The organism is Sphingopyxis sp. (assembly GCF_965227415.1).
Classification (GTDB): Bacteria; Pseudomonadota; Alphaproteobacteria; order Sphingomonadales; family Sphingomonadaceae; genus Sphingopyxis.
Map to the genome: position 1 here is coordinate 3,924,382 of NZ_OZ245749.1, position 57,671 is coordinate 3,982,052.

Below are 57,671 nucleotides of genomic sequence, written 5' to 3' on the forward strand. Positions count from 1 at the left end.
CTTCGTTCGCGACGATGAGGATATCGCCGCCAGTCGCCGAGCCGCCGGTCTGACTGTAGCCGCTCTGGGCGTCGACGCTGACGAAATCGATGCCGTCGCTGGTCGACGCGATCAGCCCGCCGTTGAGCGACGTCATCGCGATCCGCCCGCCCTGTGCCGTTCCGTTGCTGCCGCTGACGTTCGCGACAGTGGCGCGTGCGTCGAGATTATAGTTCAGGGTGGTAATCGTGCCGCTGTTATCGGCCACAAGGTCGATGTTGCCGCCGGTCCCGTTACCGGCGCTGCCTGGCAGCCCGTTGGTGAAGCTGCCGCCGGAGGCGATCGCGGTCAAGGTGTCGGCGATTCTGATCGTCGCGCCGTTGGTCGCAGAGATGGTCACGTCGCCACCGGCTCCACTGCCGACATTGTCAGCGTTCAGCACGGTTCCGCTCGCGTCCGCGTACAGGCTGCCGGTTGTTTGCAGGGTCGAAGCGCCGGTCGCGCCGATGGTGATGGTTCCGCCTTGGGCGTTGCCCGACAGGCCGGTCAGGCTGCTCGGGCTCGACGCACCGCCGCTTTCGCCGCCAGCATCGACCGCCAGGTCGGCCAATCCCACGCTCACGCCGCCGTCGACCGTTAGGGTCGCAGTTCCGCCGGTGGCGCTGCCGCCCCGGATATTCTCGCTGCCGCTGGCGCCGCCGCCGAAGCCGCTGACGTTGAGCCCGAGGGTGCCCAGGTTGAGCGTCGCGCTGTTGTCGGCGTTGATCAGCACTTCGGCCGTCCCGCCCGTTCCGTCGCCGCCATTGGGCGAGAAGAAGGTGCCGATCGGCGACTGTGAGAAGGATCCGCCGCCAATCCCCAGGGCGCTCAGCGTCGTCAGCGTCGAACTGAAGCCTGTCGTCCCGTTGGCGATCGTGAGGCGCGCCGTTCCGCCCGTCCCGTCGCCCGACTGGACACTGCCATATCCGCCGACACCATTGGCATTGAGTGCCACATTGTTCTGCGCGTTGAGGCTGCCGCCGGCCTGAACGGTCACGAGAGCGCTGCCTCCCTGACCTTCGCCGCCGACGTTGGCGGTCGTGGTGACGCCGGAAACGGTCTTTACGCCCCCGCCGAAGCCGCTTGCGTCGACATTGACTGCGATGGCGCTCAGCGAGCTGCTCGCACCACCGACGGTGATCCGCGCGGTGCCCCCGGATCCGGTTCCACCGGCCCCCGAGGCGGCGAGGTCGCCGGTGCCCGTGGCGGAAACGCGCAGCGCGTTGGTGGCGACGGTGCCGCCGGCATTGACCGTCAGCACGGCCGTGCCGCCGCGACTGTTGCCCGTGGTCGCATCGGCAACGCCGTCGGCGACGACCGACAGGCCGCCGGTGGCGACCAGCGTGGCGCCGTCGACGTTGATGCTGGCATTGCCCGGCACGCCGCCACGGCCGTTCGACTGAACGGTCAGGGTGCCGGTCGCGTTGGCGATGCGGTTGCCCGTGATGTTGAGCGTTGCGCTCGCATCGCCGATGAAGGTGCCGTCACCCTGTATCGACAGACGCCCCGCTTGCGGCGGCGCAGCGGCCACTGCTGCGAGCGGCTGACCTACGAAGGCGCCGCTGGCATGCGCCACGACATTGCTGCGAAAGATCGTGTCGTTGACCGTGATGTTCGCAGCCGTGGCATTGACCGGCGCGGCGGCGATCACGCCGTTCGCGATGTTGTAGCCCGCCGACAGCACGACCGAGCCGTCCGAATTGGTAATCGCCGCGGTCGCGCCATCCTGATAGCCGACCTGCCCCGATACCAGCATGCCGACTGCGACATTCTTTGGGATCGCGACCATATAGATGCGCTGCGCCGGTCCTGCGGCCTGTTGCTCGGGACCGGTCGTGACGCCGCTGTGCGTGATGACGTTGCCACCTTCGGCACCGACAAGGACGTTGATGTCGAACAGCCCGCCGTTGATGCGGATGTCGGCCTGTTCGGCGGCGACATAGCCGGCCGAGCCATCGACGGTGACGGTGCCGGCCTGCACGACGCGCGGCGCAACGAGTGCGACATAGCTGCTGCCCGGCGTAAACGCCTGGCTCGCATTGATGGCGCCGTTCACCGTGATGGTCGAGGTGCTGCCCGCTGCGCCGCGAAACCGGATCGCGCCCGTGGTCGTGTCGAACAGACCGCCCGTCGTGACGATGTCGTTCGTCGTCAGCACCAGGCTGCCGACGTTGATGACGCCGGTGCTGCCGATCAGGATGCCGCCGGCGTTGTAGAACCAAATGCTGCCGCCCTGCGCGCCCGATGCCGCGACGTTGGTGCTGTTGACCGTACCGTTGAGCGCGATCTGGCGGCTCAGCGATCCTCCCGAGCCATTCGTGAAGCGGTTGAGGACGACATAATTGCCATTGCCGCTGAAATTCCAGGTGCTGTCGGACGGCAGGACGTTGATATCGCCGCCCGTCGGCGCGGTATCGGTCGGCACCCAGTTATAGATTGATTGCGCGCCCGTGACGTTGACCGTGGTCGTTTTGGTTCCCGCATTGGTCGAGACGCTCGAACCCGCCCCGACGCTCACCGGCACCGGGTTTGCGGCGACCTGCGCCAGCGCCGGGCCGCCATAAGCGATCGCCGCCAGTCCCGCTGCGATCGCGCAGCTGTCGAGCAGGCGGCGCTTGCCTTTGCGAACGGTCGGCGGAGTGACAGTGGCACGCATGGTATTGGTCCTCGATGCAGACGTCATGGCTCAGCGCGCCTTCACGCCGAATTGGGTCGTAAATGAAACCAGGAAGCGCGGGTCAGGCTTCTGGGCCAGGAAACCGCCGCGATTGAGCGGCACGGCGAGCGTCATGTCGAGCCGCGCAAGCGCGCCATAGGCGACGCGCAAGCCGCCCCCTGCCGAATAGAGTTTCTGCGGATCGAGCCCGGCAAAGGCCGTGTCCTCATTCCACACCCAGGCCGCGTCAAAGAAGGCGAAAGGCTGGATCGCAAAGCTTTTGGTGTTGGCGGGAACGAAAGAGCCATACCGTGCCTCGACGGCGACCGCGACGCCGCTGTCGCCGATCACCGTACCCGGATCGAAGCCGCGTCCGACGGTAAAGTTGCCGCCCGAAAACTCCTCATAGGCGACCAGCGGATCGCTCGCCCATTGCGCGCGCGGCGAGACCGCCAGCGTGAACATCTTGTGCGGGCGCCATTCGGCCTGCGCGTTGGCGCGGACCAGAAAAGCGTCGGGTTTCGCCTCGACGCGTGTCAGCGGGATCGCGCCGGGCAGGAAGCAGGCCGCGCCGCCGGGACCGCAATTGTCGCTCGCGCCAAGGAAGTTCACGCCCTGCCGCGCTTCGAGCGAGGCGGCGATGCTCCAATGGGGTTCGGACGGGCTGTAGCCGCTCTTTCCGGCAACCGACGCAGGGTCGACCCAGCTCGCGTCGGCGCGCAGGTTGAACACGCGGATACGATCGCGGTTCAATGGCAGGGCGCCAAGCTTGATGTCCTGATCGATCAGGTCGAGCCCGCCGCCAAGGGTCAGGCGCCGCGCCTGGGTCAGGACCAGCGGATAGGCGGCAAAGACGCTGACGATCTGCGTGGTCGATTTGACCGGGAAATTCGCAATGCCCGGGCGCGTCCATGCATAGGTATAGCTTGCGCCGAGGCGCAGCCCTTCGCCGCCGACGCGGAATTCATGCGCGAGCTGCAGCACATTCTGCTCGTCGAAATCGGGGGTGGAATAGAAGCTGGCGGTCGTCAGGTCGCCCATGCCGGTGAGCCCGGCAAAGCGCACGCGCGCAACCCCGCCCCAGCGGCCGACATCCTTCGACCCGAAATTCTGGACATTGGCGTCGAAGAGTATCGGTGTGCGCTCGACCGTCACTTCACCGACAACCTCGCCCGGCTCCGCGCCGGGGCGCAGGGTCAGGCGGGCGTCGAGGCCGGGGATGTCGCGTGCCAGCAACAGATAGCGTTCGGCATCGACGATATTGAACACCGGCTGGTCGTCGAGCCGCGAAAGATAGCGTTGCAGCAACCCCTCGTTGGCGCCGGCATCGCCGCGCACTTCGATGCGCGTCATCCGCGCCGACAGGATGTCTAGCCGGACGATGCCGTCATTGCCGATCGTCTGCGGCGGCACGCGAACCGCGGCAAGATAGCCTTTCGCGCGCAGCATCGTCGCCGCGCGGTCACGAATATCGCAAACGACCGAGATCGGCAGATCCTGCCCGACCCGGTCGTGCCAGCTTGCATCGAGCATTGCGGTGTCGATGCCCTCGACCTGCGAAAACTGGACGTCGCGCACGGTGACGCGGACATTGGCGAATTGGGGATTGGAGAGCGGGCAGGGCGCGCGTTCGATGCTGTCGTCCGTCGTGACGACCTGTTCGCCCGGCGGGCTTGCGGGGGGCAGGCCCGGGCGCTGGATTTCCTCGCGCGTCGGGATCGACGCGGCGATCTGGGCCTGCGCCATGCTCGACAGGGATATCGCCGCCAATCCCGCCGAACACACAAGTGCCCTGCAGATCATGCGACGCGCTGGCTGCGCGTTTCCGATAGCGTCGAATTGCCCCTTGTCGGTCATTATCACCCCTTGTGTACGCATGCGTCCGCATCGGCGGAGCGCACCAATTCTTCATGCTCTGCCGCTGGTCCGGCAGGGCGAATTTTCGACCCAAGGAAAGGACTTACCGCTTTGTTGCGGCTGCTTTTGTCCAATTGTTATCAGATGGCCAGAACGGGTTCAATGCAAACCCGTTTCCATTAACCACCCGCCGCCTCGCTTTCCGACATCGCGTCGACAAGGCGGTTGAGCTGCGGCGAGCAACCCTTGGCCATCAATATGTCGACCGAGCCTTCGACGGTGTCGGGAACCGTACCCATTGCCGTGAAGCGCACCGTGACCGGCTTGGCGAGGCCAGCGCCCGACAGGCGATAGTCGACGCCATATTGTACCGGCAGCGTATCGGTCGGCCATTTGCGGAAATTGGCGCCGTCGACGATCGCAACGGTCGCCTTCTTGCCGGCGCTTTCAATCTCTAGCGCCGTGTCGCCTTCCATGTTGGGACGCCACAGCATCAATGTCGTGGGATCGACGACGCAGAAAGTGCCATTCTCCCGATAGTCGAGCAGCCAGACATTCGGCGCACGGACGTTCACCGGCGCATCGCTTTCCGCGCCGCGCGAAAATCCGCCTCGCGAGCGCATTGTCGGGCCGGTCGACAGCATCCGCGTGACCGTTGCGCCCATCGTCTGGTTCGCCTGAATCTGCCCCGTCGCGCCGAACGTGCCGGGTCCCGAGAGCGTGCGGGTCTTGCCCGCCTGCATGAGCACGACCTTGTCGCCGGCGACGAGCGCCAGCTTGTCGGTCGACTTGAGCTTGGTGCCGGTCGGGTATTTGCCTGCTGAAGGCCCCGTCGAGCGGACGACCATCGACTGGGCGGCGGCGGTGCCGGCAAAGGCCACCGCCATGATTGCCGCAGCGGCTGTCAGGCCGAGGCGGCGCATCGACATATCAGGAAAGGACATAGCTTTCTCCACTTTCGGTCTCGTTCAGGCGTTCTATCAGGAACATGATGGATGCATCCTGACTAAATTCTTGGCGTACTGCTGTGGCACAGGTCACATAGGCTTTTTTATTTCCCGCACCGTGCGCGGCGACAAGATTGGCAATGCGCGTGCGTTGTTCGGGGGTCAGGTCGGCACGCGGTGTCAGCACGTCGACCGGCTGGGCGCGTCCGCGCAATGTTACCCGGCCCATCGGGACCAGATCGTCGCGTCCCGACCGTGCCGCCGCCTCGGTCGAGATCAGCACGCCGGTCTTCAGGCTCTTGTTCGCCGCCTCGAGGCGCGAGGCGGTGTTCATGCTGTCGCCCAGCGCCGTATATTGGATCCGGCCCTCGCCGCCGAAATTGCCGACGATCGCGTCGCCGACGTGCAGCCCGACCCGCGTCATGCCGACGGGGGGGACGTCCTCGCTCTTGACGTCGTTGCGGAATGCCTCGCCGACCTGGTACATCGCAATGGCCGCCGCGGCCGCGCGCGTGCCGTCGTCGGGACGGCTCAGCGGCGCCCCCCAGAAAGCGACGATCGCATCGCCGACGAATTTGTCGATCGTGCCGCCATGGTCGAGCACGACATCGGACAGCCGGTCGAGATATTCGTTCAGCAACCGCGCGACGGTTTCCGGCGTGGTCGCATGGCTCAGCTTGGTGAAGCCTTCAAGATCGGTAAAAATGCAGAAGATATTGCGCCGTTCGCCATGCAGCGACAATTGATCGGGATCGCGCATGATCTGCGCGGCGACGTCGGCGGGCAGATATTTGCCGAGGGCCGATTGGGCGAAAGCACGCTGGCGCGACCCGATCGTGCGCGCCGCAGTGCCGACCGCGGCATAGCCGAGCAGCCATCCGATCGCCCAGCCGAAGGCGGGCAGGGTGGTCGTGTCGGCGCCGTGCCCTTGCAGCCAGAAAGGAAAGGCAACGAAAAAGGCCATCTGCGCCAGGAAGGCAAGGGCGACCCAGCGTGCGCGCATATCGACCAGCGCGGTAAGCCCCCCTGCGATCACGACGAGCACCGCGAGTGCCCACAGCGCCGGGCCGGGCAGCGGGTTCGACCAATCCTTGTCGAGTTGCTGCGCCAGCATATGCGCGTGCACCTCCAGCCCGATCATCGTTTCATGCTGTCCGGTGATCGGGTCGGTGAAGCGGCTGAGCGGCGTGTTGAACTGGTCGTTATCGATGACATCGCCGCCGATCAGCACATAGCGCCCGCGGATCAGCTCCGAAAAACCGGCGCGCATTTCCGGATCCATCGGCATCGCGAATGTGTCGATCGGGATGTTCGCGAACACCGGCTCTTCTTGCCCCGCGGTGGCCTTGGACGGGAGGAGGAACCGGATATTACCCTGATAATTGGCGTGATCGGGATCGACCGGAGCCAGCGCGTTGGCCATCAGCGGCGGCAGGTTCCTGGGCCGGTCGGGCCAGTTGCGGATCACCCCGTCGCCGTCGGTGCGGAACAGGACGCTCGTCGGCTTCGTCATCGCGGTCGTGACGCTGGCCAGATAGGATTCGAGATATTTCTGCTGTTCGTAAAAGATGGTGTTCGGGTTGCTCGCCTGCTCGGCATAGGCAAGCCAGGTCGGCGTCTTCATGGCGCGAAGCTGTGCTTTCAGCAGGTCGTCGTCGGGACGCGGCGAGTCAAAGACGATATCGATGCCGATCGCTTTCGGCCCCATCTGGTCGAGATTGGCGAGCGCGTTGGCGAGCAGGGTACGGTCGAGCGGCGAACGGATGCCGGTATTGAACAGCGTCTCGTCATTATAGGTGACCATGACGATCCGCTTGTCCTGCCCCACGTGCGGCGCCATCAACGTCGCGCGCGCATCATAGAGCGCACGCTCGGCATCGCCGACAAGCGGCATCTGCCAGCTGAAGCGCGCGAACAGCGATGCGACGATCAGGAACAGGATCGTCATCGCCATGCGCGATGGCCCAAGCTGCATGACCAGCCGGCGAACGCGCTTGCCGAGCGGCACCGCTGCGGGGCGCCCGTCTTGCGGCGTCGTATCGATCAGGGTCGTCGCCATCGGATCAGCGGGCCGCGCGGCCTGCAGCCTCCCCGACCTGTGCCGTCGCAGTCGCCGCATGAAGCAGCGCCTGGCCGCCGTCGCCGATGATGGCGAATCCCGCCCAATAATAAGGATGCGAGGTCTGCTTTTCGTCCATCAGCTTGGTCTGCGTGGCCCAGAGCGCATCGGCGATGCTTTCACCCTGCTGGGCGGCGAACAGTCCGCCGATCAGCCGCTTGGTCGCGTCGAAATCGTCGGGCGCGGGCCAATGGCTTGCGATCACCGACCGGCCGCCTGCACCGATGAAGCTGCGGACCAGCCCGTCGAGCGCATTGCCGCCGCCGCTCGACACGCCGGCCTCGCGCGTGGCCGCGACCGATGCCGCGCCCGCGGTGTCGCACGCCGACAGGATGACCAGATCGGCGTTGATCTTGAGGTCGAAGATTTCCTGAAAGGTCAGCAGACCGTCCGAATCCTGGTCGCCGAACGAGGTGACCAGCGCCGGCCGCGCGGGGCACGACGGGCGCGGGGCGGTGACAAGGCCGTGCGTGGCGAAATGGATGATACGATAGTCGGACAGGTCGCTACGCGTCTTCACCGCCGTGTCGGTGAACGCGCCGCCCGTCAGCAGCGTCGTGGCATTGCGATCCATCGAGCCGCTCGCGGTGACGAGCTCTTCGGCCGAGATCGGACGGCTCCACTGGCTGACGTCCCATTGACAGCTGCCGTCGGTGCCGCCGGCAACGGCGCCGCGCGTTCCTGTCGAGGGCAGCACGCCGCCCCGTACCGGCAGGTTCTCGCCCAGCCCGAAATATTCGCGCGTTCCGTTCGACGGCGGCGTCTGGCGCGCGTTACGAAAGGACAGCGCTGACACCGCGGTGCTCGGGCGCGTCGACCGGCCAAGCCAGGCGATGTTGCGCATGTCGAACGCGTCGGCGTTGGGGTCGCCCACCCGCTGCTCATAGGCCACGAGCCCGGTATCGGAGGTGATCAGCAGGTTGATCGGCAGTCGCAGCATGGCGCCGTCGGGCTCGAAGATCAGATGCGGGACGCCGGGCAGCCGGTCGGCGACGGGTGCGAACAGCTGTGTATAGAGCTTGCGTGCGGTGACAGCATCGAAGGGATAGGTGACGCGCTTCCCATTCTCGACGATCGAGATCGTCGAACGGATGCTGTCGACCGCATTTGCGAGACCTTGTGCGCTGACACCGGCGCTCCAGAGCTGCGCATCCTTGTTGCCGATCAGCATCCCATAAACCGAATCCCCGACCACGAGCATCTTCAGATAGGCCTCGTCGGGACGCAGAACCTGTTGCAGCTCGGCCAGGTCGAGCTTGCCCGGCGCGACGACACGGTACTGCGGATAGGCGGACAGCTTCGCGACCGTTTCGGCCTGCTGAAACGACAGATTGTCGAGCTGGGTCTTGAGGTCGGCGCGCATCGCGTTGACCTCGGGTGCGGTCGGCAGCAGCGCGAGCCGCGCGTCCTCGATCCGCGCCCGTTCGATATCGCGGTTGAGTGTCGTCGCCTGCCGGAACAGTCGCGCGCCGTCGCCGTCGCCCGCCGACAATTCGCGGGCGAGCATCGCCTGCGTGTCGGCGACGCCGGGGCGGACCTGCAACTGGCTGGCGACGAAGAAATCTCTCACGGCGGCGGGATCGGTTGCCGCGCGGGCCGCGAGCAGGCGATAATAAGGCGCCATCATGTTCGCCATGCCGGTCATCGATCGCTGCGAACCGGTGAGCGCGGTCACGACGTCGCGATAGATGGTGAGCGCCTTGTCATCCTGACCATGGCGCGTGAGAAAGGCGGCGTAGCGCGCGCGCGCCGAGGCGAGAGCGCTCGTTTCGGGATATTCGATCGCCAGCGCGCCGATCGATTCCTGGAAGCGGGTGTCGGCGGCACCATTGTCGCCCAGCGCTTCCTCGGCCAGCGCCAGCTCGCCGAGCATCTGCGAGCGCAGCCGCACGATCGAGGTCACGCGGCCTTCGCGAACCGCGACGGAATCGGCAAGACCCTTGATCTGCGCGGCTTTCGCTGCCTGCGGATTGCCGCGCAGCCGCTCGACCGTGCCGAGCAGATGCACCGCCTGCGCGTCGATGATCTGCGCGCGTTCAAACGGCGTCAGCCGTTCGCGGTCGCCGGTCTGGCGGACGGCGCGCCCGCTGTTGCCGCTGTTGACCCCGGCAACGATCTCGGGCGTCAGCGTAACCGCACCGGCCTCGACCGTCACCGCATTGGTCAGCGGCGGAATGGGCGTCTGAAGCAGCGCGGCAGCGCCGTCATAATCGCGCTGGTTCAGCGCGTGGATCGCGCGGAAATTGCGGCGAAGGCGGAGCTGGACCGGGTCGCTGGTCGGGATGGCCTCGACTTCGCCGAACAGCCGCTCGGCTTCGGCAAATTCGCCGAGGTTCGAGCGCTGGAGCGCGCGGTTCAACGTGAATTCGGTCGGATCGAGGTCGGCGGCTGACTGATCATCGAGCGCGCGGCGCGACAGCGCTTCGAAAAATTCGGCGGCCTCGGCATAGTCGCCGCTATGGTTGCGGCGATAGCCCTCGGCGAGCGCCTTATCGACGTCGATCGTACCCGCAAGCGTGCGCGCGAAGCCGTCGTTGCCGCCGACCGAAGTCGTCGCCACCCGGATCTGGCCGGCCACGACCTTGCGCTGACGGATCGATTCGAGCGCCAGGTTCAGCGCGTCGCCATAAGCCGTGAAGCCTTCGACCGCATAGGTGGTGTTCCCGCCCGTTTCGATGCGCGTGGTCCAGCCGACATTGCTGTCCTTGACCGTGCAGGCGCCGTCGGAGGCGCACAGGATCGTTCCGGTGCGGGCCTGATCGATGCGCGCGCGGGCTTCATCGGGCGTGGCACGGAGCATGCGGACATAACCGACCGGCTGGCTGGCGTCGCGGCAGACGATCAGCCAGCCCCGATCGAACATTCCCTTGATGACGGAATCGCGAACCGTTGCCTGCACTTCGCAGAGCGAACCGCCCTGGTCGCCGATCGAAAAGCTGTCGCGCAGCGTCGGATCGCCGACCTGTGCCTGCGCGGTTCCGGGCGCGGCGAGAGCCAGCGCCGCCAGAAGCGGCAGAAAATGCGGACGTCGAGCGGTCATCACCAATCCCCCAAAGCCAAGCCTCAAGGCGCCCTGTCCGCTGTTATCGCGGTAAGGCGCAGTCTTACTATGCTGCGGTACGACCCATTCCCGTCGCCGCGGACCCTAAACCCATCATCTGAAAAAGGGAAGTGATCTGCGGCACAGCGCCTTGCGCGCTTTGTCTGCCCGACCTATCTGGGCCGTGAACCCTATTTTCCGGCAAGGACCAAAGATGAGCGCATTCGATGATCGTGAACGGGCTTTTGAAGCGAAATTCGCCCGCGACCAGGACGTGCAGTTCCGCATCACCGCCCGCCGCAACCGCCTCGTCGGCGAATGGGCCGCCGAGCGTATGGGGCTGACGCCCGAGGAAACCGACGCTTACGCCAAGGCCGTCGTTCAGGCCGATTTCGAGGAAGCGGGCGACGAGGATGTGATCCGCAAGCTTGCGGGCGACCTGACCGCCGCGCAGGTCGAGATCAGCGATGCCGAAATTCGTGCCGCGCTCAACGAAAAGACCATCGAGGCGCGCCGCCAGTTCATGGACAGCCAGAACTGAGGATATCGACATGGGCATGCGCGAGACCGATCTGAAGGCGATGATCGAGGCGGCTTTTCCGGACGCCGTCGTGACGATCACCGACCTGGCCGGCGACAACGACCATTATTCGGCGCATGTCGTCAGCGAATCCTTTCGCGGAATGGCGCGCGTCGCCCAGCACAAGGCGGTGTACGCTGCGCTTGGCGGGCGCATGGGCGGCGAACTTCATGCCTTGCAATTGACCACTGCCGTTCCTTCATAGGGGCCAGACAGAAATTTTTTCGGCGCGACGCGCCACCGGAGACACATGATGAGCGATCCCGCCACCCACGACCGCATTGCCAAGCTGGTTGCCGACCATCCCGTGCTGCTGTTCATGAAGGGCACGCCGCTCTTTCCGCAGTGCGGCTTTTCGTCGCGCGCGATCGCGATGCTCGACCGTCTCGGCGTCGAATATGACACGGTCGATGTCCTTCAGGACATGGAAGTGCGCCAGGGCATCAAGGAATTTTCGGACTGGCCGACCATCCCCCAGCTCTATGTGAAGGGCGAATTCGTCGGCGGTAGCGATATCATGATGGAAATGTGGGAAGCGGGCGAACTGCACTCGCTGGTGAGCGACGTCGCGACGCGCGCCGAATAATCGGGAGGGCGGCGACGCCCTTTCTCCCTAAGCGACGGGACGGCTGATACCGGGTGCCATCGGCGCGCGGCGCCGACTGATGATGGCGGCAAGCGCACCGCGCAAGCGAGGTTCGGCGAATAGTGTGCACAACACCGCCGCCGCGACCGCTGCCGCTGCGGTCGTTGCCAGCACGACGGCGAAGGCGGCGCCGTTTCGCATCATCGCCGCCATCAGCACTGCCCCGGCGTCCTGGTGGATCAGATAGAGCGGATAGCTTGCGAGCCCCAGGATGGCGGCGACCCGGGCCCGTCGACCGCCGATCGCAAGCCGGTCGGCATGCGCGATAACGAGCAGACCCGCGATGAAAATTGCAAACGGGATGGCGAATCCCGTCTCGACCTCGACCGCCTGCATGCGTTCGGTTGTCTGGTTGGCGATTTCGATTGCGCAGGTGGCGAGCACCAGCCCCAACATCGCTCGCGGCGGCACGTCGCCGGTCCGGGCGCGCCGTTCGAGAAACATGCCCAGCGCGAAGAAGCAGCCATGCGGCAGCAGCAGCAGGCTGAACCCGGACGGCGGGGTCACGCCGAGTCCCGCTCCAGCCAGAAAATGCCCGGCCCAGAACGCGGCACTTGCGAGCGCGAGCATCCTTGGCAGCGGCTCGATCGCTGCGACCCCGCCGCGCCACAGGCAGGCAGCGATCAGCAGGTAGAAGTTCACCTCGATACCGAGCGTCCAATAGGACGCGTCGATCTGCGGAAGCCATGGCAGAAACAGGGCCGATCCAACCCAGCGCCAGCCGATCGCGTCGGCGCCGCCGGCGCCGGACCAGAGAAGCGCGATCGCCGTCAGGCTCGCGCAGATCCAGGCGGCGGGCGCGAGGCGGAGCACGCGACGTTGCAGAAACAGGCCCGCCGTGGCGCTCCGCGCCGACAGCGCAATCACATAGCCGGAGATCACGAAGAACAGCTCGACGCCGATCCATCCGTACCAGCTCGAGGCGACGAACATGTCAGGGACGGAGAGGCCGGCAAAGGCGCTGGCGGCGGTTGCGCCGGGTTCACGGGCATAGGATGCGCCATAATGAAAGGCGACGACGAGCATCGCGCAAACAAAGCGCAAAAGGTCGAGCGCGACCAGTTTTCTCGTCTGGGCATTTTCCCCGCTCATCGCGATGCAATGCACCAAAAGCTCTAATCGGGGATTAAATCGCCTGATGCCGTTTTCGATGTCGGAGAAAGCATCCGGGGGGCGGGGCCTGAAGGCCGCTCCGCCCCCCGTTTGCATCGGGGGCAAGTGGGGATTTCCTGAGTGGGGGCAGGGGACATCAGGGACCAGACCGATGTCCCCCACCGCTCCATTGAGCGGAACACTCGGGAACATCTATTACCATACAAGTGCCGTGCCAATTTGCCGCCTTCGCGCTTTTGGGCGGGCGACGCTGGTTAGCGATTCCTTAACGTCCCCCATCGCTGTCAAAATTTCCGACATCCCGCCGTTCAGTTTTGTTCAGGAAGCGTTCAGCCGAATGACTACATTTGTAGTCGTGTTGCAAGTCAGCGCCAAAGGGAGGGGTTTCCGACATGGCGGAAAGAGCAAGCGATTCCGAGATGCAGGTGCTGTCGGCGCTGTGGGACAAAGCCCCGCAGACCGCCGCCGACCTGACCCAGCGTATCGGCAAGATAAACGGTTGGACACAGGCGACGGTGAAAACCTTGCTCGCCCGGCTTGTCCAGAAGGGCGCTGTCACGGCCGAGGCCGACGGGCGCCGCTATCTCTATCGCCCCGCGGTCGAGCGCGCCGAGGCCGTCGGCGAGGAATCGCAGCGCTTCGTCGATCGCCTCTTCGGCGGCCGGGTCAGCCCGCTGATCGCGCATCTTGCCGAGCGCGAGGCGCTGACCGACGCCGACATTGCCGAGATCGAGGCCTTGCTGCGGAGGCTCAAGTCATGAGCGCCGACATGATCATGCAGGCGTGGGGCGACACGATGGTCACCACCGCGGCTCTTGTCCTTGCGGTGCTGCTGATCCGCAAGCCCTTCGCGCGCCATTTCGGCCCGCAGCTCACTTATATGCTCTGGCTCGCGCCCGCGTTGCGGCTGTTCCTGCCGCCGCTGCCCTTTGCCGATCCGGTGCAGCCGGTCGCGGCGATGCCGGCAAGCGATGCGCTTTATCTGGTGCCCGTCGATGCGATGACCCAGGCACCGGTGGCGAGCGCGCCCGCATGGTCGATGGCCGACGCGCTTCCCTATGTTTTTGCGGCCTGGGCCGCAGGCGTCGTGTTCGTGCTGGTGTCGGCATGGGCGTCGCACCGGCGCTTTCGGCGTGCGGTGCTCGCGCAGGGCGTCGAACTGGAATCGATCGGCAAGGTCCGGCTGGTGATGACGAGTGCGGTCGACGGCCCCGTCGCATTCGGGCTCCGGCGCCGTTTCGTCGCCGTGCCGCACGACTTCTTCGGGCGCTACGCGGCGGAAGAACGCGCGCTCGCGATCGATCACGAACTGGCGCATCATCGCCACGGCGACCTTTGGGCGAATGCCGCGGCGCTGCTGCTGCTCGCGTCGCAATGGTTCAATCCCTTCGCCTGGCGCGCGATCCGCGCCTTTCGTTTCGACCAGGAGGCCGCGTGCGACGCGCGCGTCCTGACGATGACCGACACCGCTCCGCGCGACGTGCGCACGGCCCGATACGCCACCGCGATCGCCAAGGCGGCGGTTGGTTCGCGGCTGTCGCTCGCGGCGCCGATGGCGGTCCATGACAATTTGCAGGAGAGACTGACGATGCTGATGAGGCAGGATATTTCGAGAAAGCGCGGCATGATCGGCAAGCTGCTCGTCGGCGGTGCGACGCTTGCCGTGCTCGCGACGACGGCGACGCTGGTGCCCGCTGCGACCGCGAGTGCGCAAGCCGACATGGCCGAGCCGCCGGGGCCTCCCGCGCCGCCGCCCGCGCCCGATGCGCCGCTGCCGCCCGAGGCTCCCGCACAGGGCGAACTGTCGAACGTCATGATCTTCACCGATGTGCGGGACGGCGATCAGGCCAAGGACAAGGACGGCAAGAAGCGCGAAGTCCACCGCATCGTCATCCGCCGTGATGGCGAGGGCCAAGGGCATCCGGCGGTGATGTTTGCGCCGGCCGACGGCCAGGGCAAGGACGGCACCGTTCAACGCATTCATATTCGCAATCCCGGCGGCCTGTCGCGCGACGATGTCATCGCGACGCTCAAGGAACAGGGGATCACCGGCGCCAAGGCGGAAGCGATCGCCGACAAGCTGGAGGCCAAGCGCCGCGAGCGTATCCACACCGCGATGGCGCCGATGCCGCCGATGCCTCCCATGCCGCCGATGGCGCATGGCGCCTGGGGCCAGTTCGACGGCAAGGCCATGGTGATGGGCAAGTGCGGTGACGGTTCGAAATCGGCGCCGATTGTCAATCGCGAGGAAGCCAGCGGCGACAAGCGGCAGCGCATCGTGATGATCCGCTGCGGCGACACCGCCGAAAGCAAGGCGGCACGCCTCTCGGCACTGAAGAAGGCGCGCGAGAGCTTCGCCAAGGGTGAGGCTGCACGCAATCTGTCGGATGATATGCGCGCCAAAGTGGCTGCCGACCTCGACAAGGCGATCGCCGAGATCGAGAAATCGGCCGACTGACACGGCCGACAGCTTTGACGTCGACCCCCATTCCCCGGTGGGGTCGGCGGCAGGGGCGGGGAAAGGGAGCGGCCCATGTCGCTCCCTTTTTCGCGCGCGGGAATGAGAGAGATGACGGGTTAGGGGGCGGGCGGTCCATTGTCGTCATGCTGTAAATGTCGCGGTCCGATCATGGCTGCCGATCATGGCACATCCGCAGCGAACGGCTGATGTGGGCTGATGTGGGGACGGGGGCTGGCTTCCCTTCGTCATCCCGGGCTCGACCCGGGATCCATAGCTGCACCGTCGTTATGGACGCTGGATCAAGTCCAGGGTGACGGCAAAGGATTGGTCACCACCGGTCGTTATCGTCGGCCGCACCGGCTCCTTGTTGGCAAATGTTGGTCGCTCCCTCTTTCGTTCTGCCCTTCGCAATGCCACATGGACAGCATGAGCGAAGACAAGCCCTGGCCCGACACGATCCGCGCCGGCGAGTGCGAGCTGCACGAGCCGCTGGTGCGCCGCGTGCTCGCGCCGAACCCGTCGCCTTATACATTTACCGGGACGCAGACCTGGATCGTCGGTGCTGGCAGCGACGTTGCGGTGATCGATCCCGGCCCGACGGGATCGGGCATGAGCATCGGCGATCCGCCGGATGCCAACGGGACCGGGCATGTCGATGCGATCCTGCGCGCGACCGAGGGCCAGCGTATCGCCGCGATCCTGTGCACGCACACCCACCGCGATCATAGCCCCGCCGCCGCGCCGCTGAAGGAAGCGACCGGCGCGCCGATCATCGGCTGCGCTCCGCTGGCGCTGCGCGACGACGGGCCGCGCGCGGACTCGGCGTTCGATCCCGACTATGCGCCAGACCGCGTGCTGGCAGACGGCGATCGGATTTCGGGCGACGGCTGGACGATCGAGGCGGTCGCGACGCCGGGACATACCTCGAACCATCTCTGCTTCGGCCTTGCCGAAAGCGGCGCGCTGTTTACCGGCGATCATGTCATGGCCTGGTCGACCAGCGTCGTCAGCCCGCCCGACGGCGACATGGCGGCCTATATGGCGAGCCTGTCGAAGCTGTATGAGCGCGACGACCGTGTCTATTATCCCGCTCATGGGCCCGCGGTGACGAAGCCGAAACAGCTCGTGCGCGGGATGCTCGGCCACCGCAAGCAGCGCGAGCGGCAGATATTGAAGGAACTGGACAAGGGCATAAACGTCATCCCCGCGATGGTGGCGCATATGTACAAGGGCCTCGACCCGCGCCTGACCGGCGCCGCCGGTCGTTCGGTGCTCGCGCACCTGATCGATCTCAAGACCCGCGGCGTCGTGCGGGCCGAAGGCGATGAGTGGATGCTCGCCTGATGCTCCTGGCGCTCCTGCTCGCGGCCGCCGCGCCCGCCGATGGCCCGGTGATCGCGCTGGTGAAGGGCGAAGGCGACCGGCAATGCCTGCCCGATAGGAGCCTGTGCCTCGAACTCCCGGCCACCGAAGACGGTACCGCGAGCGCGGCCGAACTGATCGTCACATCGCCGACCGAAGGCTCATCGACCAATGCGGCATTGCCGGCCTTTACCGACGCCGAAAAACAGGAACTCTGGCCGCACCTGATTGCGGTGAAGAGCGACGACGGCGCGCCGCGCTACCTCGTGGGCATCCTTGGCCGCGTGAACGCCATGTATTCGGGCGGCGGCGGCTCGGCGACGCGCCTGCATCTGTTCGAATTCGGCACCGCGCCCGGCGCGACCGGACTCGGCGAGGAAGTGCTGAATGTCGTGTGGGACGGATCGCTGATGATCCGCGCCTGTTTCTCCGAAGAGGATATGAAGGACCGGCTTGAGGCGTGTCACGACGAATATGATTTCAAAGCGACACTCACGGCGGCGCCCGACGACGGCGGCGGGCTGCCCGCGCTGACCTATGGCAGCGTCGCGACCAGCTATCCGCGAACGTCGAAGCGGTCGGAGGATAACAGCGCGATCAAGCTGAAGCGCGCCGATCTTGTCCGCGCCCAGGACCCGACCTGCACCTATCAGCGCGTACTGCGCTACAACCCCGCGACGTCGCGCTATGAAATGGACCGGCCGGCGCCCGATTGTTCGGATTACACCACGCCATGACCGATCTCGCCCCCGCACCGCGCCTTTTGCCGCGCCTCATCTTGCTCGCCGCCGCCGCGCTGCTCGCGCTCGCCGCCTGGTGGGCCTTCTCCGCATGGCGCGACTGGCAGCGCGGCTATGATCCCGAAACCGTTGTGGCCGCCAGCCTGCAAGGCTTGCAGGAACAGAATGTTCTCGTGCCCTTTACCGCGCGTTATGTCGCGGTCGTGACCTCGACGCAGAGCCGGCTGGGGCTGAGCGCGAAGAAGACGCTGATCATGCCCGGCACGGTCCGCTACGAACTCGACCTCGGAAAGCTGAAACAGTCCGACCTCGACTGGGATGCGGCGACAAACGCGCTCACCGTCACCTTGCCGCAGCTGCGCCTCGCCGGTCCCGAAATCGATCTCGATGCGATCAGCGAATATCGCGACGGTGAAATCCTGCTGGCCCTGACCGACGCCGAAAAGACGCTCGATACCGCGAACCGCAGGGCGGCGCAGGAAGAGCTGATCAAGCAGGCCAAGGGCACGACCCCGATGCGGCTCGCGCAGGGCGCCGCGCGCGCCGCGGTCGAACAGAGCTTCGCGATGCCGCTCAAGGCCGCAGGGATCGACGCAAAGGTCACTGCGCGCTTCGCCGAGTAATTCGGCTTTTCGCTCCCCGTTCGTTGCGATAGTCTCCACCTGCATTCGGGCACAGGGGGACATCCGATGGCGACCATAGCGCAGGAGCCGCTCGCAGCGGCGGACAAGGACCGCTTCTATTTCCGCAGTGCGGTCGCGATGGCGATCATCATCGTCACGGGCTTTACGATGCAGTGGGCGATGGGGCGCTCGACTTTCACCGCGCGCCCGCTCGTCCATGCCCATGGCCTGATCTTTATGACATGGGTCGGCATCTTCGTCGCGCAGAGCTGGTTCGCATCGAGCGGGTCCGTGGCGCTTCACCGCCGGCTCGGCCGGATCGCGGCGCTGTGGACGCTGTTGATGATCGTCTTCGGCTTCTGGATCACCATCGACATGGTCCAGCGCGGCACCGCGCCCTTCTTTTTTCAGCCGCAGCATTTTCTGATCGCCAATCCGGCGAACATCCTCTGTTTTGCGATACTGATCGGCGCAGCGTTGCGAATGCGTCGACGCCCGGACTGGCACATGCGCCTTCAACTGTGCGCGATGGCGTCGATACTCGGACCGGCGTTCGGGCGATTGTTGCCCATGCCGCTCCTTGCGCCGCACGCGTGGAACATTGCGGGCCTTTGCGGGCTTGCGATCCCGGTCATCGGCATGGTGCGCGATCTGCGGCGCGAGGGGCGCGTGCACCCCGCATGGTGGTGGGGAATGCTCGGCATCGTCGCGGCGATCCCGATCGCGCATCTGGTCGCCTTTTCGCCGCTCGGCGACGCGATCTATGCGTCGGTGACCGCGGGGCATCCCGGCGCGGCCGTCGATGGCCTTGCCTTCGCGCCGCCGCCGCCCATCTAGGTACGGCGCCAATTGCCCTGCCGCAGACCCCGTTGTAGAGGGCGCGCAAGGCAAAGCCATATAAGGATAAAGCGATGACTGCTCCCATTCGCGAGAATCTCTCGGGCCTCGACCTGCGTGCCGAAATCGACCGGCTGCGCAAGGACCGCAACGCGGTCATCCTGGCGCATTATTACCAGAAGCCTGAAATTCAGGACCTCGCCGATTTCGTCGGCGATTCGCTCGAGCTGTCGCGCAAGGCCGCCGACACCGACGCGGACGTCATCGCCTTCTGCGGCGTCAAGTTCATGGCCGAGACCGCAAAGATCCTGAGCCCGCAAAAGACGGTGATCCTGCCCGACATGGACGCGGGGTGCAGCCTCGAGGACAGTTGTCCGCCCGAGCAGTTCAAGCGCTTTCGCGAAAAGCACCCCGACCATATTGCGCTGACCTACATCAACTGCTCGGCGGCGGTGAAGGCGCTCAGCGACATCATCGTCACCTCGTCGAGCGCCGAGACGATCATCAGCCAGATTCCCGAAAGCCAGAAGATCATCTTCGGCCCCGATCGGCATCTTGGCGGCTATCTCAATCGCAAGTTCGGACGCGACATGCTGCTCTGGCCGGGGGTGTGCATCGTCCACGAAGCGTTCAGCGAAACCGAGCTGCTCAAACTCAAGGCGCAGCATCCGGGCGCGCCGGTCGCCGCGCATCCCGAATGCCCGCCCTATATCGTCGATCATGCCGATTATGTCGGCTCGACGAGCGGCATCCTGCAATTCGCGAAGACCTTCGAAGGCGACACGCTGATCGTCGCGACCGAGCCGCACATCATCCACCAGATGGAGCTCGCGCTGCCCGAGAAGAATTTCATCGGGGCGCCAGGGGCCGACGGGAACTGCAACTGCAACATCTGTCCCTATATGGCGCTCAACACGATGGAGAAGCTCTATCTGGCCCTGCGCGATCTGAAGCCACAGATCGAGATGGACGAAGAGCTTCGCCTCGCGGCGCGCAAGAGCCTCGACCGGATGCTCGAAATGGCATCGGGGACGGTCGGCAAGGGCGATCTGGGCCAGCGATAGGCGATCGGAACGGGTAGAGTGGCCCGCCTTCGGGTGGATGTTGCATTCGTGAAAATTGATATAAGTTCCAACTCCTAAGGCGCGAGTCTCGCCCCCGTGCGAGCGCCGAACGGCGAAGCCTTGCGTCTGGGTAGGAGTATGGTCGCATGGCAGAAGATTGGCTGGCGGATGTCAGGAAATATGTCGCAGACGCCGACGAAACAGTGGTCTCGGCAATCGTCAAATATCTGGGGATTGCGCTCAGGAACCGCGACTCTTCCCTCGTCTCCTTTACCGACAAGACCGAAACCGACCGGGTTCGCGAAAATTATCTGAAAAAGAAGCTGGGGCTGACCCACGACGACGCCGCGCTCGACGCAGCGATTGCCGGCGTCGGCGCGCAGATGAAGGGTGACCGGACAAAGAATCGCGTCACCGTCTATTATCTCCTCGCGCAGCATTTCGGCCTGCTCAACATCTTTGGCGGCATTGCCGGCGCCGTCGGCGCGGGGGGATCGGCCGCCGCTCTGGCCGCTATTGGCGGTTCGGGCGGCGACACGAGCAAGGACGAAGCGTCGGCGCCGCCGCTTGCCGCAGCGGGGCTGGCTGGTGCAGCGGCTGCCGCGCCTGCGCCTGCGCCAGCGTCTGCCGCTCCCGTAGCAGCAGCACCCGCACCCGCACCGGCAGCAGCCCCTCCTCAAACCGTCTACTCGGGTGGCGACGCAGACGAGTCGGGCGGAGGAATGGGCTGGCTGCCGTGGCTTCTGCTCGGGCTGGTTCTGGCGGCGCTGCTCTTCTTCGGGCTGCGCTATTGCTCGAAGCAGGACACGGCGGTTGCACCGGCGGCCGACCAGGCGGCGATCAGCGAGAAGGCCGTGCCCGCCGATCCCGCGGCTTCCCCCGCCGCTGCGGCGGCGATCCCCGAGGGCGCCGGCGTCGTCGCGGCGGATCGCGAGGGCAAGCCGATGCTGACGGTCTATTTCGACACGGGCAAATCGGACGTGTCGAACGACCTGTCGACCGCGGCTTCGGCGGTTAAGGCCTATCTCGCCGCCAATTCCGCGGCGACCCTGGCCGTATCGGGCTATAATGACCCGACGGGCAATGCCGCGGCCAATGCCGAGCTTTCGAAGAAACGGGCGCAGAGCGTCAAGGCAGCGCTCGAAAAGCTTGGCATCGCCGCCGACAAGGTCGTGCTGGAAAAGCCCGCCGAGACGACGACGACCGCGGCGGACAACGCGGCGGCCCGCCGCGTCGAGATTACCGTCAAGGGCTGATCGTCGCCCTGCTATCGTGAAAAGAGCGAGGCGTGAGGCCTCGCTCTTTTTTTGTTTTCGGGGCGCCGAGTCGCGACTCGACGGGCGTCGCGGCGGTACGATCGAGACCACGATACGGCGCGGCTATTCGATTCTCGCATCCGAAAATGTTGCCGCGATGTTACAAAGATGCGGGGCGATAATGGCTTGTTGCTAATACCGGACTTATCCACAAGCGCGGGACCTCGAAACGGGTTTCCCGCGCCTTTTTTGTTGGCGACGAAATCGGTTCGTGACAGCTTCAAATCATCGGACGACAGAGACGAAAAGCCGCCGGGACATCAAGGGTAGTTGCAAGACTAGCCAGAAGAGAACGGACTGGTTTTACGAGGAGATTGACCGGTATCTTGGTCACGGAACGCAGCGATTCCCACGAGTTGAAGCGGACCCGATCAGGACATGAAAAGCAGTCCATCGCTCTGGAAGCGCAGCTGTTTCGACAGAGGCACGGACAAGATGATGAAGGGCTTTTCAGGTGAGGCCGGCCCCCGAAAGGGGGCCGACCAAACCATCGCCGGACTGCTCCGGCGTGCGCCGCTCCGCATCGTTTTGCGGGCCACAGGTCTTCGGACAGGTGGACCGGGATGAGGTGAAGCGGGGTGCGAAGGAACAACAGCCGGATAGTGGGGGTTGGCAGCGATGTCGGCCCCCATTTCGTTTGCGCGCCTTATTGCCGCGCGACGCCGCGCGCTGCGCGATCCCGCTTTCGCCAACCCGCCGAAATATTTTCTGTCGTGTGACGCGCGTCACATCCCGGTCAAACTTGGCTGCTTATTGCCGACCTGCGACCCGGAGAAGTTCCCCGACCGGAACTGATCCCCCTTTTCCCGGTTTCGTCCTTCGGGACGGCCGGGAACCTTTTTCCCCTTCGGCGATTTTTTCTTCGCAGCGCTCGCGCTGTGCGGATCTTAATGGCGCGTTGCGGATTCGGTCATCATCCTCTGGTTCGGGTGTGCCGTGGCCAGCGTTGGATGCCGGAACTGGCGCGAAGCCATTTTGCTATGCGATTGGAAATATTTAAGGTAGCAACGTCCCGGCCTGCAGCGACAGGCATCCAATGATCGTAGGGGGTCAAACAGATGATTGATTTCATTATTGCAATCGTGATGGGCGGCGTCATCGGCTGGATTGCCAGCATCGTGATGCGCACTGACGCCCAACAGGGCATTTTCCTGAACATCATCGTTGGTTGTATCGGCTCGATACTCGGCCGCCTGCTGTTCGGCGGCCTCCTCGGCGGTGGCCATTTGCGTGGCGACGCGTTCGACTGGCGGACTTTGGTGACGGCGTTCGTCGGTGCCATTCTTTTGCTCGCCATCGTCAACCTGATCCGGCGCGGCAAGGTCCGCTAATCAGGCTGGCCGACCGGTTCCTCGCGAACCGGACGGCGCGAAATAGGGCGGTCGGCTGGTGCCGGCCGCCCATTTTCATGCGCTAAGCACTGGAAATCGCGCCAAGAGCCTCCTAAGGCCACCCGGCTGGAGGGCAGGGTGGCCGGGGGGCTTTCACCTCTTGCATGCGGTGCTATAATAGGGTAATACACCTTCAAAGGGATTATCCTGCATCTGCGGGCCGGGACGATCGCCGCCGTGCGATCGTCGCCAGGACTTTTGCGGGTGTCAGAGGGGATATGGCGTGAACTACGAGCGGAAAGTGGATTCGATGGACAGCCTGGCGGGGACGCAAAGCTATTACGAAGAGCAGGACAGCCGCCGCAAGCGGACACGGCTGATCATTGCGGTGGGGCTGATCGCGGTGGTGCTTCTCGCCGTCTGGTACGCCTTTGCGCATAGCAAGGCCGATGGCGCCGCCGCTGCTGGAGCCGCAGGCGGCGCGGGCGCGCAGAACATCCCGAACGTGACCGTCGTGGTTCCCGGCCGCGTGGCGGTTCAGACCGCGATCGCCGCCAACGGCACGATCGCCGCGCGGCGCGAAATGCCCGTCGGCATCGCCGGTGAAGGCGGTCAGGTCGTCCGCGTCCTGGTCGAGCCCGGGCAGTGGGTCGGCGCGGGTCAGACGCTCGCGATCATCGACCGCTCGGTCCAGACGCAGCAGGCGACCAGCCTGGCCGCATCGATCAAGGTGTCGCAGGCCGATGCCGATCTTGCGCAGGCCGAACTCGAACGCGCGCAGGCGCTCGTCGGCCGCGGCTTCATCTCGAAAGCCGACATGGATCGCAAGCGCGCGACGCGCGACGCCGCCAACGCGCGCGTTCGCGTCGCACAGGCGCAATATCAGGAAGCCGTCGCACGCAACGGTCGCCTCAACATCGTCGCTCCGGCGGCAGGTCTGGTGCTGACGCGGCAGGTCGAACCCGGCCAGGTCGTCGGCGCAGGCAGCGGCGTGCTGTTCCGCATGGCACGAGGCGGCGAGATGGAAATGCTCGCGCAGCTCTCCGAAGCCGATCTGCAGCGCGTCAACGTCGGTACGACCGCGACGGTCACGCCCGTCGGCACCGACCTGAAGATTGCCGGTCAGGTGTGGCAGGTCTCGCCGATCGTGAACATGGACAGCCGCCAGGGTACGGTCCGTATCGCGGTGCCGTACAGCGCGGCGCTGCGCCCCGGCGGCTTTGCCGATGCGCGCTTGGTCTCGGGCACCGAACAGGCGCCGTTGCTGCCGGAAAGCGCCGTGCAGAGCAGCCCCGAAGGCAGTTTCGTTCTGGTCGTCGACGGCAAGAATGTGATTCAGCGCCGCGCCGTGAAAGTCGGCACGGTGACCGACGGCGGCGTTTCGATCGCTTCCGGCCTGACCGGTAACGAAAAGATCGTCGTGCTTGCGGGCGCCTTCCTCAACGTCGGCGACAAGGTGAAGCCGGTTTTGCAGAAATCGTCGCAATAGACATCGTCGCAGTCACGGGCCGCTTCTTCGGACAGCACGCGCAAAAGGCGTTTGAATCATGAGCTTTCGCAACATTTCCGCCTGGTGCATCCGCAACCCGGTGCCGCCGATCGTCCTGTTCGTCCTGTTGCTGCTGGCGGGCGTCGTCAGCTTCAACCGGATGGACGTGAACGACAATCCGGACATCGAATTCCCGGCGGTGCAGGTCATCGTTGCGCAGCCGGGCGCCGCGCCGACCGAGCTTGAGACGCAGGTCACGCAGCGCATCGAGGCCGCGGTACGCGGCGTCAGCGGCGTTGACGAAATGTCGTCCTATGTCGCCGAAGGCAACAGCCGGACGATGGTGCAGTTCGCGATCGGCACGCCGATCGACCGCGCCTATAACGACGTCAACCAGGCCGTGCAGCAGATCCGCAGCGACCTGCCCGACGGCATCCTCGAACCGCAGGTCGTGCGCGTCGATATTGCCGGCGGCCCGATCACCTATTTCGCGGTCGAGACGAGCGACATGACGCTCGAACAGCTGTCGTGGTTCGTCGACAACACGATCGCGAAAGAACTGCTTTCGATCCCGGGCATGAGCCAGGTGCGCCGGTCGGGCGGCGTCGACCGCGAGATCCGCGTGATCCTCGATCCGTCGCGCATGCAAAGCTATGGCCTGACCGCAAGCCAGGTGAACCAGCAGCTGCGCCAGACCAACGTCAACGCCGCGGGCGGCCGCACCGAAATCGCGGGCTCCGAACAGGCCGTGCGCGTGCTCGGCAACGCCGCCAATGCCTTCGCGCTGGGTGACTCGCGCATCTCGATCGGCAACGGCCGCACGATCCGGCTGTCGGACATCGCCAAGGTGACCGACGGCTATGCCGAACAGCGCAACCTTGCAAAGATCCGCGGGCGCCAGGTGCTGAGCTTTTCGATCGAAAAGGCAAAGGGCGCGTCGGACGTCACGATCCACGACGAGACGATGAAGAAGCTCGAGGAGATCAAGAAGAACAACCCGAAGGTCGACTTCAAGATCCTCTTCACGCGCACCGAATATACCAAGGAACAATATCGCAGCTCGATGGCCGCGATGATCGAGGGCGCGGTGCTCGCCGTGGTCGTCGTCTTCCTGTTCCTGCGCGACTGGCGCGCGACGCTGATCAGCGCGCTCGCGATCCCGCTGTCGGCGATCCCGACCTTCTGGTTCATGGAAATGATGGGCTTTTCGCTGAACGGCCTGTCGTTGCTCGCGCTCAGCCTGGTCGCCGGGGTGCTCGTCGACGATGCGATCGTGGAGATCGAGAATATCGTCAGGCATATGCGGATGGGCAAGACCGCCTATCAGGCGTCGATCGATGCCGCCGACGAAATCGGGCTCGCGGTCGTCGCGACGACGATGTCGATCGTCGCGGTGTTCCTGCCCGTCGCGCTGATGCCCGGCATTTCCGGCCAGTTCTTCATCCAGTTCGGCATGACCGTTGTCTTTGCCGTGCTCGTCAGCCTGGCGGTCGCGCGCATGATCACGCCGATGATCGCCGCCTATTTCCTGTCGGCAGAGGGCGAGCAGGAGCATGCCGCGGGGCCGTGGGTCGACCGGTACGAGCGCATCCTGTCGTGGACGCTCGACAGCAAGAAGCATGGCGCGAAGCGTGCGGGCTATGACCTGACGCCGACGCGGCTGATGTTCCTGATCGTGCCGCTCATCGCCGCCGGCATCGCCGCGGTGATGATGGTCCTGACTTATTTCAAACCGGTCCCGCTGGGGGAGGATGCCCCGAATGCGGCGCTGCATTTCCTGCTGCTGACGCCGCTCTCCATCATTGGCGCTTTTCTGGCCGTCTCGCTTCTGCAGATCATCCTCGGCGCGATCGCTTATGCGATGGGCGTTCGCCAATGGGCGTTCACCCATTGGGCGAAATCGATGGCGCTGCGGGCCTGGGCGCGCTTGTTCGACCATCGCGTCTGGATCGTCGGCATCGGCTTCCTGGCCTTTGCGACGAGCATCGTGCTGTTCATGGTGCTGCCGCAACAGTTCCAGCCGACGATCAACAGCGATTACAGCCAGATCAGCTATGAATTGCCGCCGGGTTCGACGCTCGCGCAGAGCGAGCATATCTCGAACCAGATCAACGACATCCTGGAAGCCAATCCGACGGTCGAAAACGCGTTCTTCGACGTCAACGTCGGCGGCGGCGGCGTCTATATCACGCTGAAGAAGGACCGCGAGCTTTCGAGCGTTGAGTGGGAGCGCAATCTTCAGCCGAAGATGTCGGCGATCCCCGATGCGCGCGTCCATTTCCAGAGCCAGTCGGGCGGCTTTTCGGGCCGCGACATCACCTTCATCATCGGCGGCGACGACCCGGTGGCGCTCGAAAAGCATGCGCGCCTGATCGTGTCGCAGATGGGCAAGGTCAAGGAACTGCGCTCGCCGCGGATCGAGGGCGATATTCCGCGCCCCGAAATCATCGTCAATCCGCGGATGGATCTGGCGGCTGAACTCGGCGTGACCACCGCAGCGCTCAGCCAGACGATCCGCATCGCGACGATCGGCGACATCGACCAGAATGCGGCGAAATTCTCGCTGTCCGACCGGCAGATCCCGATCCGTGTGCTCCTGTCCGAAGATTCGCGCCGCGCGCTCGCGACGATCGAAAATCTGCCGGTGCCGACCTCGCGCGGGACCACCGTGCCGCTGAAGTCGGTGGCTGAAATCGGCTTTGGCGCGGGTCCGACCGAACTGCGCCGTTACAACCAGACGCGGCGCATCGTGATCGGTGCCGATCTGGCGCCGGGGCTCGTCACGGGCAATGCGCAAAAGAAGATCGACGAGCTGCCTGCGGTCAAGGCTATGCCGCAGGGCATCCGCAAGGTCGTGCAGGGCGACGCCAAATGGCAGGCCGAACTGATCAACAACTTCCTGATCGCGGTCGTGTCGGGGCTGATGCTCGTTTTCTCGACCCTGGTGCTGCTCTATCGCCGCTTCCTGTCGCCGCTGGTCAATATGTCCTCGCTGCTGCTGGCGCCGCTCGGCGGCCTGCTCGGCCTGCTGGTCACCGGCATGGAAATCTCGATGCCGGTTTTCATCGGCCTGCTGATGCTGCTCGGCATCGTGGCCAAGAACTCGATCCTGCTCGTCGACTTCGCGATCGAGGAGATGGATCATGGCGTCAGCAAGATGGACGCGCTGCTCGATGCGGGCCGCAAGCGTGCGCAGCCGATCGTCATGACCACGGTCGCGATGGTCGCGGGCATGGTGCCGACGGCGCTGTCGCTCTCGGGTGACGGGGCGTGGCGCGCACCGATGGGCGTCGTCGTGATCGGCGGGTTGATCCTGTCGACGCTGTTGACCCTGCTGATCGTTCCGGCGGGCTTCAGCCTGGCCGACAGCATGGAAAAGCGGCTGGGCCGTTTCTTCTCGAGCAACCTGCTCACCTACCGGAAGGGCGACGATACGAAGCCGCATTCGGCGCCGACGCCCGAACCGGCCGAGTGACATGAGAGCCAACCGGCGCGGTAAGCTGCTGCGCCGGTTGCAACCTTTGCGGCATTTCGCCATTTGGTTCGCATGACCGACCCAGCGCTTTCCCGCCCGATTGGCCTCGCCATTCCGGCCAAGGGTTCCAACATTCGTGTTGTCGCGACCGGATTGCTCGTCGTGATGGCGGCGATCTTTCTGGCCGCCCGATATTTTCAGGACGTCCATCCGGCGGTTGGTTTCGTCCGCGCCTTTGCCGAAGCCGCAATGGTCGGCGGGCTAGCCGACTGGTTCGCGGTCACCGCGCTGTTCCGGCATCCGATGGGAATCCCGATCCCGCACACCGCGATCGTCCCGCGCAACAAGAACCGCATCGGCGACACGCTCGCCCGCTTCCTGCTGACCAATTTCCTGCTGCCGCGCCTGATCGCGCGCAAGATGCAGACGGTCGACGTCGCCGGCGCGGTCGGCAAATTCCTGTCCCAACCGGCCGAAGGCGGCGGGCGGCTGAAGCTAGGCGCGTCGCGGATCATTGCCGACGGGCTCGGCGCGCTCGACCAGCAACGGCTTGGCGGCATGGTCAAATCGGCGATCGCCGACCGCCTGCGCGAACTCGACGTCGCCCCGCTGCTGGGGCAGGCACTGCAAGCGGCGCTCGCCGAAGGGCGGCACCAGCCCTTGCTCGACGCGATGGTCAAATGGGGATCGAAGACGCTCGAACTCAACGAGCATCTGATCCACCAGATGGTCCACGACAACAGCAACGCGATCGTGCGCTTTACCGGGCTCGACGAAAGCATCTCGAACCGCATCGTCGCCGGGCTGTCGCGGCTGCTCAGCGAGATGGCGGTCGATGAAACGCATCCGCTGCGCATCCGGGTCGAGGAAGGCCTCGCCAAGATGGCGCTCGACCTGCAGCACGACCCCGAGGTCAAGGCGAAGGTCGCCAAGGTTCGCGACGAATTGCTCGAAAACAAGGCGGTCAAGCGCTGGCTCGACGGTCTGTGGGAGCAGGGCCGCAGCGCGCTGCTCAAGGCCGCGCGCGATCCCGAAACGATGCTGGCGGGCCGGATCGGCGAGCTGTTCACGCAGTTCGGGGCGATGCTGGGCGAGGATGTCGCGATCAAGCGCACGCTCAACCGCTATGCACGCCGCGCCGTGGTCGGCACGGTCGACAGCTATGGCGAGACTGCGCTGAAGCTGGTGTCCGACACGATCCGCGGCTGGGACGCAAAGACGATCACCGACCGGCTGGAAAATGCGGTCGGCGACGATCTGCAATATATCCGCATCAACGGAACGCTGGTCGGCGGTCTGGTCGGCGTGCTGATCCACACGGTGGATTTGCTGATTTAGCCAACGTCAGTTTCCGGACAATCTCCCACGAAGACACAAGGAGGGTGCGCGACGCGCTGCCGATGCCTGTCGGCGGAGACAATTCTTTCAGTGCCTTCGCTCAATCGCGAACAGCCCGCAGCCCCTCACGAAACGTCGGATAGCGCGGCGTCCATTCGAGCAGCCGCTTCGCCTTGCCATTCGCGACGCGGCGGTTTTCGGCATAGAAAGCGCGCGCGGCGGGCGTCAGCGCGGCTTCCTCGAGCGTCTGAAGCGGGGGCGGGGGGGTGCCCAGCATCGCGCAGCCCCATTCGACGAGCCGGTTCTGGTGGCACGGCTCGTCGTCGGCCAGATTATAGACGCCCGGCGGTCCCCTGAACGACGCGATCACGCCGCCTGCGATGTCGTCGACATGGACGCGGCTGAACAGTTGATCGGGCAGGTCGATCCGGTGTGCGCGGCCTTCGCGGATGCGGTCGAGGATCGAGCGGCCGGGGCCATAGATGCCGGGCAGGCGAAAGACGCGGACGTCGCCGCGCAGCGCCGACCAGGCGGCGTCGGCGGCGTTGCGGTCGGCGCGGCGGCCTTTCACCGCGCCGCTCTCGTCGATCCATGCGCCGCGCGTGTCACCATAGACGCCGGTCGAGGAAAGATATCCGACCCACGCCGCGGGCGCGATGCCGAGCGCTTGCCCGTATCGGGCGAGCACCGGGTCGGCGCCTGCGACCGGCGGTACCGACGACAGGATATGCGTTGCGGTTCGCAGCGCACCGATGATCGCGGCCTCGTCGCCGAACGCCAGGCTGTCGCTCCGTCCGTCCTGCGTCGTCCCCGTCACGTCCCAGCCGCGCGCGCGCAATCGCCCGGCGAGGTGGCTCGCGGCATAGCCCATTCCGAAAATCAGCATATGTCCCATCGCGCGCCTTATTGCGCGCCTCGCGGCGCAAGCCTAGGACAATGCGCAACCATTTTTCCGTTCGTGCTGAGCTTGTCGACGCACCGTTCTTCTTTCGGCGTCGCAGAGGGAAAGAGCGGCCCGTCGACAAGCTCAGGGCAAAGGGTTCCTGTTTGGGGTTTCACACCGCGCATGACCGACGTCTCTTCCACCCCCGCCATCCCCGTCACCATCCATCGCGGCGACTATCGCCCGCCCGAATGGCAGGTGCCCGATATCGCGCTCGATTTCGCGCTGGGCGTCGACGAGACGCGCGTCGCCGCGACCTTGACCGTCGAACGCCATGCCGATGCACCGGCGCCGCTGACCTTGCGCGGCGACGGCCTGACGGCTGCGGCGGTCCGCGTCGATGGCGAAGGCTGGAACGACTGGCGCATGGACGGTCCCGACCTGATCGTCGATCTGGGCGATCGCACGGCGGCGGTGGTCGAGGTCGATACGGTCATCAACCCGGCGGCGAACACGCAGCTGATGGGTCTCTATGCCTCGAACGGCATGCTCTGCACCCAGTGCGAGGCCGAAGGCTTTCGCCGGATCACCTTTCACCCCGACCGTCCCGACGTGCTCAGCCGGTACAAGGTACGGATGGAGGGCGACAAGACAGCGTTCCCGATCCTGCTCTCGAACGGCAATTGTGTTGCAGCGGGCGATGAGGGCAGCAACCATTGGGCGTTGTGGGAAGACCCCTGGCCAAAGCCCAGCTATCTCTTCGCGCTCGTGGCGGGCGACCTTGTCGCCAACCGCGACGAATTCGTCACCATGTCGGGACGCAAGGTCGAACTCGGCATCTGGGTGCGCGACGGCGACGTCGATCGCACCGGCCACGCGATGAAAGCGCTCAAGGACAGCATGGCGTGGGACGAGCGCGTCTATGGCCGCGAATATGACCTCGACCTGTTCAACATCGTCGCGGTCAGCGATTTCAACATGGGGGCGATGGAGAACAAGGGGCTCAACATCTTCAACACCCGCTATATTCTGGCCGACCCCGATACCGCGACCGACCTCGATTACGACGGGGTCGAGGGCGTCGTGGCGCATGAATATTTCCACAACTGGTCGGGCAACCGCGTCACCTGCCGCGACTGGTTCCAGCTCAGCCTGAAAGAGGGCTTCACCGTCTTTCGCGACCAGAGCTTCTCGGCCGACATGGGCTCGCCGCCGGTCAAGCGGATCGAGGATGTCCGCCTGCTCCGCGCCGCGCAATTCCCCGAAGATGCCGGGCCGCTGGCGCATCCGATCCGCCCCGACAGCTATCAGGAAATCTCCAACTTCTATACCGCGACGGTCTATAACAAGGGCGCCGAGATCATCCGCATGATGGCGACGCTGCTCGGCCCCGAACGCTTTCGCAAAGGCACCGACCTGTATTTCGACCGCCACGACGGCGAGGCGGCGACGTGCGAAGACTTCGTCCGCGCGATGGAGGAAGGCGGCGCGATCGACCTCACACTGTTCCGCCGCTGGTACGAGCAGGCGGGCACGCCGCGGCTCAAGCTGTCGCTCATCGACGAGGCGGGGGCATGGTTTCTCGACGTCGCGCAGGTCGTTCCGCCGACCCCCGGCCAGCCCGACAAGCAACCTGCGATGATGCCGCTGCGCCTCGCGGCGTTCGCGACCGACGGCGGGGCATCGCTGCCCGATACGCTGGTGACGCTCACCGCCGCGACGCAGCGGATCGCGCTCGGCAAATTCGCCAGGCGCCCCGCGTTGTCGGTCAACCGCGGCTTCTCGGCGCCGGTGATCGTCGATTTCGAGCGCGCGCCGGGCGAACTCGCCTGGCTGGCCGCGCACGATGACGATCCGTTCGCGCGCTACGAAGCGCTGCAACAGCTGATGCTCGACACGCTGGTTGCGGCGGTGTCGGGCGAGAAGGCCGACCATCAGGCGGTAATCGATGCGGTCGGGCTGACGCTCGCCGGTCGCGCGACCGATCCCGCGTTCGTCGCCGAGGCGATATTGCTGCCGAGCGAGGCTTTCGTCGGCGACCAGATGGTCACCGTCGATCCCGACGCGATCCGCCGCGAGCGGCTCGCGCTGCAAGCAGCGATCGGCCGCGCGCTCGATCGCGATTGGCGCGCGATCCTCGGCGAGGTGCCGCCGCCCGCCGCGATCCTGTCGCGCAAGGCGAAGGGCGGCCGCCGTCTGCGCGGTGTTGCGCTGGCCTATCTTGCCGCCACCGGTATCGACGACGTCGCCGCGCTGGCGTTCCGGATATTCTCCGACGCCGACGGGATGACCGAGCGGCAGGCTGCGCTCGCCACGCTCGCGCATGGCGACAGCGACGAGCGCGTCGCGGCGCTCGACATTTTCTATCAGCGTTATCGCGACAATCCGCTCGTGCTCGACAAATGGTTCCAGGTGCAGGCCTGGTCGATGCGTTCCGACACCGTCGATGCGGTGAAGGAGCTCGCGCAGCATCCCGACTTCACGCTCGCCAATCCGAACCGCGTGCGCTCGCTCTATGGCGCGCTCACCGGCAACCAGGCGGCGTTTCATCAGGCGGACGGCGCGGGTTACCGGCTGATCGCCGACCTCGTCATCGCGCTCGACCCCAAGAACCCGCAAACGTCGGCGAAGATGATCCCGCCGCTCGGCCGCTGGAAACGCTTCGACGACGCGCGCGCTGCGATGATGAAGTCCGAACTGGAACGCATCCTCGCGCAGCCCGGCCTGTCGCGCGACGTCACCGAGCAGGCGAGCAAGAGTTTGCTGGGTTAGCGTCGGCTTGTCGGAAGTGGATTGCCATTCCCTTTCGTCATCCCGGACTTGATCCGGGATCCACGGCGACGGCGCGGTGATGGGTCCCGGATCAAGTCCGGGATGACGATGAAAAGAAGGACCGCTTCGGGTCGCTATCCCCCCAGCCACCCCGTGACATCGACCGCGACCTTGTTCGCGGCGCGGGTCAGCGCTTCGCCGACGGGTTTGGCCTCGACCTTGCCGCCGATCGGCTCGCGGACCTCGAAACGGCGCTGGGTGACGGTCTTGCCGCCAGCCGACACCAGCATAGCCTGAAAGACGACCACTGCCTCGTTCGTGCGTGCGTCGACGCCGAATTCCATCAGCTGCCCGGCAAGCTGCTCGCCCGGTGCGGTCAGATATTGGCCTTCGTCGAGGACGACGCGCGACGTGCGCGCGGCGACGGTTTCGGACACGAGCCGCTGAAACAGCCGCTGCGGCGCCTCGACCCACTGGGCGTCCTTCACATAGGTGACGCTGCTATTGTCCTGCTGCACCGGAATGCGCGTCGTGCGCAGTTTCTGGGGTGCGGTCGGGATCAGGATCGTCAGGGTCGCCGCCTCGGCCGCGGTGCGCGCCGAACCTGCGGGCGGCGCGGCCTCGGGATCGAGCGTGAGCAGAAAGGGCGGGGTCTTGCCGCCAAGCCCGATGCAGCCCGAAAGCGTCACGGCGAGGACGGCGCTTAGCAGCGGTGCGCGGAGTGTTCGCATCATGGACATCCTCATTCCTTGTAATCGGGCAGCTTGCTGCCACCGAGGACCGCGCCGGCGCCCTGCTGGTCGAGCTTGTCGGTCAGGCTCGACAGCGAGGACGAGGTGCGGCGCAGGTCGCGGATCAACGCATTGGCTTCGGGGATTGTCGTCTCGCTGAAGGTCTTGAGCCCCGGCCTTGCGTCCGAGATCGCTTCTTCGAGCGTCTTGATCGAATTGTTCGCGGACTTCAGCGTGTCGCGCAGATTCGCCATCGCCGGATCGACATTGCGGTCGATCGTGCCCTGCGTCGCCGCTGCCAGATTGCCGACCTGTTCGGCGGCGTTCCCTGCCTGCTGAATCGCGATGCGCGTATCGGCGAGCGCCTTTTCGATCGCCGGCCCGTTGCGCGCCAGCGTCGCGGTCGTCGTCTCGACATTGTCGAGGATGTTCGCAAAGCTTTCCTGATTCTTGTCGTCGGCCAGTTCGGCAAGACGTTCGGAGAGCGTCGAGAGGCGTTGCAGCAATTGCGGCGCCGTGTTGAGCAATTCGCCGAGCCCGCCGACGCGCGTCGGGATGACGGGCTTGCCCGCGGGTCCCTTGTCGCCGATCGGCGGCGCGCCCTTGACCGCACCATCGAGCGAAATTTGCGAGACGCCGGTGAAACCGACGCCTTCGAGCGCGGCGGTCGTTCCCTGGAGGATCGGCACGCCTTCGTTGACCTCGATCCGAACGCGCACGAACTGCGGATCGTCGGGCCAGAGCGCGATCTCGCGCACCTGGCCGGCGGGGACGCCCGAAAACTGGACCGCCGAGCCTTTGCTCAGTCCATCGACCGATTGTTTGAAGAAAACGTCATATTCGCGCTTCGTGCCGCCGCTGTCGTTCGCGAGCCACACGATGAAAATCGCGAGCGCCGCGGTGAAGAAGAGGACGAAAGCGCCGACGAGCACATTGTTCGAACGTGTTTCCATCAACTTTTCCTATCCTGCCGCTCGGTGGCGATGTTGCAGCCTGCTGCTGCGCGCCCGCGGGGCCCGTTGAAATATTCCTGTATCCACGGATGCTCGGTGGCAAGCAGTTCCGGTATCGTGCCGATCGCAATCACCGTCTTCTCGGCGAGCACCGCAACGCGGTCGCACGTTGCATAGAGCGAATCGAGGTCGTGGGTAATCAGGAAGACGGTCAGTCCCATCGTGTCGGCCAGCTCGCGGATCAGCTCGTCGAACTTGGCCGCGCCGATCGGGTCGAGCCCGGCGGTCGGCTCGTCGAGAAAGAGCAGCGCGGGGTCGAGCGCGAGCGCGCGCGCCAGCCCGGCGCGCTTGACCATCCCGCCCGACAGCTCGGCGGGATATTTCGGGCCGGCATCGGGGGGCAGGCCGACCATTGCGACCTTATAGGCTGCGATTTCGTCGAGCAGCCGCTGGTCGAGGCGCGGATAATATTCGCGCAGCGGCACCTGGATATTCTCGGCGACGCTGAGCGTCGAAAACAGCGCTCCGCCCTGGAACATGACGCCCCACCGGCGGCGCAGGTCGCGCGATTCCTCTTCGTCGGCAATCGCGTCGATCGTCTTGCCATAAACCTCGATCTCGCCCGCAGCCGGAATTTGCAGCCCGACGATCGATCGCATCAGCACCGACTTGCCCGTGCCCGACCCGCCGACGACGCCCAGGATCTCGCCCGACCGCACGTCGAGATCGAGGTGGTCGTGGATGATCGTGTCGCCGAACTGGTTGACCAGCCCGCGAATGCGGATCGGATACTCGAACTTCTCGGGCCGCACCGCATCGGCGGCGGCCAGCTCTTCCTGGATTTCTGCCTGCACCTCCTCGGTCATCAGTTCCACCCGATCGACGAGAAGAAGACGGCGAAAAAGGCGTCGAGCACGATGACGAGAAAGATCGCGGCGACGACGGCGGAGGTGGTGCGCTTGCCGACTTCCTCGGCATTCTGGCGCACCTGCATGCCCTCGTAGCAACCGGTCACGCCGATCAGGATGCCGAACACCGGCGCCTTGATCAGCATCGCCCAGAAATCGGTCATCGGAATGATGTCGCGGAGCATCTGGACATAGGTGACCGGCGGAATATCGAGCCCGATCCAGCAAAAGACGCCGCCGCCTGCGATCGCGCAGAGGCTGGCGTAAAAGCCCAGCAGCGGCATCAATATCGTTGCCGCGGCCACGCGGGGCAGCACGATCGCCTCCATCGGCGACACGCCGATCGTGCGCATCGCGTCGATTTCCTCGGTCAGCTTCATCGTGCCGATCTGGGCTGCAAAGGCCGATCCGGATCGGCCCGCGACCATGATCGCGGTCATCAACAGGCCCAGCTCGCGGATCGAGGCGCGGCCGACGAGGTTGATCGTGAAGACCTCGAGCCCGAATTGCCGCAGCTGCACCGCGCCCTGCTGCGCGACGACGATGCCGATCAGGAATGTCATCAACCCGATGATGGGCAGGGCATCGACCCCGACCGACTGGAATCGCGTCACGATCGCATGCCAGCGGAGCCGCCGGCGTGCGCGAATCTGGGTGCCGAGGGCCAGGATCATCGCACCGAAGAAATCGATGATGCCGATCAGCTCGCGCCAGACCGCGATGCTCGCCGTGCCAACCTCTCCCAGCATGCGCTCGAGTCCCGATCGCCGGTCGCGATGGACGCGATATTCGCTCTTGTCGTCTTTCAACGCGTGGAGCAGCCGTTCGGCCTCGGGGCTGGCGCCGATGATCTTCGCGCCATGTTCGTTGATCGTGCGCGTGACGATCCATGCGCCGACCGTGTCGATGCGTTCGATCGCCGACAGGTCAACCGATGCAATGGGGCCCAGCTCTTCGAGCCGCGCCGGAACGTCGCCAAGGCGTGCAAGGGTCAGGCGGCCGGTGAAGCGTACATTGGCGCCTTCGGTGCCGTCGCTATGTTCGAAATCCGCTCTGGCCACCATCGTGCGGCGGACATTGTCTTATTTGCCCCATCACGGCAAGCGAATCCCGCCCCTTGGCCGTCGTGCCGCGTAGGCCTATGAACGCGGTCATGGAAACGACGCCAGTCCCGGTCCCGGTCGAATATGCACACCGCGTCGCAATGTACGACATGGACCGGACGATAACGCGATCAGGGACTTACAGCGGATTCCTGATGCATGTTGCCAGGCGGAGGCAGCAATGGCGGTTGCTCCTGCTGCCGCTCGTCGCTCTCGCGGGGCTGGGGTATTCGTTGCGCCTGATCGATCGCTCGACGCTCAAGGCGATCAACCTGCGCCTTCTCGTCGGCAAGCGGTTCAACCGCGGCGAAATCGCGCCGCTCGCCGAAAGCTATGCCGACCAGGTCGTTGCGCGCGGACTGCATGGCGCGGCGCTCGACCAGATCGCCGCCGACCGCGACGCGGGGTACCGGCTGCTGCTCGCGACGGCGTCATTCCATCTCTATGTCGATGCGATCGCGCGGCGGCTCGGGATCGACGACGTCCTGGCGACACGGCTCGACGAGCCCGACGGCGCCGACCATATTCATGCACGGCTTGCCGGCGACAATTGCTATGGCGAGGCGAAATTCGCGCGCATCGCCGACTGGCTCGCGGCGAACGACATCACGCGCGATCAGGCGCATGTCCGGGCCTATTCGGACCATGTCTCCGACCACCCGATGCTCCACTTCGCCGACGAGGCTGTCGCGACGACCCCGTCGCGCAAGCTCAAGCAACTCGCGCCGAAAATGGGCTGGCAGGTCGTCGACTGGCGCGCCCGAAAATAGCGCTGTCCTACAAAATCGGGTCGCGCTAGCGTCGCAAGATGATGCCCGAACCGATCCCGATGGTCGCTTTTGCCATCGCGACCGGCGGCCGCCTTAAAGCCACAAAGGACACAATCCCGACCCGCACGTGCGGGGCTTTTGTGGCTTTAAGACGATCGCAGCCGTCAGACCGCGTCGAGCGCCTGCGCGAAATCGGCGATCAGATCGTCGGGATCTTCGATGCCGATCGACACGCGGACCAGATTGTCGGTGATGCCCAGCGCTTTCTTGCGCTCTTCGGGGACCGACAGATGCGTCATCGCCGCCGGGTGGCTGGCGAGCGTTTCGGTGCCGCCCAGGCTGACGGCGAGCTTCGCGATCTTCAGCGAGTCGAGGAAACGGAAACTCTCTTCCTCGCCGCCCTTGATGAAGAGCGAGAAGGTCGATCCGGCGCCGGTGCAGTGGCGGTCGAAGATGTCCTTCTGGCGCGCATCCTGAATGAAGCCGAGATAGCCGAGGCCGTCGACCTTGGGATGATCGCGAAGATAGGTGCAGACCTTCAGCGCATTCTCGCCCGCGCGGTTCATGCGCAGCTCGAGCGTTTCGAGGCTGCGGAGCAGCATCCATGCGGTGTTGGGATCGCAGATCGTCCCGATCGTGTTGCGCATCGGACGGATGATGTTGAGCAGTCGCTGATCGCCCGACACGCCCCCCGCGACGAGATCCGAATGGCCGCCGGCATATTTGGTCAGGCTATAGACGACGAGTTCGGCGCCCTGTCGGATCGGCTTCTGCCACAACGGCCCCAGGAAGGTGTTGTCGATCGCGATCGCGGGCTTCTGCTCGCCCGGGAACGCCACGTCGCGCGCGCCGCGCACCGCTTCGACATCGACGAGCGCGTTGGTCGGGTTCGCGGGGCTTTCCAGATAGACCAGCGCGACCTTGCCGCCCTTTTCGGCGGCAAGCGCCTTTGCCCGTTCCAGGATCGCATCGATTTCCTCGCGCGTCGCGCCGGCCGGAAAATCGAGGAAGCTGACGCCGAAACGCGAGAGGATGCGGGCGATCAGCGTTTCGGTCGCCGCATAGAGCGGTCCCGAATGAACGATCACGTCATTCTGGCTGACGAGCGCAAGGAGCAGGGTGGCGATCGCCGACATGCCGCTGGAAAAGACAAGGCTGTCGTCGGCGCCGTCCCAGACCGCCAGGCGATCTTCCAGGATTTCCTGGTTCGGGCCGTTGAAGCGCGAATAGACAAGGCCGTCGGCGGGGCCTTCGCGCTTGCCGGTGATATGCTCGAAAAAGCGCTTGCCCGCGGCCGCGCTTTCGAACGCGAAGGTCGAGGTCAGGAAGATCGGCGGCTTCAGCGAGCCTTCGGACAGCACCGGATCATAGCCGAGTCCCATCATCAGCGTCGCGGGGCTGAGTTCCCTGTCGCCGATTTTTTTCGTGTTCGTCTTGGGTTTTCCGCGCATGGCCATGGGGGTGCTCCTTTGAGGGTTACCCCGCCTATAGCAGGACTGGTTTCGTTTGAAACTATATTGCGCGGTCAATCTTCGGTGATCAGGCTGCGCTCTTTGGTCTCCGGAAGCAACAGCGTCGCAACGCCGGCCATGCCGATCACCGCGGCGACATAGAAATAAAAGACCCACTCGACGCCAGCACCCTTCAGGCCGAGCGCGACCATCTCGAGCGTCCCGGCAAAGATCGCATTGCCGATGGCATAGGGCAGGGCGACGCCAAGCCCGCGGATATGCGCGGGAAAAAGCTCGGCCTTCACGAGCGCATTGTTGGCGCTATAGCCCGCCTGCAACGTCAGCGGGATCAGGATCAGCAAGGTCGCGACGACCGGCGAGGTCACGGTCTCGAGCGTCATGAAGGTCGGCACCGCGACGATCGCACCGCCGATCCCGAAGAGCAGCAGCATCGGTTTGCGCCCGAATTTGTCGGCGAGCGACCCGAAGACCGGCTGCATCAGCGTGAACCAGATCAGCGCCGCGGCGATGATATAGGTCGCCGTCGCCTTGTCGAAGCCGACGGTGTTGAACAGATATTTCTGCATATAGCTGGTGTAGGTATAGGCCGCGAGCCCGCCGCCCGCCGACAGCATCCCGACCAGGATGCTCTCGCGGCGATGCTCCTTCCACAGCAGCGTCGCGGTCGAGACCGGCCGGTCGACGGCCTGATTCTCGAAAGACGGAGTCTCCGCCAGATTGCGGCGGAGCAGATAGACGCCGAGCGCGAGCACCGCGCCGATCACGAACGGAACGCGCCAGCCCCAGGCCGTCAGCTCGGCTTCGGTAAGGAACGCCTGCAGTACGACCGCCACGAAAATCGCGCAGAGCTGGCCGCCGATCAGCGTCATATATTGAAAGCTCGCCCAGAAGCCGCGATTTTCCTTGGGCGCCATCTCGGACAGATAGGTCGCGCTGGCGCCATATTCGCCGCCGAGCGACAAGCCCTGGAGCATGCGGGCGATCAGCAATGTGGCCGGGCCGAGCAGCCCCGCGACGGCGTAGGTCGGCGCGACAGCGATCAGCATCGACCCGCTGAACATCAGCGCGACCGACAGCGACAGCCCCGCCTTGCGTCCGCGCGTGTCGGCGAAACGGCCCATGAACCAGGCGCCGATCGGCCGCATCACGAAGCCGACGGCAAAGATCGTTGCGGTGCTCAGAAGCTGCGCGGTCGGATCGGCCTTGGGAAAGAAGACCGGCGCGAAATAGATGGCGAAGGCGGCGTAGGCGAACCAGTCATACCATTCGACCAGATTGCCCGCCGACCCGCCGATGATCGACACAAGCCGTTTGCGCGGTATGGCGAAGGCCTTCATCACATTCCCCCATCTCGTCATCCCGGCGAAGGCCGGGATCTCACCCTCTCGCTCCCACGCACCGGCGGGATCCGGCCTCCGCCGGGATGACGATTGATGTAACGTTGCTATACCAGCCCGATCAGCGATATCTGGCGGCCATAGCTATTCTCTTGTCGGTGGCACGCGCGGCGATAGCTGAAATAATCTTCCGCCTCGGCATAGGTGTCCTGCCCGCCGATGGCAATTCGGGTCACCCCGCAGGCCGCGAGCCGCGCGGCGACATAGGCGGCGATGTCGAACATCGCATGGCCGGGTTTGCCTGCCGCAAAAAAGCGCTCGTTCGCCGGGTCGTCGGACAGGAAGCGGGCGACGAAACCGTCATCGACTTCGTAAGACGCTCGGCCGATGCACGGGCCGATCGCGACGGCGATGTTGGCGCGGCTGGCGCCGAGGCTTTCCATCGCGGCCAGCGTGGCGTCGGTCACGCCCGCAATCGCGCCTTTCCATCCGGCATGCGCGGCCCCGACGACGCCGGCGTCGCGATCGGCGAACAGCACGGGGACGCAATCGGCCGTCAGGATGCCGAGCACCAGACCCGGGGTCCGCGTTGCCAGCGCATCGGCTTCGGGCCGCGCGGTGAGGTCGGTGGTTTCGTCGACGATGACACAGCGATTGCCGTGCACCTGATAGAGTCCGGCAAGCCCCGCGCCGGGCAAGACGGCGTCGGCGGCGCGGCGGCGATTCTCGGCAATCAGGCTGGGGTCGTCGCCCGAACCGAGGCCGCAATTCAGCGATGCCAGATCGCCGCTCGACACGCCCCCCCGGCGTCCGAAAAACCCGTGCGCCACCCCGGCCAGCGGCATCGCGGTGGCGAAAGGCGCGCTCACAGATCGAGCCTGAAGAAACGGTCCTCGTCGACATGATTGCCGACGAGAAACGCATTGCGGCCGACGTCGTAAAACCCATAGCGGCGATAGAATGCCTGCGCGCGATGGTTCTCGGTGAACACCGTCAGGTACAGGATCTCGGCGCGCTCGCGGGCCCAGGCGATGCCCCATTCCATCAACGACACCGCGACGCCCGTACCCTTGGCGGCATCGGCGACGTAAAGCTGGTGGAGTTCGACCGCGGCGTCCGTCGGCTGCTCGGGCGGCAGGTCGAATTCGACCGGTCCCATCTTGATATAGCCCAGGATCGCGCCCGCCTCGCCGCGCACCAGCGCGATATCATGCTCGGCATCCTCGATCTGCGCCCGCACGCGCTCGGGCGGGTTCCAGTCGGCAAGGAAGGTCGACAGATCGGCTGGGTCATAGATATGGCCGAAGGTGTGCGTGAACGATCCGTTCGCGAACATCGCGATGGCCTCGGCATCCTCCGGTTTTGCCAGTTCGATGGCGGTCATGGGGTGTCTCCTGAAAATCCTGCGGGCGCGGGCCAGGCCGGCGCAGAGAAGGTGATGGCCTTGAACAGATTGCCCATCGCGTCGGCCTCGACAAGACGGTCGCGCTGGCGCTTCAATTCCTCGGCGCGATCGGGCGCCGCAGCCGATAACGATGCCAGCCGTGCATCGATGCCAAGCCGCCGCAGCCAGTCGCCCTGTGTCGCGACGTCGCTGATCGCGACCCCTGCCGGCTGCGCCCCGTCGGCGAGCGCCGTGAAATCGACATGCGCCGTCAAATCGACCTCGCCGGGATCGGCAAAGGGATCGGCAAATCGATGCGCCTTCACCGCCTGAAGCGTGTCGCCGGCAGCGGGACCGCTATAGCCATAATCGATCGCGAGCATCGCGCCGCCGAGCCTGGCGATGCGGAAGGCACAGCGTTGCGCAATCGCTGCCGCGACCGGCGCGGTTTCGACGATCGTGCCCTCGGGCCTGCCGTTCAGCGCGGGCGCTACCACGTCGTCGGCAGAAACGTCGCCCGCAATCACTGCCAACCGGCCGTCGCGGCGCTCGACCATCCGCTCGCGCCAGCCGCCCGCGGCCCGCACATATTGATGGATCGGCAGCGCGTCGAAGAATTCGTTGGCGACGATGATCAGCGGCGCATCGTCGGGCAGCGCGTCGATTTCGTCATGGTGGACCGCCTCGGGCAGCCGCGCCACTTGTGCCGCGCGCAGGGTCGGACTCGTCTCGACAAGATGGACGCCGCGCGGTGTGCAGCCGAAACGCTTTGCGGCGCGCAGCGCATCGGCGGCGAGCGTGCCGCGGCCGGGGCCAAGCTCGACATAGCGGAACGCCGGGCGTCCGGCGCGGCTCCACAGGTCGGCAATCCAGATGCCGATCAGTTCGCCGAACATCTGGCTGATCTCGGGCGCGGTGGTGAAATCGCCGGCCGCGCCGAGCGGGTCGCGCGTCGCATAATAATGCGCGTTGGCGGCGGCCATATAGTCGGCCACCGTCAACGGCCGGGCGGCTGCGATATCCTTGATCAGCTGGTCCGGCGTTGGAGGCCCGTCAGGCAACGCTGTCGGGCCCCGCAATCGGCTCGACGCGCTGGCGGCGCCGCTTGGCGGTCAGGACGAGCCACAGGCCGATCAGGATCATCGGAACGGTCAGCCATTGGCCCATCGAAAGCCCCGTCGCCTCGACGACATTCATCCGCTGCACGTCGGGCTCGCGGAAATATTCGACCACGAAGCGGCTGATGCCATAGATGATCGACGCCATGCCGACCAGGAATCCGGGCTTGTAGCGCGCGTCCGTGCGCCAGAAGAGGAAGGCGAGCACCGCCATAATCACGATGCCCTCGAGCCCTGCTTCGTAAAGCTGGCTCGGGTGGCGCGGTTCCACGCCGCCGCGCGGGAAGATGATGGCCCACGGCACGTTGGTGATGCGGCCCCACAGCTCGCCGTTCACGAAATTGGCGAGGCGGCCGAGGAACAGGCCGAACGGAATCGTACAGGCGATATAGTCGCAGAAGCGCAGAAAACTCAGCTTCTCCTTGCGGGTGACGTACCAGATCGCGATCAGCACGCCCAGGACGCCGCCGTGCAGCGACATGCCGCCGTCCCACAGGCGGAAAATTCCCGCCGGGTCCTTCAGATAGGATTCCAGATTGTAGAAGAGCACATAGCCGAGCCGGCCGCCGAGGATGATGCCGAGCATCGCATAGAAGATCATGTCGTCGGCATGGCGCCGCGCCATCGGGGCGCCGGGCTGGGCGATCAGCTTCAGCAGATACCAATAGCCCAGGAAGATGCCGGCGAGATAGGCGAGGGCGTACCAGCGGATCGGCAGCCCGAAGACGCTGAAGGCGATTTCGCTATGTTCGCCCATCAGTTCGCTGAAGTTCACATATTGTGTTGCTTCGGCTAAGGTTGCAAAAAGAAACATATAGTCTCGACACCTTCCCCAGGAGAGGCCTTCCCCATAGGGGGTAAGGCGAACGAGACCAAGAGGAGAGATGCCCCATGCCTTCCGCGCTCGATCTGCGCCTGGAATCCGCGTATAATCTGATCACGGGCCCGGGCGGCCCGATCCAGGTCGGGTCCGTCGAACGCTTTGGCCGCGAGCTGCCGTTCATCGCCAATGCGCCGACGAATCTGGCCGACTATATCGCCTTCTTTTGTGCGCAGCATGGGGATGCGACGTTCCTGGTCGAAGGCGGCGAGCGACTGAGTTTCGCACAGGTCTATGCTGCGGCGCGCAAGGTCGCGGCGGGCCTCGTCGAAGGGCATGGCGTACAGCGCGGCGACCGCGTCGCCATCGCGATGCGCAACGCCAATGCCTGGTGCGTGACCTATGTCGGCATCCTGCTCGCGGGCGGCTGCGCAACCTTGCTCAACGGCTGGTGGCAGGGCGGCGAACTGGCCGCAGGGATCGAGGATGCCGAGGCGAAGCTCGTCATCGCCGACGCGCCGCGCGCGGCGCGGCTGCAGGAACCGGGCGTCAGCCATCGCGCCAAGGTCGTCACCCTCGACATCACCAGGCCGATCGACGAAGCCATCGCGCCGATCGCGGCCGGTGGCAGCGCGGAGACGGTGTTGCCGACGCTCACCGGACAGGATCTCGCGACCATCCTCTTCACCTCGGGCTCGACCGGCCAGTCGAAGGGCGCCTATTCGCGTCATGAGGCCGTCGTGCAGGCGATCTTCAACTATGTGACGCAGACGGCGAGCATCGTGCACCTGCTGACCGAAGACGGGCAGATGTCGGACATCCAGCCCGCAACCTTGATCTGTACCCCGCTGTTCCACGTCACGGCCGAGATTCCGGTGTTTCTTCAGAGCTTCGCGCTCGGCCGCAAGCTCGTGCTGATGCCGAAGTGGAACGCCGATGAGGCGATGCGGCTGATCCAGGACGAGAAGTGCAATTATTTCGTCGGCGTGCCGCTGATGAGCTATGAAATTCTGGTCAGTCCGAACCGCAAGAATTACGACCTGTCGACGTGCAGAAGCTATGCCGGCGGCGGCGCACCGCGCGCGCCCGAGCATGTCCGGCGGCTCGCGACCGAGATGGGCGATGCCAAGCCGCTGCTGGGCTATGGTCTGACCGAAACCAACGCGGTGGGCTGCGGCATCATCAACGAGAATTATGTCGAGAAGCCGACCTCGACGGGACCGGCATCGAAGCCGCTTGTCGATCTTGCGATCCTCGACGACCATGGCAACGCGCTGCCGCAGGGCGGCGTCGGCGAAGTCTGCATGCGGTCGGTGTGCAATTTCGAGGGATATTGGAACAATGAAGCGGCCACCAAGGCGGCCTTCTTCGACAATGGCTATTTCCGTTCGGGCGACCTCGGCTATCTCGACGCCGATGGCTATCTGTTCATCGTCGACCGCAAGAAGGACATCATCATCCGCGGCGGCGAGAATATCAGCTGCCAGGAAGTCGAGGCGGCAATCTACGAGCATTCCGAAGTGAATGAATGTGCCGTCTTTGGCCTTCCCGACGAACGGCTCGGCGAATGCGTCGGCGCGGTCGTCTGGGTGAAGCCGGACAGCGGCGTGCGGGCCGAAGATCTTGTGTCTTTCCTTGGCCAGCGGCTTGCACCCTATAAGGTGCCGTGCAAGATCTGGATGTCGAATGACGCGCTGCCCAAGCTGGGCAGCGAGAAGATCGACAAGGTCACGCTGCGCAATCGCTATCGCGAGGAATATCAGGCGGAGGTCGCGGCGTAACCAAAGGCGGCGGAGGAGCGAAGGAGGACTATGGCCGAGCCTGACTCTCCCGATGCTCCGACCGCGACGGCACCGACCCCGCCTGCGCGCGTCTATCGCCATCGCCTGCCGACGCGGATCTGGCATTGGGTCAATGCGGTCACGCTGCTCGTCATGCTGATGAGCGGACTGATGATCTTCAACGCGCATCCGCGGCTCTATTGGGGCCAATATGGCGCGAACCCCGACCGTGCCTGGTTCGCGATCGGATCGACCGCCGACACCGGCTATGTCCGGTTCGGCGAAACGCGGATCGGGACGACCGGCGTGCTCGGGCGCTGGACCGATCACCACGGCAAGGAACAGACCTGGGCCTTTCCCGGCTGGGCGACGATCCCGACCAGCTATGACCTTGCCGCCGGGCGCCGATGGCATCTGTTCTTCGCCTGGATCTTGTCGATCGGCCTGACGCTTTACATGGTGTGGAGCCTGTTCGGCGGCCATGTGCGGAAAGACTTGCATGTCCGCCGCGCCGAATGGTCGCCGCGCCACATCTGGCAGGACATCAAGGATCATGCGCGGCTGCGCTTCCCGAAGGGCGAAGCGGCGGCGCGCTATCATATCCTCCAGAAACTCAGCTATATCGGCGTCATTTTTGTGTTGCTCCCGCTGATGATATTCACCGGCCTGACGATGTCGCCGGGAATGGGCGCGGCGTGGCCGTGGCTGCTCGACCTGTTCGGCGGACGGCAATCGGCGCGGTCGATCCATTTCATCGCCGCCTGGCTGCTCGTTGCCTTTTTCTTCGTGCACATTGCCATGGTGCTGCTCGCCGGGCCGGTGAACGAGCTCAGGTCGATGATCACCGGCTGGTTCACGCTGCCGCGCGAAACGGGGAAGGGCGAATGAGCCCTCGTTTTCCTTCCCTCGTCATCCCGGACTTGATCCGGGATCCATCGGCGACGTCGAAGTCATGGACCCCGGATCAAGTCCGGGGTGACGAGAGGAAAAAAATCTCGATTCCCCGTCGCCAGTTGATCGCGCGCGCGGGCGGGCTCGTCGCCGCGGCGGGTGCGCTGCCGCTGCTTTCGGGCTGCGACGCGATCAGTGAGGCGCCGGCGGTACGCAAGATCCTGTCGATGGGCGAGGAAATGAACCGCGCGACCCAGCGCGCGCTGATCGATCGCGACGCGCTCGCCCGCGAATTTACCCGCGCCGACCTGTCGCCGATATTCCGGTCGAACGGCACCAAGCTTCCCGATGGTGCGGCCTATGCCGCGCACGTCGCCACGGGCTTTTCCGATTGGCGCATCAAGGTGTCGGGGCTGGTCGCGCGGCCGTTGTCGCTGTCGATGGCCGACATTCGCGCGATGCCCCAGCGGACGCAGATCACCCGGCATGACTGCGTCGAGGGCTGGAGCGCGATCGGCGGATGGACCGGCCCCCGGCTCAGCGGCATCCTCGCCGCCGCGGGCGTGAAGGACAGCGCGCGTTATGTCGTCTTTCGCTGCGCCGACCGCATCGGCGATGCGCTCTATTACGAGAGCTGCGACATGGTCGATGCGCTTCATCCGCAGACGATCCTGGCGTGGGCGCTCAATGGCGCGGTGCTGCCGATCGCCAACGGCGCGCCGTTGCGGCTGCGCATCGAGCGTCAGCTCGGCTATAAGCACGCGAAATATCTGACGGGCATCGAAGCCGTCGCCAGTCTCGATGAAATCGGGGCAGGAAAAGGCGGCTTTTGGGAAGATCGCATCGACTATGAATGGTATGCCGGGATCTGACTGCATCCCCGGGCAGCCGATACGACCTATTGCACGCGAATATAGGACGACGGCGAAGCGGCGCTACGCCGGATAGCGTTCGTTCATGCTGTCCCAGCTCAGAGCGACAAGCTTTTCCAACACATCCAGATCGATGTCGGCAAGCTTGTTGACATAGAGGCAGGCCTTGCCGGTCTTGTATTTGCCAAGCTTCGCAAACAGCGCGTCGGCCTGGTCCTGGTGCCGGCCATGATCACCCATCAGATAGAGCGTCATCGCGGCCTTGCGCGGGCTGAAGCCGGCGCGGCACATCGTGCCCGAATGGCCGCTGTCGTAAAGATAGTCATAGCTGCCATAGCCGATGATCGAGGGGCCCCACATCCTGGGTTCCAGCCCGGTGACGCGGCGGTGGATGGCATCGACGATCGCCGCTTCCTCGCGCCGCCTTTCGCTCGGGACGGCGGCGACAAAGTCGGCGACCGACACTTCGGTCGTCTTGGTCTTGATCTCGGTTTTGGCCATGATCGTCTCCCTGCGAGGATCATAGCGGCGCGCCGAGCCTTTTCCAGTCAGCCGTGCCGCAGCGCGATCCGTTCGGCGAGCGCTGCGATGCGCTGGCGAAAGCTGGCGGGCGCGACCACCTCGACCTCGGCGCCGAGTGCCAGCATCTCGCGCGCGCCATGGTCGCTGTCTTCGACCTGCATTTCCATGGCGCGCCATCCGTCGCCATCCGCCGGGCCCGACGCGGCGACGGCCTCAGCGCCGCGCGGCGATTGCGCGGCGAGCCGCTTGCATCCGTCGGGCGAGGCGCGGACGGATGCGATCGTCGCGAACAGTTCGGCCTCGAACCGCGCCTGTTCGGCGCGCCACCAGGTCGCGAGATGGAAGGTCGGGGGGCGCTCGAACGGCGCGGCGCCGACCGCCAGCCTGTCGATGTTGGCGATGCGGAAGATGCGAACCTTCCCGCCACTGCGCGCGGCAAGATACCAGATGCCCGCCTTCAGCACGAGGCCGAGCGGGTCGACCGTCCAGTTTCGCAGGCCCTGCCAGCTTTCATAACGCATCGCCAGTGGGCGCTGGTCGAGCATGGCGCGTGCGATGGCGGGAAGGTGGGGCAGCGCCTCTCCGCCGCGGTACCAGTCGACCGCGTCGAGGTGAAAGCGCGCCGCCATGCGGTCGGCCAGCGCGCCGCCGCCACCGGGCAGCGCGGCGATCAATTTATGGTGCGCGGCGTTCGTCGCGGCACCGATCCCCAGTTCTGCCGCCGGCCCCGGCAGGCCGATCATCGCCATCGCCTCTGCTTCGCGCGCCGACAGGCCGGTCAGCTGGGTGCGATAGCCGTCCAGAAGCTGAAAGCCGCCGCCGGGACCGCGGTCGCCATAGACCGGGATGCCCGCGGCGGAGAGCGCATCGATGTCGCGATAGATCGACCGCATCGACACCTCGAACTCGGCGGCAAGATCGACCGCGGTCATCCGCCCGCGCAACTGCAGCAGGATCAGGATCGAGAGGAGGCGGCTTGCGCGCATTATTCGCCATAGCAGAAAATAACTGACAGAAAATGTCAGGATCAGGCGCGTAGAGCGAGCGGGTCAACAAGGAAACAACCATGACCCAGATCGAACGCCGCGCCGTCATCGCCCTTTCCGCCGGAGCCCTCATGTCCAGCCTGATCCCCGCCGCCGTTTCCGCCGCCATCAATCCGGCGCCGGTTGGCAAGCCAGGCGACTTCGATTTCCTCTCCGGCGAATGGCGCATCCACAACAAGTTCCGCGAGGGCGAAAAGTGGATCGAGTTTCCCGGCGAAGCGACCGTCGTCGGCATTCTCGGCGGTGTCGCGAGCATCGAGGAACTGCGCATCCCCGCCCGGGGCTTTTCGGGTATGGGGCTCCGCCTGCTCGACATCGAAAGGAAGATATGGTCCGACCATTGGGTCAACGCGAAATCGGGCGTCGTCGCTGTGCCAGGCCAGCTCGGCGTATTCGAAAATGGCGCCGGCACCTTTCTGTCCGAAGGGGAGGGCGAAACAGGTCCCGAGCTGTATCGCGGCGTGTGGGACCGCATCACGCCGAAAAGCTGCCGCTGGTTCCAGAGCGCCTCGCGCGACGGCGGCAAGACGTGGGACGACAGCTGGTTCATGGACTGGACCCGCGTCGCGTAAGAAGAAACCGCTTTCCTACAATATCGCGCTATGCTTCATGATGGTACATGGTCGTCGCACGCTCTTCCTTGTTACGCGCTGGCGCAAACCGATGCCGCGGTTGTTTGATAGCGAGCTGTCTGGACCCGGGCTTTTCCGGGGGGGAGGCAGCGACCTGATTGGTGCGTGTAAGGCTGAACTTTACTGAACTTTGCGACGTCGTGCCGCGAAACATTTGCTCGCGCGGCGCGGCCGAATCGTGTCGGCATGTTGCGCGCGGCGCGGCGGCCTGCTAGCCGCGCCCGCGTCCTTCCCTCGCCAAAGGTGCCATCATGTCCGAGTCCTTCAAACGCGTCGTCCTCGCCTATTCGGGCGGCCTCGATACCAGCGTGATCCTGAAGTGGCTGCAGGTCACCTACGGCTGCGAGGTCGTGACCTTCACCGCCGACCTGGGGCAGGGCGACGAGCTCGAACCCGCGCGCGCCAAGGCGGTGCTGATGGGCGTGAAGCCCGAACATATCTATATCGACGATGTGCGCGAGGAGTTCGTCCGTGACTTCGTCTTCCCGATGATGCGTGCCAACGCGCGGTATGAAGGCGACTATCTGCTCGGCACCTCGATCGCGCGGCCGCTGATCTCGAAGCGGCTGGTCGAGATCGCGCACGAAACCGGCGCCGACGCGGTGGCGCATGGCGCGACGGGCAAGGGCAACGACCAGGTGCGGTTCGAACTGTCGGCCTATGCGCTCAATCCCGATATCAAGGTGATCGCGCCGTGGCGCGAATGGGACCTGACCAGCCGCACCGCGCTGATCGAATTCGCCGAGAAGCACCAGATTCCGGTTCCCAAGGACAAGCGCGGCGAAAGCCCGTTCAGCACCGACGCGAACCTTCTTCACACCTCTTCGGAAGGCAAGGTGCTCGAAAATCCGTGGGATGAAACCCCCGACTATGTCTATTCGCGCACGGTCAATCCCGAAGACGCGCCCGACACCCCCGAATATATCACGGTCGATTTCGAGCGCGGCGACGGCGTCGCGCTGAACGGCGAAGCGATGTCGCCCGCGACCTTGCTCGCCGCGCTCAACGACCTTGGCCGCAAGCATGGCATCGGCCGCCTCGACCTGGTCGAAAACCGCTTCGTCGGCATGAAGTCGCGCGGCATGTACGAGACGCCGGGCGGCGAAATCTATGCCCGCGCGCATCGCGGCATCGAAAGCATCACGCTCGACCGCGGCGCCGCGCACCTGAAAGACGAGCTGATGCCGAAATATGCCGAGCTCATCTACAACGGCTTCTGGTTCGCGCCCGAACGCGAGATGCTGCAAGCCGCGATCGATCACAGCCAGGAGAAGGTCTCGGGCACGGTGCGGCTCAAGCTCTATAAGGGCAATGCCAGCGTCGTCGGCCGCAAGTCGCCGAACAGCCTCTACAGCGAACGCCATGTGACGTTCGAGGATGATGCCGGAGCCTATGATCAGAAGGACGCGGCCGGCTTTATCAAGCTGAACGCGCTGCGCCTGAAGCTGCTGGCGAAACGCGACCGCTGATCGGCGGTCGGCGCGGGGAGCGACGATGATGATCCCACCGCCGGACAGCCAAAATCTTAACGCGTTAGCGCGATCGAGATTCCTGCGCTAAGGGGCGCGGCATGACCGCCATGCGCTTCTTTTCGGACAATGCCGCAACCGTCCATCCCGCCGTGATGGAGGCGCTGGCCGCTGCCAATCATGTCGACACCGCCTATGACGGCGATGCGCTCAGCCAGTCGCTCGACGCGGCCTTTTCCGACTTGTTCGAAACCGAGTGCGAAGTCGTCTGGATATCAACCGGCACGGCGGCGAACAGCATCATCCTCGGCCATTTTGTGCGGCCTTGGCAGGGCATCCTCTGCTATGAGGAAGCGCATATCGAGGTCGACGAATGCGGCGCCCCGACCTTCTATTCGGGTGGCGCGAAGTTGATGACGCTGCCCGGCGCCGGCGCGAAGATCGACGCCGACGCCTTGAAGGCGCGGATCGCGGGCATCCGCAAGGATGTGCATCAGGTGCAGCCGGCGGCGATCAGCATCACCAACGCAACCGAATATGGGCTTGCCTGGCGTCCCGACGAAGTGCGCGAGATCAGCGAGATCGCGAAAGCAAGCGGCATGAAGCTCCACATGGACGGCGCGCGCTTCGCCAACGCGGTGGCGTTCCTCGACTGTGCGCCCGCCGACGTAACCTGGCGGGCCGGGGTCGATGCGCTGTCGTTCGGCTTTACCAAAAACGGCGCGATGATGGCCGAAGCGCTTGTCTTCTTCGGCGGCAGTGGCGGGGCGGGCGTGCGCGAACTGAAAAAGCGTGGCGGCCATCTGCTCAGCAAGGGGCGTTTCGTCGCCGCACAGATCCGCGCGATGCTGAACAATGATCTGTGGCTCGCGAACGCGCGTGCGGCGAACGCCGGTGCTGCTGCGCTCGCAGCGGCTTGCGGCGCGCGGCTGATGCACAAGGTCGAGGCGAACGAGCTGTTCGTGCGGATCAGTGCCGAAGAAGCGGCCGACCTGCGCGCCAAGGGCTTTGATTTTTACGACTGGGGCGACGGCGCCGCGCGCCTTGTCGTGAGCTGGGACCAGGATGCCGCTGCCGTGGCGCCGCTCGCGGCCGCCATCGCGGCGCTATGAGCGATCAGCAGCCGACGCTGCTCAGCCCGCGCGTACTTCTTCCTTTCATGCTGGTGACGTTGATCTGGGGATCGACCTGGATCGTCATCAAGGGGCAACTCGGCATCGTGCCGCCGAGCTGGTCGGTCACCTATCGCTTTGCGGTTGCGGGCATTGCGATGTTTGCCTTCGCGGCGATCCGGCGCGAGCGGCTGTGGCTGGAGCCGCGTGCGATGGTCTTTGCCGCGCTGCTCGGGCTCGCGCAGTTCGCTTTGAACTTCAACTTCGTCTATCGCGCCGAACAGCATATCACGTCGGGTCTTGTCGCGGTGCTCTTTGCTCTGCTGATCGTGCCGAACACGCTGCTCGGCCGCCTGTTTCTGAAGACGCCGCTCGAGAAGCGCTTCCTGGCCGGTGCGGGCATTGCGATCGTCGGCGTCGGATTGATGATCCTTCACGAATATCGCGCCGCGGCGCTCGGCCCACAGGCGGTGATCATGGGGACGCTGCTGACGCTCACCGGCGTGCTGAGCGCCTCGACCTCCAACGTGATGCAGGGGACGACGATCGCGCGCGCGCAGCCGATGGTCGTGATGATCGCCTGGGCGATGCTGTTCGGGGCGCTGGCCGACGGCGTGTTCGCCTGGATCACGACGGGCGCGCCGGTGATCGAGCCAACAGCGGCCTATCTTGGCGGCGTCCTCTATCTGGGGATCATCGCAAGCGCGGTTACTTTTCCGCTCTATTTCAATGTCATACGCGCCGTCGGGCCGGGGCAGGCGGCCTGGTCGAGCGTGCTGATCCCGATTATCGCAATGGGCTTTTCAACGGCGTTCGAGGGCTATCATTGGGCGCCGCTGTCGATCGCGGGCGGGGCTGTCGCGCTGATCGGGCTGGTGATCGCGGTCGCGAAGCGGCCCGAACGGCCGTCGGTCAGCGGCAATATGGTGTCGGTGCCGGTCGACGCGGATTAGCCCGCGCTGATCCGTTCGATATCGGCGCCGACCGCCTGAAGTTTTTCCTCGAGCCGCTCATAGCCGCGGTCGAGGTGATAGACGCGGTTGACCTCGGTCGTCCCCTGCGCCGCCAGTCCCGCGATGATGAGGCTCATCGAGGCGCGCAGGTCGGTTGCCATCACCGGCGCGCCGACCAGATGGTCGACGCCGCGGACGATGGCGGTGCGGCCTTTCACCTGAATGTCGCAGCCCATGCGTGCGAGTTCGGGAACATGCATGTAGCGGTTCTCGAAGATCGTTTCGGTGAACAGCGAGGCACCGGTGCCGAGCGTCGCCATCGCCATGAACTGCGCCTGCATGTCGGTCGCGAAGCCGGGGTAGGGCGCGGTCGACAGCGTGACCGGCTCGGCGCGGCCGGACATGGCGACGCGGATGCCCTGCTTGGTCGTTTCGACCGTCGCGCCGGCTTCGCGGAGCGCGGAGAGCGTTGCTTCCATCTCGCTTGCGTTGGCGCCGACGAGCTCGACATCGCCCCCGGTGATCACGGCAGCGCAAGCATAGCTGCCTGCCTCGATCCGGTCGGCCATCACGCGATAGGTCGCGCCGTGGAGGCGATCGACGCCTTCGATCGTCAGCGTCTCGGTGCCGATGCCGTCAATATGGGCGCCCATCGCGACGAGGCAGTTGCACAGGTCGACAATCTCCGGCTCGCGCGCTGCATTTTCGAGGACGGAGGTGCCCTTCGCGAGCGCCGCGGCCATCACTGCGTTCTCGGTTGCGCCAACCGAAACGACGGGGAAGGTGAATTTCCCGCCCTTGATACGCCCGCCGGGCGCGACGGCCTTTACATAGCCCGACGCGAGTTCGATTTCGGCGCCCAGGGCTTCGAGCGCTTTGAGATGCAGGTCGATCGGGCGGTTGCCGATCGCGCAGCCGCCGGGCAGCGACACCGTCGCCTCGCCCGCGCGCGCGAGCAACGGGCCGAGGACGAGGATCGAGGCGCGCATCTTGCGGACGATGTCATACGGCGCAACGGTCGACGTCAGCGTCGTCGTGCGCGCGGTCATCACGCGGCCGAAATCCTCGGGGCGCGACCCTTCGATCGTCGTCGAACAACCGAGCTGATTGAGCAGATGGCCAAAGCCATCGACGTCGGCGAGCCGCGGCAGGTTGCGCAAGGTCAACGGCTCGTCGGTGAGCAGCGCGCAGGGCAATAGCGTCAGCGCCGCATTCTTGGCGCCGGAGATGGGGATACGGCCCTTGAGTCGCTGGCCGCCGCGAATGACGATCTGATCCATCGGCTGTCTTTAGCGGATGCGCATCGTGGCGCAAGCGGATGCGGCAAGAGGGCTTAAAGCCACAAAGGACACGGACGTTCGCATCGAATTTGTGTCCTTTGTGGCTTTAGGCAAGGATGCAACGTCGCGTGCGAAACGAGGATATGCGCGGGTGTCGTTCATCCGCCAGGATGAGCACGCCGGTGCAAAGTAGGAAAGCGATTATTTTGCGACATGGCCGGCGTCGCCATCGAATTGTGCCTGTGCCTCGCGCTGCCCCTTGCTCATGAAAATATAGCCGACGATGCACAGGACCATTCCGGCAGCGCCCAGCAGCGGAACGCCGCCGCGTACCACGATGGTGAAGGCAACCCAGATGAGGTTGAAGATCCCGAGCACGAGAAAGAGTTTCTGGTTGTTACCGGGAAAGCCGAAGATCGATTGTCCGTCGGACGTTCGCACGCCGTGAATGCCCTTCACGTCGAAAGCATTATAGAGATAGAAACGGCCGCGCGCACCCGGCAGCAGCGCGTCGGCGACATTCTGTTTGACGACGGCATTCTTGACCACCCACTCGGCGCCCTGGTCGGGCTGGAAGGTGATGCTGCGGTAGATCGATATGCCCGAGCGCGCTCGCTTGAGGTCGGCGGCTGCGACGTGCCCGTCGATGATCGAAGTGGTCATAATGTCGGCTCCCTTGTTGCGGTGGCGCGACCCGGTGGCGAGGCTAGTTGATCCGTCCGGCTAAGGAAAGCGCGCCGATGGGCATGCCCAGGTTTCCCGGCTGCGCCTTTGGTCGTGGTGTTCGATGTGAAAATATGAAATGATTCGCGTGGATAGAGGAAGAACAAGAGGGCGGTCGGGCAAACAGTTCAACAGGGAGAAAATGCTATGCGGAATCCTGTCGTCACAACCATCACCACGGTTTCGTTGATCGCGTCGCAACTGGCGACGCCAGTATTTGCCCAGGTTACGACGCTGCCCTATCCCGGCTCCGGGGGCCCGCAAATCCAGCCGCCGCGGCCGGTCGAGCCCGTCCCGGTCCCTCCGACGCCGCCGCGGCCCGGCGGCCCGCAGATCCAGCCGCCGCGGCCCGACTATGGCAATGGCGCGACCATCCGCTGCGAATCGCGGAACCAGCAATATCAGCGCTGCAACGTCCAGACGGGATATCGCGTCGAACTTTTACGCACGTTGGGCGGGCGATGCTCGCAAGGCGCCACCTGGGGTTATGCGGTCGATCATATCTGGGTCAACAACGGCTGCCGCGGCGAATTCCGCTATGGCAACAGCGGCGGCGGCTATCCGACGCCGCTGCCTCAGCCGGTTCAGGATTATGCCGGCACGATCCGCTGCGAGTCGCGTGGCAACCGCTATGAACAATGCAACGTCGCGACGAACAGCCGCGTCGAACTGGTGCAGAGGATCGGTGGCAAGTGCAACGCCGGCCGCCAATGGGGTTATACGGCCGATTATATCTGGGTCGACAAGGGCTGCCGTGCAGACTTTGGTTATGGCTATTGGGATGCCCGCCCGCCCGAAAAGGAAAAGGACAAGGGGCCGAGCACCGGGTTGATCATCGGCGGCGTTGTCGTTGCCGGCGGGCTGTTGGCGCTGTTGCTCAGCAAAAAGAAGAAGTCGGCGACGGGCGAAGAGACGGCAGTTGAAGCGCCTGCGACCTATCCTGCCGGTCCCCCGGCGACGCTGAGCGCCAATCTGTCGAGCCTGCCGAGCGCGGCACGGCCGTCGGTTCAGAATTGCATGACCGACGCGGCGCGCCAGATCGGCGTGACCGGCGGAACGCGGTTGTCCTATGACAAGCTGGTGTCGCTCGAACAGGGCAATGGCGGCTGGCGCATCCGCGCCGCAATGACCGCGACCTATCCCGACGGCGCGCGTTCGATCGAGATGTATTGCCGCGCGACGCCGAGCGACATCATCCAGCTCGATTTCAGCTGAGGCGCGCAGTCGTCGGCTTTGGGGTACGAAGCGGAAATTGCCTCCCTTCGCTTTGTCATCCCGGATCCTTCGGTCTGCTCAGGACAGGCTTGATCCGGGATCCATAGCTGCACCGTCGTCATGGATTCCGGATCAAGTCCGAATATGTCCGGATATATCCCATGGGAGCAAATATGTGTTCCCCCGCGAAAGCGGGGGTCCAGCGTCTACGCGAAACGTCGAAGGGTGCACTGCCGCGCGTCTTTCCTTGTCGCTGGGCCCCCGCCTTCGCGGGGGAGCATCCATTCCTTGTCCCAGTGGGATAATTGCCGATCAAGTCCGAGGCGACGAGGGAAAATCCTCCTCACTCGTTGGGAGGTGGCAGCCGCGCAGCGGCTGACGGAGGGGGCTCGCGTCCGTGCGCAACGGCACGTCAGGCCGCGGCCTCCCTCCATCGCCTTCGGCGGCCCCCTCCGCGCAAGCGGGGAGGATTGGGATGGCCGCAATCGGTCGATTCCCGTCAAAAGCCAGAAAACCGCCGCCCCTGCAAAAGCAGGGGGGTATAGTGATGCTGGATCAATTAAACGGAATTGACCACAGGTCGATGCAATGGGCGTTGTGAAATATTGAGCTGACCCAGAAACGCCAAGAGCTGTTGCTGAATCTCATTTCTTTCCTGCGCATAATGAGCGCGTCGATGATCGTTCGGGCAAAGTGCCGCTACATTAAAAACGTGATCGTCTCCGCGATCAGCGAGCGGAATGACGTGGTGCGTTTCAAGGTAAATTGCGCCCCCAGCCATCTCAAAACCCTTTACGCCGCAGAGTTCGCATTTGCCATTGGCACGACGCAAAACCGCCTTGCGAACCTTCGGATCGCGGTAATAGACCGAGGAAGTAGTTTCGAATTTTTCCGGCCCAGATTTCGTGAGCTGATCCATGTCAAACTGATCGACAAATTCCTGATCCAGAATGCCCCGCGTTAGCTCAAACTGCCCAGTCGCCATATCATACTGCGTCAGCGTCCAAGGTTCTGGGTCTAGCTCGCGCTTGCTAACCTCGGACGCATTTTGTGCGTAGCCGGGCTCAGTTTTATCGCGCTGTTTCCCATCAACGATAATCACTCGAATCGGCAGATTGTCGATCACCGAGGCTTTCAAGGCGTCATCGAGTCTAGTGGCGCGTCGCCGCCAAAGAGTGTTGCCACCGGGAACATTGTGCGAGGCGGCATCCTCGCGAAAATTCCCTCGTTGTTTGATTTGGCCGGCCTCCTCAATCATGCTTGAAAACCATAGATTGAAAATCACCACTTTGCCGGGTTCGATAAATACCCACTCATAGCAGTATTTCGGGTTTGCCTTGTGACCACGAGGATCATTCGAGCTGTCGATCCAGTCCGAAACGTCAAAGCCTGCCTGTTCCGCAAGATCAAAGACGTTATCCTTTTTTGTCGGTTTAAGACTTTCTCGCTGCGTCATCTTGCTACCCCGCTGCTAACTTCTTGCGCAATCATTCGAGCGAGCTGCGGCGACAATCTGCAACCGCCGTCATTTCGAATTACAAAATCTGTCGCCGTGAACGACTGATCGGCAACAAATTGAAGAATGGCCGCATCAATCTTCGGTCGTTCTGGTTCGATCAGGTCGAATACGAACGACGGCTTACCGCGCCTCCCGTGATGCATGATGCCAATCGTCGGATCATATCCATCGGCGATGGCTTGAATCTGCATTTGCGCCAGCTTCACCGTGTAGGCGTAATTCAGCATCGCATTGAGCGGGTGCGAGGCGTTGCGATTTTGCGGCTTTGGACCGTTCGCCATCGAACTGCGAATGTCATATTGATGCCAGTCGTCAGGGATGGGCCGCTTGCCCGTCCAATTGATCGGCAATCCCTGCCACGATCCGAAATAGAGCGTTGCGGCCTGACCTTCG

At 64.8% G+C, this 57,671-nt stretch carries 48 protein-coding genes (2 of these 48 only partly in view); 25 read left to right on the forward strand and 23 right to left on the reverse strand.

The features are described from left to right. The 5 genes from ACO055_RS19085 to ACO055_RS19105 form a co-directional block, all read right to left on the reverse strand. A protein-coding gene (locus ACO055_RS19085) for a hypothetical protein (RefSeq protein WP_422060422.1) crosses the window boundary here: on the reverse strand, positions 1–2,674 show its beginning. The gene continues 5,234 nt to the left of window position 1, outside the view; 2,674 of the gene's 7,908 nt are visible here — the first part of the coding sequence; its start codon is at positions 2,672–2,674; the stop codon falls past the left edge of the window. Positions 2,675–2,704: 30 nt separating this feature from the next. Then, positions 2,705–4,477 carry a ShlB/FhaC/HecB family hemolysin secretion/activation protein gene (locus ACO055_RS19090; RefSeq protein ID WP_422060423.1) on the reverse strand — a complete coding sequence of 591 codons (1,773 nt, stop codon included), beginning with the start codon at positions 4,475–4,477 and terminating at the stop codon, positions 2,705–2,707. Positions 4,478–4,710: 233 nt separating this feature from the next. Further along, complete coding sequence (locus tag ACO055_RS19095; RefSeq protein WP_422060424.1) at positions 4,711–5,475, reverse strand: hypothetical protein; 765 nt, start codon at positions 5,473–5,475, stop codon at positions 4,711–4,713. Continuing rightward, a complete protein-coding gene (locus ACO055_RS19100) occupies positions 5,462–7,537 on the reverse strand; it encodes a CHASE2 domain-containing protein (RefSeq protein ID WP_422060425.1) in 2,076 nt (691 codons plus the stop codon). Before ACO055_RS19100 ends, ACO055_RS19095 begins: the two co-directional genes overlap by 14 nt. A 4-nt stretch (positions 7,538–7,541) precedes the next feature. Further along, a complete protein-coding gene (locus ACO055_RS19105) occupies positions 7,542–10,637 on the reverse strand; it encodes a CHAT domain-containing protein (RefSeq protein ID WP_422060426.1) in 3,096 nt (1,031 codons plus the stop codon). A 214-nt stretch (positions 10,638–10,851) separates the two neighbouring features. Here ACO055_RS19105 and ACO055_RS19110 point away from each other — a divergent pair, with 214 nt between their 5' ends. Genes ACO055_RS19110 through grxD form a run of 3 tightly spaced genes read left to right on the forward strand, consistent with a single transcriptional unit; the run spans position 10,852 to position 11,803 of the window. Next, positions 10,852–11,178, forward strand: a complete 327-nt coding sequence (locus tag ACO055_RS19110; RefSeq protein WP_422060427.1) for a DUF1476 domain-containing protein — start codon at positions 10,852–10,854, stop codon at positions 11,176–11,178. 10 nt (positions 11,179–11,188) lie between these two features. Beyond that, a complete protein-coding gene (locus tag ACO055_RS19115) occupies positions 11,189–11,422 on the forward strand; it encodes a BolA/IbaG family iron-sulfur metabolism protein (protein WP_422060428.1) in 234 nt (77 codons plus the stop codon). A gap of 48 nt (positions 11,423–11,470) precedes the next feature. Next, entirely contained in the window at positions 11,471–11,803 is a 333-nt protein-coding gene (grxD, locus tag ACO055_RS19120; RefSeq protein WP_422060429.1) for a Grx4 family monothiol glutaredoxin, read from the forward strand. A gap of 27 nt (positions 11,804–11,830) precedes the next feature. Here grxD and ACO055_RS19125 read toward each other — a convergent pair whose 3' ends face one another. Beyond that, positions 11,831–12,955, reverse strand: coding sequence for an acyltransferase family protein (locus tag ACO055_RS19125; RefSeq protein ID WP_422060430.1), 1,125 nt, complete (start codon positions 12,953–12,955; stop codon positions 11,831–11,833). Positions 12,956–13,368: 413 nt separating this feature from the next. Between ACO055_RS19125 and ACO055_RS19130 the strand changes: the two genes are divergently transcribed. From ACO055_RS19130 to ACO055_RS19185, 12 genes are all read left to right on the forward strand, one after another. Further along, positions 13,369–13,737 carry a BlaI/MecI/CopY family transcriptional regulator gene (locus tag ACO055_RS19130; protein WP_422060431.1) on the forward strand — a complete coding sequence of 123 codons (369 nt, stop codon included), beginning with the start codon at positions 13,369–13,371 and terminating at the stop codon, positions 13,735–13,737. Next, complete coding sequence (locus ACO055_RS19135; RefSeq protein WP_422060432.1) at positions 13,734–15,434, forward strand: M56 family metallopeptidase; 1,701 nt, start codon at positions 13,734–13,736, stop codon at positions 15,432–15,434. Before ACO055_RS19130 ends, ACO055_RS19135 begins: the two co-directional genes overlap by 4 nt. Positions 15,435–15,863: 429 nt before the next feature. Continuing rightward, positions 15,864–16,781 (forward strand): MBL fold metallo-hydrolase, encoded by a 918-nt coding sequence (locus tag ACO055_RS19140; RefSeq protein WP_422060433.1) that lies wholly within the window; start codon positions 15,864–15,866, stop codon positions 16,779–16,781. After that, positions 16,781–17,536, forward strand: coding sequence for a hypothetical protein (locus ACO055_RS19145; RefSeq protein WP_422060434.1), 756 nt, complete (start codon positions 16,781–16,783; stop codon positions 17,534–17,536). The genes ACO055_RS19140 and ACO055_RS19145 overlap by 1 nt, the downstream gene beginning before the upstream one ends. Continuing rightward, the gene (locus ACO055_RS19150) at positions 17,533–18,162 is read left to right on the forward strand and encodes a DUF4230 domain-containing protein (protein ID WP_422060435.1); all 630 of its coding nucleotides are present in this window, start codon (positions 17,533–17,535) and stop codon (positions 18,160–18,162) included. The genes ACO055_RS19145 and ACO055_RS19150 overlap by 4 nt, the downstream gene beginning before the upstream one ends. Before the next feature lie 66 nt (positions 18,163–18,228). Then, on the forward strand, positions 18,229–18,999 hold the full coding sequence (locus ACO055_RS19155) for a hypothetical protein (protein WP_422060436.1): 771 nt from the start codon (positions 18,229–18,231) through the stop codon (positions 18,997–18,999). A gap of 74 nt (positions 19,000–19,073) precedes the next feature. Beyond that, entirely contained in the window at positions 19,074–20,063 is a 990-nt protein-coding gene (gene nadA / locus ACO055_RS19160) for a quinolinate synthase NadA (protein ID WP_422060437.1), read from the forward strand. A 146-nt stretch (positions 20,064–20,209) separates the two neighbouring features. After that, positions 20,210–21,319 carry a DUF2853 family protein gene (locus ACO055_RS19165; RefSeq protein ID WP_422060438.1) on the forward strand — a complete coding sequence of 370 codons (1,110 nt, stop codon included), beginning with the start codon at positions 20,210–20,212 and terminating at the stop codon, positions 21,317–21,319. 1,118 nt (positions 21,320–22,437) lie between these two features. Continuing rightward, a complete protein-coding gene (locus tag ACO055_RS19170; RefSeq protein WP_422060439.1) occupies positions 22,438–22,710 on the forward strand; it encodes a GlsB/YeaQ/YmgE family stress response membrane protein in 273 nt (90 codons plus the stop codon). 283 nt (positions 22,711–22,993) lie between these two features. Further along, a complete protein-coding gene (locus tag ACO055_RS19175; RefSeq protein WP_422060440.1) occupies positions 22,994–24,199 on the forward strand; it encodes an efflux RND transporter periplasmic adaptor subunit in 1,206 nt (401 codons plus the stop codon). Between the two features lie 58 nt (positions 24,200–24,257). Further along, positions 24,258–27,674: an efflux RND transporter permease subunit gene (locus tag ACO055_RS19180; RefSeq protein ID WP_422060441.1), complete on the forward strand. Its 3,417-nt coding sequence runs from the start codon at positions 24,258–24,260 to the stop codon at positions 27,672–27,674. 72 nt (positions 27,675–27,746) lie between these two features. Further along, positions 27,747–29,012 (forward strand): DUF445 domain-containing protein, encoded by a 1,266-nt coding sequence (locus tag ACO055_RS19185; RefSeq protein WP_422060442.1) that lies wholly within the window; start codon positions 27,747–27,749, stop codon positions 29,010–29,012. Between the two features lie 100 nt (positions 29,013–29,112). On the opposite strand, the gene ACO055_RS19190 is transcribed toward ACO055_RS19185, so the two are convergent. After that, positions 29,113–29,907, reverse strand: a complete 795-nt coding sequence (locus ACO055_RS19190; protein ID WP_422060443.1) for an SDR family NAD(P)-dependent oxidoreductase — start codon at positions 29,905–29,907, stop codon at positions 29,113–29,115. Positions 29,908–30,078: 171 nt separating this feature from the next. On the opposite strand from ACO055_RS19190, the gene pepN reads away from it, so the two are divergent. Continuing rightward, positions 30,079–32,667, forward strand: coding sequence for an aminopeptidase N (pepN, locus tag ACO055_RS19195; RefSeq protein WP_422060444.1), 2,589 nt, complete (start codon positions 30,079–30,081; stop codon positions 32,665–32,667). A 134-nt stretch (positions 32,668–32,801) separates the two neighbouring features. On the opposite strand, the gene ACO055_RS19200 is transcribed toward pepN, so the two are convergent. The 4 genes from ACO055_RS19200 to ACO055_RS19215 are packed head-to-tail and all read right to left on the reverse strand — an operon-like array spanning position 32,802 to position 36,323. Continuing rightward, the gene (locus ACO055_RS19200; protein ID WP_422060445.1) at positions 32,802–33,401 is read right to left on the reverse strand and encodes an ABC-type transport auxiliary lipoprotein family protein; all 600 of its coding nucleotides are present in this window, start codon (positions 33,399–33,401) and stop codon (positions 32,802–32,804) included. An 8-nt stretch (positions 33,402–33,409) separates the two neighbouring features. Then, entirely contained in the window at positions 33,410–34,351 is a 942-nt protein-coding gene (locus ACO055_RS19205; RefSeq protein ID WP_422060446.1) for an MlaD family protein, read from the reverse strand. Continuing rightward, the gene (locus tag ACO055_RS19210) at positions 34,351–35,217 is read right to left on the reverse strand and encodes an ABC transporter ATP-binding protein (RefSeq protein ID WP_422060447.1); all 867 of its coding nucleotides are present in this window, start codon (positions 35,215–35,217) and stop codon (positions 34,351–34,353) included. Before ACO055_RS19210 ends, ACO055_RS19205 begins: the two co-directional genes overlap by 1 nt. Continuing rightward, on the reverse strand, positions 35,217–36,323 hold the full coding sequence (locus ACO055_RS19215; RefSeq protein WP_422060448.1) for an MlaE family ABC transporter permease: 1,107 nt from the start codon (positions 36,321–36,323) through the stop codon (positions 35,217–35,219). Before ACO055_RS19215 ends, ACO055_RS19210 begins: the two co-directional genes overlap by 1 nt. 89 nt (positions 36,324–36,412) lie before the next feature. Between ACO055_RS19215 and ACO055_RS19220 the strand changes: the two genes are divergently transcribed. Next, the gene (locus ACO055_RS19220; protein ID WP_422060449.1) at positions 36,413–37,132 is read left to right on the forward strand and encodes an HAD family hydrolase; all 720 of its coding nucleotides are present in this window, start codon (positions 36,413–36,415) and stop codon (positions 37,130–37,132) included. A 164-nt stretch (positions 37,133–37,296) separates the two neighbouring features. On the opposite strand, the gene ACO055_RS19225 is transcribed toward ACO055_RS19220, so the two are convergent. The 6 genes from ACO055_RS19225 to lgt form a co-directional block, all read right to left on the reverse strand. Continuing rightward, positions 37,297–38,589, reverse strand: a complete 1,293-nt coding sequence (locus tag ACO055_RS19225) for a cystathionine gamma-synthase family protein (protein ID WP_422060450.1) — start codon at positions 38,587–38,589, stop codon at positions 37,297–37,299. Between the two features lie 68 nt (positions 38,590–38,657). After that, a complete protein-coding gene (locus ACO055_RS19230) occupies positions 38,658–39,941 on the reverse strand; it encodes an MFS transporter (protein ID WP_422060451.1) in 1,284 nt (427 codons plus the stop codon). Between the two features lie 107 nt (positions 39,942–40,048). Further along, the gene (gene pgeF, locus ACO055_RS19235; RefSeq protein ID WP_422060452.1) at positions 40,049–40,810 is read right to left on the reverse strand and encodes a peptidoglycan editing factor PgeF; all 762 of its coding nucleotides are present in this window, start codon (positions 40,808–40,810) and stop codon (positions 40,049–40,051) included. Beyond that, positions 40,807–41,325 carry a GNAT family N-acetyltransferase gene (locus tag ACO055_RS19240; RefSeq protein ID WP_422060453.1) on the reverse strand — a complete coding sequence of 173 codons (519 nt, stop codon included), beginning with the start codon at positions 41,323–41,325 and terminating at the stop codon, positions 40,807–40,809. The genes pgeF and ACO055_RS19240 overlap by 4 nt, the downstream gene beginning before the upstream one ends. Continuing rightward, entirely contained in the window at positions 41,322–42,386 is a 1,065-nt protein-coding gene (locus tag ACO055_RS19245; RefSeq protein ID WP_422060454.1) for a class I SAM-dependent methyltransferase, read from the reverse strand. The genes ACO055_RS19240 and ACO055_RS19245 overlap by 4 nt, the downstream gene beginning before the upstream one ends. Next, positions 42,379–43,200, reverse strand: a complete 822-nt coding sequence (gene lgt / locus ACO055_RS19250) for a prolipoprotein diacylglyceryl transferase (RefSeq protein ID WP_422062497.1) — start codon at positions 43,198–43,200, stop codon at positions 42,379–42,381. Before lgt ends, ACO055_RS19245 begins: the two co-directional genes overlap by 8 nt. A 134-nt stretch (positions 43,201–43,334) precedes the next feature. Between lgt and ACO055_RS19255 the strand changes: the two genes are divergently transcribed. From ACO055_RS19255 to ACO055_RS19265, 3 genes are all read left to right on the forward strand, one after another. Further along, complete coding sequence (locus ACO055_RS19255; protein WP_422060455.1) at positions 43,335–45,044, forward strand: class I adenylate-forming enzyme family protein; 1,710 nt, start codon at positions 43,335–43,337, stop codon at positions 45,042–45,044. A 30-nt stretch (positions 45,045–45,074) separates the two neighbouring features. Then, positions 45,075–45,932 (forward strand): cytochrome b/b6 domain-containing protein, encoded by an 858-nt coding sequence (locus ACO055_RS19260; protein ID WP_422060456.1) that lies wholly within the window; start codon positions 45,075–45,077, stop codon positions 45,930–45,932. 125 nt (positions 45,933–46,057) lie between these two features. Beyond that, on the forward strand, positions 46,058–46,807 hold the full coding sequence (locus ACO055_RS19265) for a molybdopterin-dependent oxidoreductase (RefSeq protein ID WP_422060457.1): 750 nt from the start codon (positions 46,058–46,060) through the stop codon (positions 46,805–46,807). Between the two features lie 63 nt (positions 46,808–46,870). Here ACO055_RS19265 and ACO055_RS19270 read toward each other — a convergent pair whose 3' ends face one another. Beyond that, positions 46,871–47,308: a DUF1801 domain-containing protein gene (locus tag ACO055_RS19270; protein ID WP_422060458.1), complete on the reverse strand. Its 438-nt coding sequence runs from the start codon at positions 47,306–47,308 to the stop codon at positions 46,871–46,873. A 47-nt stretch (positions 47,309–47,355) separates the two neighbouring features. Then, entirely contained in the window at positions 47,356–48,315 is a 960-nt protein-coding gene (locus ACO055_RS19275; RefSeq protein ID WP_422060460.1) for a helix-turn-helix transcriptional regulator, read from the reverse strand. Positions 48,316–48,395: 80 nt separating this feature from the next. On the opposite strand from ACO055_RS19275, the gene ACO055_RS19280 reads away from it, so the two are divergent. From ACO055_RS19280 to ACO055_RS19295, 4 genes are all read left to right on the forward strand, one after another. Next, the gene (locus ACO055_RS19280) at positions 48,396–48,947 is read left to right on the forward strand and encodes a hypothetical protein (RefSeq protein ID WP_422060461.1); all 552 of its coding nucleotides are present in this window, start codon (positions 48,396–48,398) and stop codon (positions 48,945–48,947) included. Positions 48,948–49,258: 311 nt separating this feature from the next. Continuing rightward, positions 49,259–50,476 (forward strand): argininosuccinate synthase, encoded by a 1,218-nt coding sequence (locus tag ACO055_RS19285; RefSeq protein ID WP_422060462.1) that lies wholly within the window; start codon positions 49,259–49,261, stop codon positions 50,474–50,476. A gap of 110 nt (positions 50,477–50,586) precedes the next feature. Next, positions 50,587–51,588: a threonine aldolase family protein gene (locus ACO055_RS19290; RefSeq protein ID WP_422062498.1), complete on the forward strand. Its 1,002-nt coding sequence runs from the start codon at positions 50,587–50,589 to the stop codon at positions 51,586–51,588. Further along, positions 51,585–52,541: a DMT family transporter gene (locus ACO055_RS19295; protein ID WP_422060463.1), complete on the forward strand. Its 957-nt coding sequence runs from the start codon at positions 51,585–51,587 to the stop codon at positions 52,539–52,541. The genes ACO055_RS19290 and ACO055_RS19295 overlap by 4 nt, the downstream gene beginning before the upstream one ends. Here ACO055_RS19295 and murA read toward each other — a convergent pair. Both murA and ACO055_RS19305 read right to left on the reverse strand, forming a co-directional pair. Beyond that, positions 52,538–53,821, reverse strand: a complete 1,284-nt coding sequence (murA, locus tag ACO055_RS19300) for a UDP-N-acetylglucosamine 1-carboxyvinyltransferase (RefSeq protein WP_422060464.1) — start codon at positions 53,819–53,821, stop codon at positions 52,538–52,540. The two genes, ACO055_RS19295 and murA, sit on opposite strands and share 4 nt — an antisense overlap. Before the next feature lie 201 nt (positions 53,822–54,022). Further along, the gene (locus ACO055_RS19305) at positions 54,023–54,484 is read right to left on the reverse strand and encodes a hypothetical protein (protein ID WP_422060465.1); all 462 of its coding nucleotides are present in this window, start codon (positions 54,482–54,484) and stop codon (positions 54,023–54,025) included. A 207-nt stretch (positions 54,485–54,691) separates the two neighbouring features. On the opposite strand from ACO055_RS19305, the gene ACO055_RS19310 reads away from it, so the two are divergent. Beyond that, the gene (locus tag ACO055_RS19310) at positions 54,692–55,759 is read left to right on the forward strand and encodes a DUF3011 domain-containing protein (protein ID WP_422060466.1); all 1,068 of its coding nucleotides are present in this window, start codon (positions 54,692–54,694) and stop codon (positions 55,757–55,759) included. A gap of 559 nt (positions 55,760–56,318) precedes the next feature. On the opposite strand, the gene ACO055_RS19315 is transcribed toward ACO055_RS19310, so the two are convergent. Together ACO055_RS19315 and cas1 are read right to left on the reverse strand one after the other, a co-directional pair. Next, complete coding sequence (locus ACO055_RS19315; RefSeq protein ID WP_422060467.1) at positions 56,319–57,215, reverse strand: HNH endonuclease; 897 nt, start codon at positions 57,213–57,215, stop codon at positions 56,319–56,321. After that, positions 57,212–57,671, reverse strand: partial view of a CRISPR-associated endonuclease Cas1 gene (cas1, locus tag ACO055_RS19320; RefSeq protein WP_422060468.1) — the 3' portion only. 149 nt of this gene lie beyond the right edge of the window; only the last 460 of its 609 coding nucleotides appear in the window; the start codon falls outside the window, past its right edge; its stop codon occupies positions 57,212–57,214. The genes ACO055_RS19315 and cas1 overlap by 4 nt, the downstream gene beginning before the upstream one ends.

What these genes read in the sequence shown, in the direction of transcription:
- ACO055_RS19090 (WP_422060423.1), bottom strand. Translation starts at nt 4,477, where the DNA reads ATGATCTGCAGGGCACTTGTGTGTTCGGCGGGATTGGCGGCGATATCC.
- ACO055_RS19095 (WP_422060424.1), bottom strand. Translation starts at nt 5,475, where the DNA reads ATGTCCTTTCCTGATATGTCGATGCGCCGCCTCGGCCTGACAGCCGCT.
- ACO055_RS19100 (WP_422060425.1), bottom strand. Translation starts at nt 7,537, where the DNA reads ATGGCGACGACCCTGATCGATACGACGCCGCAAGACGGGCGCCCCGCA.
- ACO055_RS19105 (WP_422060426.1), bottom strand. Translation starts at nt 10,637, where the DNA reads ATGACCGCTCGACGTCCGCATTTTCTGCCGCTTCTGGCGGCGCTGGCT.
- ACO055_RS19110 (WP_422060427.1), top strand. Translation starts at nt 10,852, where the DNA reads ATGAGCGCATTCGATGATCGTGAACGGGCTTTTGAAGCGAAATTCGCC.
- ACO055_RS19115 (WP_422060428.1), top strand. Translation starts at nt 11,189, where the DNA reads ATGGGCATGCGCGAGACCGATCTGAAGGCGATGATCGAGGCGGCTTTT.
- grxD (WP_422060429.1), top strand. Translation starts at nt 11,471, where the DNA reads ATGAGCGATCCCGCCACCCACGACCGCATTGCCAAGCTGGTTGCCGAC.
- ACO055_RS19125 (WP_422060430.1), bottom strand. Translation starts at nt 12,955, where the DNA reads ATGAGCGGGGAAAATGCCCAGACGAGAAAACTGGTCGCGCTCGACCTT.
- ACO055_RS19130 (WP_422060431.1), top strand. Translation starts at nt 13,369, where the DNA reads ATGGCGGAAAGAGCAAGCGATTCCGAGATGCAGGTGCTGTCGGCGCTG.
- ACO055_RS19135 (WP_422060432.1), top strand. Translation starts at nt 13,734, where the DNA reads ATGAGCGCCGACATGATCATGCAGGCGTGGGGCGACACGATGGTCACC.
- ACO055_RS19140 (WP_422060433.1), top strand. Translation starts at nt 15,864, where the DNA reads ATGAGCGAAGACAAGCCCTGGCCCGACACGATCCGCGCCGGCGAGTGC.
- ACO055_RS19145 (WP_422060434.1), top strand. Translation starts at nt 16,781, where the DNA reads ATGCTCCTGGCGCTCCTGCTCGCGGCCGCCGCGCCCGCCGATGGCCCG.
- ACO055_RS19150 (WP_422060435.1), top strand. Translation starts at nt 17,533, where the DNA reads ATGACCGATCTCGCCCCCGCACCGCGCCTTTTGCCGCGCCTCATCTTG.
- ACO055_RS19155 (WP_422060436.1), top strand. Translation starts at nt 18,229, where the DNA reads ATGGCGACCATAGCGCAGGAGCCGCTCGCAGCGGCGGACAAGGACCGC.
- nadA (WP_422060437.1), top strand. Translation starts at nt 19,074, where the DNA reads ATGACTGCTCCCATTCGCGAGAATCTCTCGGGCCTCGACCTGCGTGCC.
- ACO055_RS19165 (WP_422060438.1), top strand. Translation starts at nt 20,210, where the DNA reads ATGGCAGAAGATTGGCTGGCGGATGTCAGGAAATATGTCGCAGACGCC.
- ACO055_RS19170 (WP_422060439.1), top strand. Translation starts at nt 22,438, where the DNA reads ATGATTGATTTCATTATTGCAATCGTGATGGGCGGCGTCATCGGCTGG.
- ACO055_RS19180 (WP_422060441.1), top strand. Translation starts at nt 24,258, where the DNA reads ATGAGCTTTCGCAACATTTCCGCCTGGTGCATCCGCAACCCGGTGCCG.
- ACO055_RS19185 (WP_422060442.1), top strand. Translation starts at nt 27,747, where the DNA reads ATGACCGACCCAGCGCTTTCCCGCCCGATTGGCCTCGCCATTCCGGCC.
- ACO055_RS19190 (WP_422060443.1), bottom strand. Translation starts at nt 29,907, where the DNA reads ATGGGACATATGCTGATTTTCGGAATGGGCTATGCCGCGAGCCACCTC.
- pepN (WP_422060444.1), top strand. Translation starts at nt 30,079, where the DNA reads ATGACCGACGTCTCTTCCACCCCCGCCATCCCCGTCACCATCCATCGC.
- ACO055_RS19200 (WP_422060445.1), bottom strand. Translation starts at nt 33,401, where the DNA reads ATGATGCGAACACTCCGCGCACCGCTGCTAAGCGCCGTCCTCGCCGTG.
- ACO055_RS19205 (WP_422060446.1), bottom strand. Translation starts at nt 34,351, where the DNA reads ATGGAAACACGTTCGAACAATGTGCTCGTCGGCGCTTTCGTCCTCTTC.
- ACO055_RS19210 (WP_422060447.1), bottom strand. Translation starts at nt 35,217, where the DNA reads ATGACCGAGGAGGTGCAGGCAGAAATCCAGGAAGAGCTGGCCGCCGCC.
- ACO055_RS19215 (WP_422060448.1), bottom strand. Translation starts at nt 36,323, where the DNA reads ATGGTGGCCAGAGCGGATTTCGAACATAGCGACGGCACCGAAGGCGCC.
- ACO055_RS19220 (WP_422060449.1), top strand. Translation starts at nt 36,413, where the DNA reads ATGGAAACGACGCCAGTCCCGGTCCCGGTCGAATATGCACACCGCGTC.
- ACO055_RS19225 (WP_422060450.1), bottom strand. Translation starts at nt 38,589, where the DNA reads ATGGCCATGCGCGGAAAACCCAAGACGAACACGAAAAAAATCGGCGAC.
- ACO055_RS19230 (WP_422060451.1), bottom strand. Translation starts at nt 39,941, where the DNA reads ATGAAGGCCTTCGCCATACCGCGCAAACGGCTTGTGTCGATCATCGGC.
- ACO055_RS19240 (WP_422060453.1), bottom strand. Translation starts at nt 41,325, where the DNA reads ATGACCGCCATCGAACTGGCAAAACCGGAGGATGCCGAGGCCATCGCG.
- lgt (WP_422062497.1), bottom strand. Translation starts at nt 43,200, where the DNA reads ATGGGCGAACATAGCGAAATCGCCTTCAGCGTCTTCGGGCTGCCGATC.
- ACO055_RS19255 (WP_422060455.1), top strand. Translation starts at nt 43,335, where the DNA reads ATGCCTTCCGCGCTCGATCTGCGCCTGGAATCCGCGTATAATCTGATC.
- ACO055_RS19260 (WP_422060456.1), top strand. Translation starts at nt 45,075, where the DNA reads ATGGCCGAGCCTGACTCTCCCGATGCTCCGACCGCGACGGCACCGACC.
- ACO055_RS19270 (WP_422060458.1), bottom strand. Translation starts at nt 47,308, where the DNA reads ATGGCCAAAACCGAGATCAAGACCAAGACGACCGAAGTGTCGGTCGCC.
- ACO055_RS19275 (WP_422060460.1), bottom strand. Translation starts at nt 48,315, where the DNA reads ATGCGCGCAAGCCGCCTCCTCTCGATCCTGATCCTGCTGCAGTTGCGC.
- ACO055_RS19280 (WP_422060461.1), top strand. Translation starts at nt 48,396, where the DNA reads ATGACCCAGATCGAACGCCGCGCCGTCATCGCCCTTTCCGCCGGAGCC.
- ACO055_RS19285 (WP_422060462.1), top strand. Translation starts at nt 49,259, where the DNA reads ATGTCCGAGTCCTTCAAACGCGTCGTCCTCGCCTATTCGGGCGGCCTC.
- ACO055_RS19290 (WP_422062498.1), top strand. Translation starts at nt 50,587, where the DNA reads ATGCGCTTCTTTTCGGACAATGCCGCAACCGTCCATCCCGCCGTGATG.
- ACO055_RS19295 (WP_422060463.1), top strand. Translation starts at nt 51,585, where the DNA reads ATGAGCGATCAGCAGCCGACGCTGCTCAGCCCGCGCGTACTTCTTCCT.
- murA (WP_422060464.1), bottom strand. Translation starts at nt 53,821, where the DNA reads ATGGATCAGATCGTCATTCGCGGCGGCCAGCGACTCAAGGGCCGTATC.
- ACO055_RS19305 (WP_422060465.1), bottom strand. Translation starts at nt 54,484, where the DNA reads ATGACCACTTCGATCATCGACGGGCACGTCGCAGCCGCCGACCTCAAG.
- ACO055_RS19310 (WP_422060466.1), top strand. Translation starts at nt 54,692, where the DNA reads ATGCGGAATCCTGTCGTCACAACCATCACCACGGTTTCGTTGATCGCG.
- ACO055_RS19315 (WP_422060467.1), bottom strand. Translation starts at nt 57,215, where the DNA reads ATGACGCAGCGAGAAAGTCTTAAACCGACAAAAAAGGATAACGTCTTT.